Raw genomic sequence first — 54,943 nt, forward strand, 5'->3', positions numbered from 1 at the left:
TTCGGTCCGCGCTTCGATCTTGCGGATCGCCTTGCGGGCGCCTGCATTGTTGGCCATCGGGTAAAAACCTTCGAACGAAAACGCCGCGAACCCACGTCCACGGCGAGGAAATCTCAAGAGCGGGCGGCTATAGCGGAAAGGCTCCGGCCGGTCAACGCGACCCGGCCGGAATTGAGTCGGGGCCTGGGTTTGGGCGGGCTCTAGCGCCCCGTGAAGGCCGGCTTCCGCTTCTCGACGAAGGCCGCCATCCCCTCCTTCTGGTCGTCGAAGGCGAACAGGGAGTGGAACAGGCGGCGCTCGAACACCACCCCTTGCGCCAGGGTCGTCTCGAAGGCGGCGTTGACCAGCTCCTTGTTGGCCATGACGGCCAGGATCGACTGCCCGGCGATCTTGGCGGCGGCGGCGCGCGCCTCGTCCAGCAGGACGTCAGACGCCACGACGCGCGACACCAGACCGGCGCGCTCGGCCTCGGCCGCATCCATCATCCGCCCGGTCAGACACATGTCCATCGCCTTGGCCTTGCCCACGGCGCGGGTCAGGCGCTGCGAGCCGCCGATGCCGGGGGCCACGCCCAGGTTGATCTCGGGCTGGCCGAATTTCGCCGTCTCCGAGGCGATGATGAAGTCGCACAGCATGGCCAGCTCGCAGCCGCCGCCGAGCGCATAGCCCGACACGGCCGCGATGATCGGCTTGCGGAAGCTCGCCACCCGGTCATGGGCGCGGGCGAAGAAGTTGCCGCGATACATGTCGGCATAGGCCTGATCCGCCATCTCCTTGATGTCGGCGCCGGCCGCAAACGCCTTCACCGAGCCGGTCAGGACCACGCAGCGCACGCTGTCGTCGTCGGCTACGCTTTCCAGAAAGTCGCCCAGCTCGCCGGTCAGGGTCGTGTTCAGCGCATTCAGCGCCTCGGGCCGGTTCAGGGTGACGACCGCATAGCCCTCGGCATGGCGTTCGATCAACAGGGTGGAATAGGCGTCGGCCATCTGGGCGCTCCTCACAATCGTTGAGCTGAGGTCTAGCGCCTCAGCCCTCCCACTGGAACACCTCGCCGATCTCGACGCCGAAGACCTGGGCGATGCGGAAGGCGGCCTCCAGGCTGGGCGAGTACTTGCCCTGCTCCATGGCCACGATGGTCTGACGCGTCATGCCGATGCGCGCGGCCAGGTCCGCCTGGGTCATCTCGCCGGCATGGAAGCGCAGTTCGCGGATGCGGTTCTTTATAGGCGGCGGCGCCTTGCCCATCACCGCCCCCGCTTCAGCAGGGCCAGGGACAGGGCCCATCGCGCCAGTTCCGACAGCATGATGCAGCCCAGCACCGTATTGGCGACCAGCACCAGCCCATTGCCGGGGATCATCCACCGCGCCAGCCCCTCGGGCCGCACGCTTCCCCAGAAGCCGACGCCGTAGGCGACTGCCGAGACCGTCACCAGCAGGCCGATCAGCAGCATCAGCGAGACATGGCTGGCCTGCAGCGTCGCCACGCCCTCGCGCTCATCGCGCGCCCGACGCTCGGCCTTGGAGGTCGTCAGCATGGCCAGGGCCGTCAGCCCGCTCTCCAGCACCACCACGGCGATCAGACCCAGGGCGAACAGCCCGCCCATGTCGGCGGCGAAGTCGGCCTGTTTCAGCCCCCCGGCCAGCACCCGCTCGGAAAACTTCCAGCCATAGGCGCCCCAGACCGCCAGCCCGGCGATGATGGCCACCCACAGATGTTTCTCGCGAAAGCTCATGACGCGCTCCTCGTCCTTCGCCGCTCAGCCGACCCGACGCAGCAGGGTGATCTGGGTCGCGTGACGCACCACCTCGGCCAAGGCCAGGGCGAAGATCACCCCATTGGCCGCCAGCAGCATGGCCGCCGCCAGGGGCTCCGCGCCCAGCAGATCGGGATGTTTGCGCGCATAAATATAAGCAAAGGCCGCCAGGCCGCCGAGCACGGCGCTCATGGTCAGAAAGGCCGCCTGACTGGCCTTCAGGGCCACGCCCTGCTCGCGCTCGTCGACCACGGACCGCTCGGCCTTCGAGGTGCTGATCGCCGCCAGGATGGAAAAGCCGACATGGGCCGCAAGGCTGAAGCCGATGCAGACCCCCATGGTCCACAACACCAGATCCTGGGTCAGCAAACCGTCCGCCGCCCTCAGCCCCAGCCGCACGAAATAGAAGCTCCACACCGCCGAAGTGGTCAGCAGCACGCCCCACGACAGTTTTTCCCTGAACGACATTGCCGCCCCCTTCTTGAATCCAAGCGATGAGGCGATGTCGCACAACGCAGACACCGTGTCTATTATTTTTTACATCACGTCGGATTTTTCCGACACATCACGTCTTCTGGCAGACCGGACAGAAGAAGGTCGAGCGTCCGCCCTGGACCACGCGCTGGATCACGCCGGAACAGCCCTCCGTCCGGCACGGCGCGCCCTCACGGCCATAGACGTCGAAGCGGTGCTGGAAATAGCCCTGACCGCCCTCGACATTGGCGAAGTCCTTCAGGGTCGAGCCCCCCGCCGCGATGGCGTCGGCCAGGACGTTCCTCACCTCGGTCGCCAGCCGCTCCAGCCTGGGCCGGCCGACCTTGCCCGCCGCCGTCAGCGGCGAGATGTGCGCCCGATAGAGCGCCTCGCACACATAGATATTGCCCAGCCCCGCCACGATCCTCTGGTCCAGCAGGCTGACCTTGATGTTCTGCGCCTTGCCCGCGAAGGCCTCGGCCAGATGGGCGGCGGAAAAGCCGTTGCCCAGCGGCTCCGGCCCCAGACCCGCGAACCAGGCGTGGCCCTCGACGCCCTCGCTCGGGATCAGCCCCATGAAGCCGAAGCGCCGCGCGTCGGCGTAGCCCAGCCGCGTCAGCACTCCGCCGCGGTCGGCGGTCAGGCTCATATGCTCGTGCTTGCCCGCGACCGGCGCATCCGTCTCGAACCGCCCGGGCGCTGCGCCCTCCAGGGTGAACCGCCCGGTCATGCCCAGATGCGTCACCCAGGTCTCGCCGGTCGACAGCGGAAACAACAGATACTTGGCCCGCCGATCCAGCCGCAGCACCGTCGCCCCGTCCAGCCGTTCGACGAACCGCTCGGGAAAGGGAAAGCGCAGGTCCGGCCGGTTTTGCCGCGCCGCCGTCAGCCGCGCCCCCTCCAGCACCGGCTCCAGACCACGCCGCACGGTTTCGACTTCGGGCAATTCAGGCATGGGAGAAGAGGTAAGGCCTGACGCGGTGAGAGAGAAGAGGCCGCCGACATTCCACCGCGACCCGTTGTCACGGCCGCGCTTTCAGGATTACCTCCGCCGCGACAACGGAAAGAACCCCGCATGACAGACAGACCCGCCGGAACCGGCAAACGCATCGAACTGACCATCCGCGCCCTGATCCTGGGCTGCTTGCTGGCGGCGGTCTTCACGGCGGCCAACACCTATCTGGGCCTGAAGGTCGGCCTGACCTTCGCCTCAGCCATTCCGGCGGCGGTCATCTCCATGGCCCTGCTGCGCGCCTTCAAGGGTTCGACCATCTGGGAGAACATGACAGTTCAGACCGTCGCCTCGGTCGGCGGCGCCATGAGCTCGATCATCTTCGTCCTGCCCGGTCTGGTCATGATCGGCTGGTGGATGAACTTCCCCTTCTGGGAGTCGGTGGCCATCTGCGTGCTCGGCGGGGTGCTGGGCGTGACCTTCTCCATTCCGCTGCGCCGCACGCTCGTGGTCCAGGGCGGCCTGCCCTACCCCGAGGGCGTCGCCGCCGCCGAGGTGCTCAAGGTCGGTTCGCCCGGCGCCGATGAATCCGCCGAAGCCGTGCGCGAGAACCGCTCGGGCCTGTTCGTGGTGATCGGCAGCGCCATCGCCTCGGCCTTCTTCGCCTTCCTGGCCGCCGCCCGCGTCTTCGCCGCCGAGACCACCGCCTTCCTGCGCCTGCCCGCCGCGCTCGGCGGCGGCGCCACCGGCGTCGGCTTCTCCATGCAGTTCGCCCTTCTGGGCGCCGGTCACCTGATCGGTCTGGCCGTCGGCCTGACCCAGCTGTTCGGCCTGATCCTGGCCTGGCTGATCTTCGTCCCCATCCTGACCTCGCCCGAGTTCGTCGCCTGGGCCGCCGCTCACGGCGTGCCGTCCATCGCCGGAACCCTGCCCGCCGGCGCCCCGGCCGAGGAACTGGCCATGACCGTCTGGGCCCGCGAAGTCCGCTTCATCGGCGCCGGCGTCATCGGCGTGGCCGCCCTGTGGACCCTGGCCAAGCTGGCCGCCCCCCTGGTCGCCGGCCTGACCTCGGCCATCGCCGCCCAGACCAAGCGCGCCCACGGCGAGGTTCTGGACCGCACCGAGCAGGACATTCCGATCAAGATCGTCGGCCTGCTGTCGGTCGCCGCCCTGGTCGGCATCGCCGTCCTGCTGGCCGTCTTCGCCCAGGGCACAGCCCTGGCCGGCTCGACCCCCCTGCTGGTCGTCGGCGGTCTGATCTATGTCGTGGTCATCGGCTTCGCCGTGGCCGCCATCTGCGGCTACATGGCCGGCCTGATCGGCTCGTCCAACAGCCCGGTGTCGGGCGTCGGCATCCTGGCCATCATCATCGCCTCCCTGCTGATGCTGGGCGTCATGGCCGTGGCCGGCGTGCCCGCCGATCCGTCGATCATCGCCTTCGCCCTGATCGTCACCGCCGTGGTCTTCGCCGTGGCCGTCATCTCCAACGACAACCTGCAGGACCTCAAGACCGGCCAGCTGGTCGAAGCCACCCCCTGGCGTCAGCAGACGGCCCTGCTGGTCGGCGTCGTCGCCGGCGCCCTGGTCATTCCCTTCGTGCTGGACATGATGAACCAGGCCTTCGGCTTCGAAGGCGGCCCGCCCGCCATCGTCGAGGGCTCGCAGACCCTGGCAGCGCCCCAGGCCACCCTGATCTCGGCCCTGGCCAAGGGCGTCATCAGCGGCGAGCTGCGCTGGGACCTGATCGGGATCGGCGCCCTGGTCGGCGTCGGCGTCATCATCCTCGACGTGGTCCTGCGCCGCGCCACCCGGGACAAGATCAAGCTGCCGCCGCTGGCCGCCGGCATCGGCGTCTATCTGCCGGCCGCCGTCACCACCATGCTGGTCGTCGGCGCCGTCTGCGGCTGGGCCTATGACAGGTGGATCGCCACGACCCGCTTCGCCGAGGTCGGTCGCCGCATGGGGGTCCTGCTGGCCTCGGGCCTGATCGTGGGTGAAAGCCTGTTCGGCGTCTTCACCGCCGCCGTCATCGTCAGCACACGGAACGAAGCGCCCTTCGCGCTGCTGCCCAAGGACGCCGCCTGGCCCGCCATGTGGGCCGGTCTGGTCGCCTTCGCGGTCCTGACCTTCGCCCTCTACTCGTGGATCCGCAGCCGCTCGGCCAAGGTCTGACCTGACTAGAGGGCGGAAGCGAAAGCTTCCGCCGCCCTACTGGGCCGCCGTTCGCGGTGGCGCAGCAGATGAAACGGCCGCTCGGGCAGTTCGAGCGGCAGACGAACCAGCCGCCCCGCCTCGATCAGGGGCTGGGCGGCCAGTTCCGAAATCGCCGTGACCAGCCCGCCCGCCGCCACGGCCGACAGGATGGCCTCGTTGGACGGCAGGGTCAGAACGGCCCGCAGTCCCGCCGCGACGCCGCGCGGCAAGGCCGCCTCGAACTCGCTGCGGGTCCCCGACCCCTCTTCGCGCAACACCCAGTCCAGCGCCTTCAGCTCCGCCGCCGACAGGGCCTCGGCCCGCTCCGCCAGCGGATGCCCCGGCGCCGCCACCACCACCAGCCGATCGGCGTCGATCCGCACCTTCTCGACCCGCGACGCCTCGAAAGCCCCCTCGATCAGGCCCAGTTCCGCCTCCCCCGCCAGAACCGCCTCGACCACCCGGTGCGTATTGCCGATCGACAGGTGCAACTGGATCTCGGGATGCGCCCGCGCAAAGGCCGCCATGCGCGGCGGCAGCCAGTAGGCGGCGATGGTCTGGCTGGCGAACAGCCGCACCGCGCCGCGCTTCAGGCCGGCCAGATCGTCCAGCGCCTGCTCCGCCGCCTCGGCCTGGGCCAGTACGGCGCGGGCCTCGGGCAGAAAGGCCGCCCCCGCCGCGTTCAGCGCCAGCCCCCGGCCCACCCGGTCGAACAGCCGGGTCCCATGCCGCGCCTCCAGCGCCGCCACCGCCGCGCTGACCGCCGACTGGGTCAGGTTCAGCGCCTCCGCCGCCCGCGTCATATGCAGACGCTCGGCCACGGCAACGAAGATGCGGAGCTGTTCCAGAGTCATGGGCAATCAATCGCTTTTCTCGATTGTTAAATCCAGAACTATCCGTTGGAACGATCAGACGACGGAGCAGATGATGCGCCGTCATGACGACCGCCCACCATTCCGACCATGCCCACAGCCTGACCGGCCCGCTGCACGGGCCCTTGTCGGGCCTCGCCCGCCTGCTGCCCGGCGTCCTTCTGAGCGCGGGCGTCGGCGCGGCCGCCTATGGCCTGCAGGTCATCGAGACCGCTCTGTTCGGCCACCCCTGGGTCGAGGGCCTGGTCGTCGCCATCCTGATGGGCGCGGGCGTCCGCCTGTTCTGGACGCCGTCCGACGTCTGGACGCCCGGCGTGCAGTTCAGCGCCAAGACCCTGCTGGAAGTCGCCGTGGCCCTTCTGGGCGCCACGGTGTCCGGCGCCGCCGTCATGGCGCTCGGCCCCGTCATGCTGCTGGCCATCGTCGGCGTCGTCGTCCTGGCCATCCTCGGCGGCTACGCCCTGGGCCGGGCCTTCGGCCTGCCGCCCGCCATGGCGCTTCTGGTGGCCTGCGGCAACGCCATCTGCGGCAACTCGGCCATCGCCGCCGTGGCCCCGGTCATCGAGGCCGAGGGCGAGGACGTGGCCGCCGCCATCGGCTTCACCGCCGTCCTCGGCATCGCCGTGGTCCTGCTGGTCCCCGTGATCGGCGCATTGGCGGGCTTCAACGCCACCCGTGTCGGCGTTCTGGCCGGCCTGACCGTCTACGCCGTGCCCCAGGTCCTGGCCGCCGCCGCCCCCGCCGGGCTGCTGGCCGTCCAGACCGGCGCCGTGGTCAAGCTGGTGCGCGTCCTGATGCTGGGCCCGGTCTGCCTGGTCCTGGGCCTGCTGCGTTCCGGCAAGGTGGACGGCGCCAAACGGCCCAGGCTGCATCACATGGCCCCCTGGTTCATCATCGTCTTCCTGATCCTGATGGGCCTGCGCTCGGCGGGTCTGATCCCCGAGGTCGTCCTGCCGCCGCTGCAGGCCGGGGTCACCGCCATGACCCTGATCGCCATGGCCGCCCTGGGCCTGATGGTCGATCCGCGCGCCGTGGTCCGCGCCGGGCCGCGCGTGGCCGCCGTGGCCGCCCTGTCGGCCCTGCTGATCGGCGCCCTTGCGCTGGTCACGATCGTGCTCATTTTGCCCGGCTGACGCACAATCGCACCGCCCCGCTGGCCTTTCCGACGATAGGGCTGTAAGAGGCGCCGCTTCCTTCCCGCTTTCCGCATCTTGCAGCGGCCCGGACTTCCGTGGCCGAACACAGTCCGCCCGAGCCCGAAATGAACCTTCGTAACGTCGCTATCATCGCCCACGTTGACCACGGCAAGACCACCATGGTTGACCAGCTGCTGGCTCAGTCCGGCGTCTTCCGAGCCAACGAGGCGACCACCGAGCGCGCCATGGACTCCGGCGACCAGGAAAAAGAACGCGGCATCACCATCCTGGCCAAGTGCACCTCGGTCCTGTGGAACGGCAAGGCCGGTGAAACCCGCATCAACATCATCGACACCCCCGGCCACGCCGACTTCGGCGGCGAGGTCGAGCGCATCCTGGGCATGGTGGACGGCTGCGTCATCCTGGTCGACGCCGAAGAGGGCGTCATGCCCCAGACCAAGTTCGTCCTGACCAAGGCGCTGAAGATGGGCCTGCGCCCGATCCTGTGCATCAACAAGGTCGACCGCGCCCACGCCGACCCGGACCGCGTCCACAACGAAACCTTCGACCTGTTCGCCGCCATCGGCGCCACGGACGAGCAACTGGACTTCCCGCACATCTACGCCTCGGGCCGTTCGGGCTGGGCGACGCTGGACCTGAACCAGCCCAACGACAACCTGGCCCCGCTGTTCGACCTGATCGTCGACCACGTCCCGGCGCCCAAGGTTCAGGAAAACCGCGACAAGCCGTTCCAGATGCTGAACGTCCTGATCGAAAGCGACCCCTTCCTGGGCCGCCTGCTGACCGGCCGCATCCAGAGCGGCAAGGCCGTTCCCGGCATGGCCATCCACGCCCTGGACCGCGACGGCAAGGAAATCGAGCGCGGCCGCATCACCAAGGTCCTGGCTTTCCGCGGCCTGAAGCGTCAGCCCCTGGACGAGGGTTCGGAAGCGGGCGACATCGTCGCCATCGCCGGCATGTCCAAGGCCACCGTGGCCGACACCCTGTGCGCCATGGAAGTCACCGACGCCCTGCCGGCCCAGCCGATCGATCCGCCGACCATCTCGATGACCGTCTCGGTCAACGACAGCCCGCTGGCCGGTCGCGAAGGCGACAAGGTCCAGTCGCGCGTCATCCGTGACCGCCTGCTCAAGGAAGCCGAAGCCAACGTCGCCATCCGCGTCACCACGACCGAAGGCGGCGACGCCTATGAAGTGGCCGGCCGCGGCGAGCTGCAGCTGGGCGTCCTGATCGAGAACATGCGCCGCGAAGGCTTCGAGGTCTCGATCTCGCGTCCGCGCGTGGTCTTCCAGACCGGCGAGAACGGCGAGAAGATGGAGCCGATCGAGGACGTCATGGTCGACGTCGACGACGAGTTCTCGGGCATCGTCATCGAGAAGCTGTCGGCCCGTAAGGCCGAAATGACCGACATGGGTCCGTCGGGCGCCGGCAAGACCCGCATTCAGCTGAAGTGCCCGTCGCGTTCGCTGATCGGCTATCAGGGCGAGTTCCTGACCGACACGCGCGGTTCGGGCGTGCTGAACCGCGTCTTCTCGCATTACGAGCCGCACAAGGGCGCCATCGAGGGCCGTCTGAAGGGCGTGCTGATCTCGAACTCGGACGGTGAAACCGCCGCCTTCGCCCTGTGGAACCTGGAAGACCGCGGCGTCATGTTCGTCGGCGCCGGCGAGAAGACCTATCAGGGCATGATCATCGGCGAGAACAGCCGCTGGGACGACCTGGACGTCAACCCGATCAAGGGCAAGCAGCTGACCAACGTTCGCGCCGCCGGCAAGGACGAGTCGGTTCGCCTGACGCCGCCGCGCCAGATGTCGCTGGAACAGGCCATCGCCTACATCGAGGAAGACGAACTGGTCGAGGTCACGCCCAAGTCGATCCGCCTACGCAAGCAGGTGCTGAACCCCTCGTTCCGCAAGAAGCGCGTCCGCCCCGACTGAGGTTGACGACCGGACCAAACGAAGAAGGCGACCCTCGCGGGTCGCCTTTTTTGTTGGAAGATCCTGATTGGGCCTGCCGCCCTTCGGGCGGCTTGAGGACCGCCTTATTCCCTCTCCCGATGGGAGAGGGCTTGAGCCTCCAAGAGCGAAGCGATTGGAACAGGCGAAAGGGTGAGGGTTCCCGACGCCGGTCGGCCTTGAACGGTCGCTGAACCAAAACTGCATCACCCGTTTGGCCCGGGAAACGCGCAGCGGCTTACGCCGACGGAAAGGTTCGCCCCTCACCCTTTCGCTTGGCGGATCGCCTCCGGCTCTCCGAAGCTCAAGCCCTCTCCCACCGGGAGAGGGAAGTCAGACGTCTACTTCTTCAGCCCCAGCAGCCCCATCCAGCCGCCGCTGGTCAGCAGGGCCACGTCCAGCAAGGCCAGGGCCAGGGGCGTCGAGGTCGGGGCGGCGATGAACTTGGGCCGCCAGCCGGGTCCGAACTTGGCCTTGTAGGCGCGCAGCCCCTGGAAGCCGTAAACCGCCCCGCCTTCCTCGAACACCAGCGCCCCGACGCGGGCGAAGACCGGCGCCAGTCTCCGGTCCTCCAGGCCCGACAAGGGCGCCATGCCCAGATCCAGACGCCTGAAGCCCTCGGCTCTCGCCCACTGAGCGGTACGGGTGAACAGATAGTCCATCACCCCATGCGGCCCGTCCGGATCGTGACGCATCAGATCGATCATGGCCTCCTCGCGCCGCGCCCCCGTCAGCAGGTTGGCGAAGGCGACGATGCGCCCCTCCTCGCGGACCACGGCGACTGGCGAACGATCCAGATAGTCGATGTCGAAGCGCCCCAGGGAGAAGGCCTTCTCGGAGCCGTTGTGATGGTTCAGCCAGGCGTCGGACACCACCCGCAGCTCGGCCTCCAACGGCCGGATCGCGCCGGGCGCCAGCACCTCGAAGGTCGCGCCCTCGCGTTCGGCCCGGTTCACGGCGGTCCGCAGGTTCTGCTTGCCCTTGCCCTCGGTCGAGAAATGCCCGGCGTCGATCACCGCCGCCTCGCCCACCTTGCGCACCGCCAGGCCCAGGGTGGCCAGATCCGCCAGCAGGCCCTCGCCGACCGAATAGAAGACCGGCGTCCCGCCATAGCTGTCGGCCATTTCGGCAAAGGCCCACAGAAGCTCCAGCCGCTCCGCCTTCAGCCCCGCCGGCTCCCCCATGGCGATCCAGCGTCGCCCCCGGACGCGATAGGCGATGAAGCTGCGTCCCGACGGACTGAACAACAGGGCCTTGTCGCCCAGCAGGGCCAGCCCGGCCTCCGGCGTCGCCGTGTCAGCCTCGGCCAGGGCGAGGCGCGCACGGTCTATGTCCCCCGGCCCGGCCGGACCATGGCTGCGCGCCCCCGGCGCCGTCAGCAGGGACCGCACCGCCACCACCAGGGTCAGCACCGCCAGAACCGCGCCTGCCCGAAGAAAGCCCGAAGCCTGCTTGTCGGTCAGGAAGGTCCACCACAGCTCATCGGTATAGGCGGTGTCGCGATAGGCGAAGAAGCCGAGCCACAGCATGGCCACGACGGCCGCCGCCAGCATCAGCAGCCAGCCGGGCCGCAGGGGCTCGCCCAGGCGCGAGCGTCGGTTGAAGGCGGCCCGACACGGCAGCAGCAGAGCCGCCGCCAGGGTCAGTTCCGCCGCCTCTTCCCAGTCCAGCCCCTTCATCAGGGAAAAGACCGCCCCCAGCATCAGCCCGAACAGGGCGGCGTAGTAGGCGCCCCGACGCCGCCGCCACAGACCCGCCGACACCAGCAGCAGCAGGAAGCCCGTCACGCTCGCGGCGAAGTGGGACAGGTCGATCAGGATGGGGGCGGCGATCCGGTCCAGCGCCTGCAGCCGCCCGCTGAAAGCCGGCGTCGCCGCCGACAGCAGCATGACGGCGCCCAGGGCGAACGAAGCCACCGCGAAGATCTGCGGCGTCAGCTCATAGGCCAGCCCCCCCAGCCGCTGAAGGAGACGTCCCAGTCCGCCCGGTCGTTTCGTCGTCGTCATTCGTCCTCTCGAGGGTGCTTCCCCTCATAAATCAGGAATCGGCCGTTTGGGGCGCTGAAAAGGTCATTTCTGGGCGCCTGAAACAATCTGAAACGCAGCGAGTTCACCTTTTCGCGAGCGCCAGACTCGCTCAATCGGAGTAACCTCATGATCCGCAAGACCGCCCTGCTGACCGGCATCGCCGGCGCCTTCCTCATCGCCGCCCCTGTGTTCGCCCAGGACGCCACGACGCCGCAGACGCCCGAACCGGCTACCGCTGAGGCGGCTCCGGCTCAACCCCAAAGCCTGACCCTGACGCCGGGCTCCACAGTCAAGAGCGCCGATGGTTCGGAACTCGGCAAGCTGGTCGGCGCCCAGAACGGCGCGGCCGGTCAGGAACTGACCGTGCGCGGCGCTGACGGCTCGGTCCGCCCGGTGCCGGTGGCCGGCATCCGTCAGGACGGCGACGCCATCGTCGTCAACGCCAGCCTCGCCGACTTCCAGGCCGCCGCCCCGATCGGCGGCGAAGCTCCTGCGGAGGCGACCCCGCCGGCTGACGCCACGGACGCCGCCGAACCGGCCGAACCGCCGGCGGACGAACCGAACACCTGATCGGTCACCAGGCATGAAGAAAGGGGCGGTCCGTCGGACCGCCCCTTTTGCATATCGACGCCAGGCGCCGTCAGGCCTTCTTCTTCACCAGGCCCAGCAGGAAGAGCAGGACCACCGCGCCGATGGTGGCGACGATGATGCCGACGATCCAGTTTCCGGAGGCGTCGATCCCCAGAAGGTTGTTGGCCAGGAAGCCGCCGATCAGGGCGCCGATGACGCCGACGATCAGATTGGTCAGCAGGCCGTGGCTGCGTTTCATGATCTTTTCCGCCAGCCACCCGGCGACGATGCCGATGATGATCCAGGCGATGAATCCAAATCCGCTCATTCAGTCCCTCCCATAAAATGGCGTGATGCCTTGACCGTAATGCCTCGCGCCCGCTCCGGTTGCCTGTCCGGTCCAACAAGCTTCACCATTCGCGTCCTAGGCGAAATCGGCATGCCCCTTGCGGCGAAACCGTCCAGCCGTGCCGATCCGGCACAGCGTGAGCGAGACGAGAGGGAGGGGCCGCGATGGCCGCCGACATAGATCTTCATCTGGGCCGCCGCCTGCGTCGCCGTCGTCGCCTGCTGGGCCTGACCCAGCAACAGTTGGCCGGCCAGGTCGGCGTGCGCTTCCAGCAGATTCAGAAGTATGAGTGCGGGGCCAACCGCATCTCGGCGGCGCGCCTGTGGGAACTGGCTGAAGCTCTGGAAACCCCGATCACCTATTTCTACGACGGTCTGGCCGAGGTCGGCGACCATCCGGCGGCGAACCGGGAAGTCTTCGTTCGCGAAGAGGAACTGCCGCCCAGCAAGGCCGCCTGAACCCATCACGCTCGCGCCGCCGGATCAGGCGGTGTATCTGCTCGGCATGACCGAACTGGAAGCCTTCGCCGTCGAACTGTCGCATGAGGCCGCGCGCGCGGCCCTGCCCTTCTTCCGCGGCGAGTTCGCCCAGGAAAACAAGGCCGGACCCGGCGCCTTCGACCCCGTCACCGAGGCGGATCGCGCCGCCGAGGCCGCCATCCGCCGCCTGATCGCCGCGCGCTATCCCGAACACGGCGTCATCGGCGAGGAATACGGCGAAGACCGCCCGGACGCTGACCACGTCTGGGTTCTGGACCCCATCGACGGCACCCGCGCCTTCATCGCCGGCCTGCCCCTGTGGACCACCCTGATCGCCCTTCGTCACGAGGGCGCGCCGGTGATCGGCGCCATCGGCCAGCCCTACCTGGGCGAGATCTTCCTCGGCGGCCCGTCCGGCGCCCGCCTGCTGCGCGACCAGGGCGAGACGCCGCTCAGGACCCGCGTCTGTCCGTCCCTGTCTGACGCCCTGATCGCCACCACCGACCCCGACATCTTCGTCGGCGCCGACCGCGAGGCCTGGACGCGCCTGCGCGCCTCGGCCCGACTGGCCCGCCTGGGCTGCGACGCCTACGCCTACGCCATGGTGGCGGCGGGCCGCATCGACCTCGTGGCCGAGACGGAGTTGAAGGTCTGGGACTGGTCCGCGCTCAAACCGGTCGTCGAGGCCGCCGGCGGCCGCGTCACCGGCTGGACCGGCCAGGCGCCCGACGGCGACGGCCGCATCCTGGCCGTCGGCGACGCCGCCCTGACCGCTCAGGCGCTCGCGGTGCTGAACGCCCTCTGAAGCTAGGCCGCGCCCTTGTCCGGCGCGGCGCCCGCCGCCTGACCTTCGGCAGGCGCGACATAGCCGGCCAGGGCGTCGAACTCGTCAAGGAAGACGCCGCGCAGCGGGTCCGCCTCCATGATGACTTCGTGCAGGGCGCCCGACGCCTCGACATAGCGCCCCCGACCCAGACGACGCGCCGCCCAGCGGTTGGTCTGCTTCCAGACCTTGTCGTCCTCGCCGGCCTGAACCACGCAGACCGGAATCTTGACCGACTTCAGCGCGCGCGGCTTCAACGCCCGCTCGCCGGCGTCCAGGGCGAAGGCCAGCCAGCCCCAGGTCGGGCCGCCGATGGCCAGGTGCGGGCAGGCGTAGAGTTGCTGACGCCACAGGTCGTAACGGGTCTGATCCGAGGTCAGGCCGTCCTTCTCGAAGGTGTGGTCGAAGGGATCGTCAGGATCGTCCAGCACATAGTCGCCCGCCTTGCCGTGACGCAGGTTCCACCGCACCGCCAGCTTGACCGACCACATCGACCGCTTGCCGGTCTTGATGCGCAGCATGGGGCTGGACAGGACGGCGCCGGCGAAACGGCTCTCGCCCGCCTCCAGCGACAGCAGGTTCAGACAGCCCCCCATGGAGTGACCGACCATGATCCAGGGCTTGGGCGCCCTGGCCTCATAGGCGTCCAGCAAGCGGGCGTAGTCGTCCAGGAATTCCTCGACGGCGCGCGCGTGGCCGCGCAGCCGGTCCGGCAGCAACCGCGCCGACAGCCCCTGGCCGCGCCAGTCGTGGGCCAGGACGCAGAAGCCCCGCGCCAGGAAGTTGCCGATGAGTTCGAAATATTTCTCGATCGGCTCGGTGCGGCCGGGACTCAGGACCACCGTGCCGCGCGGCGTCTTGGCCTGCAGCGCCGACGGCGTCCACAGGGCCGCGCGCAGACGAAGCCCGCCCGCGCCGCGATACCAGTCCCCCTCTCCGCCAGGAGGGGAGGCGGCGCCGGGAACCCCCATCAGGGGCGCATGGGCGGCGAAGGCGGTGGCGCGGTTCACTCGGGCTTCCTGAACTTCAAGGTCATGCGATCGCTCTCGCCGATCGCGTCGTACTTGGTGCGGTCGAACTCGGGGTTGGCCGGCTGCCCCATGGGCGCGGTCAGGCGAATGGGCGCCAGGGTGTCGGCGCCGAAGGGGTGATCCTTGGTGTCGGCCGGGTTGGCGTTGATCTCGGACGCCTCGACGAAGACGAAGCCCGCCTCGGCGGCCAGTTGCTTGACGAAGGCTTCCTGGACATAGCCGTTGGCCGCCGCCGGGTCCTGGTCCTCGTCCGGCTGCAGCCGGTGCTGCTCGACGCCCAGGACGCCGCCGGGACGCAGGGCGGCATAGGCGTCGGCGAAGGCCTTCTCGGCCAGACCGGCGGCCATCCAGGCGTGGATATAGCGCATGAACAGCACCAGATCGGCCGTGCCCGCCGGCGCCACCAGCCCCGTGCCGGCGCCAAAGGCGCTGAACTGGACCTGGCCGTACAGCTTCCTGTCGCCCTCCAGCCTGGCCTTGAGGGCGTTGTTGATGGCGATCTGGGCGGGGTCCGCGGCCGGACCTTCGGCGAAGCCCGCCAGATAGAGGGAACCGCCGCCCTTGTTCAGATAGGGGGCCAGAATCTCGATGAACCAGCCGCTGCCGGGCCAGAAGTCCACCACCGTCATCTTGGGCTGCAGGCCGAAGAAGCGCAGGGTCTCGGCTGGATGACGCCAGGCGTCGCGCGCCTTGTCCGAAGCCGAGCGCCAGGGGCCGGCGACAGCCCATTCCAGCGAGCCTTCCGGCGGCCCGGCCGGGGCGGCCGGGGCCTGGGGCGCCGTCTTGTCTTCCTTCTTGCCGCAGGCGGCCAGGCCGGCGAAGGCCGCCATGCAGGCGCCCGCCAGAACCGCGCGTCGCGTCGAACGCTCAGCCATGCGCGCCTCCTTTCGCCGTTTGGACCTTGTTGGGCTTAAGGCGCTTCTGCGCCAGCGTCAAAACCCCAAAGGCCATCAGTTCGCGGCCTCGGGCTTGCGGAAGCGCAGGGTCATGCGATCGCTCTCGCCGACGGCGTCGAAGGCGGCGCGTTCTTCCGCCGTCAATACGCGGCCTTCGCGCTCCGACGTCCGCGTCGGCGCCAGGGTCCATACGCCGAACGGATGGTCGCGATCATCCTTCGGATTGGCGTTCAGCTCGCTGCGCGCCTCCAGTTCAAAACCGGCGCGGCGGGCGGCGTGGATGACATAGCTCTCAGGCACGTAGCCGGTCGGCGCGACCTCGGCGACATTCAGACCGTCGATGCTGCGGTGCTGTTCCACCGCCAGGACGCCGCCGGGTTTCAGCGCCTTGAAGAAGGCCGCCAGATAGGGATCGGCGCGGCCGTCGCGCGACCAGTTGTGGAAGGCCCGCGCCACCACCACCATGTCCGCCGTCCCGTCCTCGACGCCCATGCTCTCGGTCGGCCGGCCGACAGCGACGTAGCGTCCGCCGGTCGCCGCCGCATAGGGCTCCAGGATGTTGCGCCACCAGCCGGCGCGGCCCGGCTCGATCTCCACCACCGTCAGGCCGTGCTGCAGCCCCCAGAAGGTCAGAGTCTCGAACGGATGACGCTGGCTGTCGCGAACGCGGTCGGCCTCGGGCCGGGTCGTCGAGGCGATGGCGGCCTGCAGGGCCGCGTCCTCCTGAACCTGCGGCATCTCCATCGACAGGCCCTGGCGATGCGGCAGAGCCGGAGCGTCCGACGAAACGGTCTGGGCGAGAACGGGAGAGGCGAGGGCGGACGCCAGAAGGGCGGCAAGGACGAGAGGTCGCATGGAGGGCTCCGGTCGTTCCTGAATGAAACAATCCGTAACCCAATACGGCGCTTCGCGGCCTCGGCAAGGCGCGTATGGGGCCAAGCGACGATTTCGCGCGCCTCGAGGATCGTCGCCTGCCCCCCTTGCGGCGCGAAAATGCGCGCCTACCTCTTCATTCGAGAGCGCCGATCCCGGGCTCTCCAGACCTGACGGGGCCGATTTCGGACCGCCGGGACTGACACCCTCCGCCGTCCGGGGCGCCAATCGCCGGGCGGCTCAACCTTGCTGAATGTCAGAAGGATGACCCATGCGTACCTATGATTTCTCGCCGCTGTACCGTTCCGCCGTCGGCTTCGACCGTCTGGCCCGTCAGCTGGAAAGCGCCGCGCGCTCCAGCCAGGAGAACGGCTGGCCGCCCTATAATATCGAGACGACGGGCGAGAACGCCTACCGCATCGAGATCGCCGTCGCCGGCTTCACGCCCGACGAGCTGAACATCGAGGCCAAGGAAAACTCCCTGACCGTCACCGGCAAGAAGGCCGCCAACGACGACGGCGCCCCCCAGAAGACCTATCTGCATCGCGGCCTGGCCGAGCGCGACTTCGAGCGCCGCTTCCAGCTGGCCGACTATGTGGTGGTCAAGGGCGCCGACCTGTCGAACGGCCTGCTGACCATCGACCTGCAACGCGAACTGCCCGAGGCCCTCAAGCCGCGCCGTATCGAGATCGCGACCGGCAAGCCTCTGATCGAAGGCAAGAGCGACAAGGCGAAGAAGGCCGCCTGAGCGGCGACCTCAGACTGAAAACCGAGGAAGGGGCGGCGTTCGCGTCGCCCCTTTTTCGTGCGCCTTCTAGGCCGCCGCCGCCTTCAGATCCGCCGGGTCCAGCCCGCGCGCGCCGCCCGTCTGGGCGCCGGTGAAGTCAGCCTGCTTGACCTGGGCGCCATGCAGCACCGCACGGCTCAGGTCCGCCCCCTTCAGCACCGCGCGGCGCAGATCGGCGCCCGACAGATCGGCGCCGCGCAACACCGCGCCCGACAGATCCGCCGGCAGCAGACGATCGCCGCCCAGCATCAAGGGCCCCAGCTGGGCCTCGCGCAGGTCCGATCCATTCAGCTTGGCCCGGCCCAGCCGCGCGCCGCGCAGGTCGGCCCGGCGCAGGTTGGCCGAGCGCAGGTCCGCGCCCTCCAGTTGCGCCCCCTGAAGCTGCACCCCCTCCATGTCCAGGCCGTAGAAGACCGCCCCCTTGGCCGACAGAGCCGTCAGGTTCAGTCCGCGGATGGATTCCAGCGGGCGCAGGTCGACCCCGTCGAAGACCGAGGGCTGGCCCTCGGCCCCGCCCGTCTCGCACCACTGGGCGTGATCGCGCAGCATCTCGGCGGCCGGCATGCGGCTGACCGACTCGCCCGCAGGCCGGTTGTCGGTCAGCGTCCCTTCCATATTGGCCCCGTCGGTGCGCCACATGGCGGCCTTGACCCCCACCAGGATGGCGTCGGTCAGGTCCGCGCCCGACAGGTCGGCCCCCGACAGATCAGCCCCGGCCAGGTCGGCGCCGGTGAAATTAGCCTGCTTCAGATTGGCCCGGACCAGCTTGCAGTCCTTCATCACCGCGTCGGTGAAGTCGGCGGCGATGGCCACCATGCCGGTCATGCGCGACCGTTGCAGGTTGGCGCCGACCAGACTGGCGCCCTGGGCCTGGGTGTCGCCGCGCTTCTGGGCCTCGATGACGCGGAAGCCCAGCTTGCCGTCGGCCGCCGCTATGGTCCCCTCGCGCAGGTCGGCCTCGAACAGGTCCGCCCCCGACAGGTCGGCGCCGCGCAGGCAGGCGCCGCGCAGATCGGCGCGCCTCAGGCTGGCCTCGGTCAGGTTGATGTCCTGCATGTCCGCGCCGAAGAAGTTGGCGTTGTCCAGCTTGGCCCCGGACAGGTCGCAGCCATGCAGACGGGCGGCGGCGAAGTCAGCGTCGGCCAGGTTGCGTCCGCGAAGGGTCAGTCCCGACAGGTCCATCCAGGCGAAAACCGCGCGCGCGCCGCCGGGCTTGGCCTGCCACAGACGGTCATGCTTGGCGCAGATCAGGTCGACCTCGGCCTGGGTCGGTTTCTTGCGGACAGGATCGGCGACGTCGCTCATGGCGCCAACATGGCTTACGGCCATTAAGGAAGCTTTGCGGAAACGGCTGTTTCCGCCTGCCTATTCGGTCAGCAGGCCCTGTTCGCGCAGGGCCTCGGCCAGCTCGCCCTCATGGGTCCACAGTCGCGTATAGCCCGCCTCGCCCAAACGGTTCAGCTCGGTCGTCAGGTCGGCGCGCGGCGCGGCGACGAAGCGGCCGTCGAAGCCCTTGCCGTCCTCGCTGACGCGGACCATGGGCCGGCCCGTTTCCAGTCGATGCAGGAAGCCTTCGCTCAGGACGGCGGCGTCCTCGGCCATCAGGCCCGTCTCGACCGTCAGGCCCGACTGGCGCAGCCGCTCCGTGCCCCGGCCCGAGGCGAAGGGCGAGGGGTCCAGGGCGGCGATCACCACCCGCTCGACCCCGGCCTCGGCCAGGAAGTGGGCGCAGGACTTGCGGCCCGACGAGCGGGCGCCGCAGGGCTCCAGGGTGACATAGGCGGTCGCCCCCTTCACGGCCTCGCCGGCGGCGGGCACGGCCTGTTCCTCGGCGTGCGGGCGTCCGCCCGGCGCCGTGGCGGCCTCGGCCAGCACGACCCCGCCCTTAACCAGGACGCAGCCGACCGCCGGGTTGGGCCAGGTCTCGCCCATGCTGGCCAGGGCCAGGTCAATGGCGCGGCGCATATGGACGGCGTCGTCCTGCACGGACGAACTCATGCGCCCGCTTTCGTAATCGGCGGCAAGGCTTGCGCCCGGCCTTCGTCCAGATAGCGGGCGGCGACCGGCTTCAGGTTCGCGTCCAGGTCGATCTCCAGCGGATTGCCGGTCGGGATCTCCACGCCGACGATCTGATCGTCCGGCACCGCGAACAGCAGCTTGACGATGGCGCGCAAGCTATTGCCGTGGGCGGCGATCAGCACGTCCTCGCCCGCCTTCAAGCGCGGGGCGATCTCGGCGTCCCAATAGGGCTGGACCCGGTCCAGGGTGGTCTTCAGGCTCTCGGTGTCCGGGATTTCCTTGCCGGCGTAGCGAGGGTCGGCGTGGAAATCGAACTCGCCTCCCGCCGCCAGCGGCGGCGGCGGCACGTCATAGCTGCGGCGCCAGATCTTGACCTGGTCCTCGCCGTGCTTGGCCGCCGTCTCGGCCTTGTCCAGACCGGTCAGGCCGCCGTAGTGGCGCTCGTTCAGCCGCCAGTCCTCGATGACCGGCACCTCCTTCAGACCGGCCGAATCCAGGGCCAGGGCGCCGGTGCGCCGGGCCCGTGTCAGGACCGAGGTGAACATGACGGCGGGCTTGAACCCGGCTTCGGCGATCAGTTCGCCGCCGCGCCGCGCCTGGGCCTCGCCCTCGGCGGTCAGATCGACGTCGACCCAGCCGGTGAAGCGGTTTTCCAGGTTCCACTGGCTCTGGCCGTGGCGCAGCAGGATCAGGCGGGGCATGGGCGTCTCCGTAAGGTCCCCTTCGCGTAGGCCGTGGACGCGGGGGCGGTCAAGTTTCACGATGAGGGAAAGCGGCATGCAGCCCGAACCGTCGCGGCGCGTTGTTGGCCTTCTCCGGGGACGACCGCTATACCGCGACGCTAGGGTGCGGATGGCTCATCCTCGCCCATAGCCTATGCTCAGGAAGACCCATGTCGAAACCGCGCCAGGACATCCGCCCCAATACGGCGGAGTATGAAACCCTCCCCCTGGTCAAGCCGACGGGCTTCCGCGAATACGACGCCCGCTGGATTCTCGAGAAGGAGATCAACCTCCTGGGCATCCAGGCCCTCGGCCTCGGCCTGGCCACCTATGTCCATGAAATCGGCCAGCGCCCCCGCATCGCCGTGGGTCACGACTTCCGCTCCTACTCCCTGTCGGTGAAGCAGGCCCTGATCCTCGGCCTGCTGGAAGGCGGCATGGAGGTGGTCGACATCGGCCTGGCCCTCTCGCCCATGGCCTATTACGCCCAGTTCGCCCTGGACTGCCCCTGCGTGGCCATGGTCACGGCCAGCCACAACGAGAACGGCTGGACCGGCGTCAAGATGGGCGCCCAGGCGCCCCTGACCTTCGGCCCTGACGAGATGACCCGGCTGAAGACCATCGTCCTGAACGGCGAGGGCGTCGCCCGCCCCGGCGGCCGCGTCGAGCGCGTCGAGGGCTTCCGCGAGCAATACATCCAGGACGTGGCCTCCAAGGTGAAGCTGACCCGCCCGCTCAAGGTCGTCGCCGCCTGCGGCAACGGCACCGCCGGCGCCTTCGCCCCCGAGGCCCTGCGCTTGATGGGCTGTGAAGTGATCGAGATGGACACCCACCTCGACTGGACCTTCCCCAAGTACAATCCGAACCCGGAAGATCACGCCATGCTGGTGCAGATGGCGGAAAAGGTGAAGGAGACGGGCGCCGACCTGGCCCTGGGCTTCGACGGCGACGGCGATCGCTGCGGCGTGGTGGACAATACCGGCGAGGAAATCTTCGCCGACAAGATCGGCCTGATGCTGGCCCGCGACCTGTCGGCCCTGCACCCGAACGCTGTCTTCGTCGTCGATGTGAAGTCCACCGGCCTGTACAAGACCGACGAGGTGCTCAAGGCCAACGGCGCCGAGACCGTCTACTGGAAGACCGGCCACTCCTACATCAAGCGCAAGACCGCAGAACTGGGCGCCCTGGCCGGGTTCGAGAAGTCGGGCCACTTCTTCCTGTCGGGCGATCTGGGCCACGGCTATGACGACGGCCTGGTCGCCGCCGGCGCCGTCCTGGCCATGCTGGACCGCAACCCCGGCAAGTCGCTCAGCGAACTGAAGACCGCCCTGCCGGACGCCTGGACCAGCCTGACCATGTCGCCGCACTGCGACGACGAACTGAAGTACGACGTCCTGGCGAAGATCGTGAAGGAATACGAGGATCTGGCCGCCGCCGGCGGCTCGATCCTGGGGCGCAGGATCGTCGAGGCCATCACGGTCAACGGCGTGCGCGTCCACCTTGAGGACGGCTCCTGGGTCCTGGTCCGCGCCTCGTCCAACAAGCCGGAACTGGTGGTGGTGGTCGAAAGCATGCGCTCGGCCGACGACATGCGCGACCTGTTCCGCAAAGAGGTCAAACCCCGTCTGGCCGCCCATCCCGAGATCGGCGCCTTCAATCAGGAAATCTGATCCGGATTGACGCGAGCCGCAGGCGCGCGCGAGGTGCAAGGATGAACGACGCTTCCCTGCCCGTGGTCATCGTCGGCGGCGGCTTTTCCGGCGCCATGCTGGCGGCCCGGCTGGCCGAACGCGGACAGGCCTCGGTCCTGATCGAACGCGGCGACGCCTTCGGCCTCGGCGTGGCCTATTCCACGACCAATGACGCCCATCGGCTGAACGTCCGCGCCGGACGGATGGGCGCCGTGGCCGACCGGCCCGGCGACTTCATCGACTGGCTGAGGGCGCATCATCCCGATCAGGCCGATCCCGACGGCTTCGCCCCGCGTCGCCTCTACGGCCTCTATGTCCGAGATCGACTGACCACGACCGAGGCGGCGCATCCCGGTCTGATCCGACGCCTGCCCGGCGCCGCCATCGCCGTCGAAGGGCGATCCGCCATCCTGTCCACGGGAGAGCGGGTCGAGGGGCGCGCCGTAGTCCTGGCCACCGGCAACCCGGCGCCGCGCACCACCCCGACCGGCGAAGACGGACGCATCATCGCCAACCCCTGGACGCCAGACGCCCTGACGCCCATCCGGCCCGACGACGACGTCCTGATCCTCGGCGCGGGCCTGACCATGGTCGACGTCCTGCTGACGCTTTCCAGCCAGGGCTGGCGCGGTCGGGCGACGGCGGTCTCGCGTCGCGGCCTCCTGCCCCGCGCCCACGGCCCGCATCACGACGCGCCGATCGACCTGCCGCCTGAGGCCCTGAGCGGGCCGCTTTCCGTCCGACTGGCGACAGCGCGGCGACTGGCTGCAACCCACGGCTGGCGACGGGTCATGGAGGGCTATCGCCCTATCACCCTGAAGCTGTGGCGCACAGCGAGCGAGGCCGAGCGGTCCCGCTTCCTGCGCCACCTGCGCCCCTGGTGGGACGTCCATCGCCACCGCATCGCCCCCGAGATCGCCGCCGAACTGGAGCGACTGCTCGCCCAGCGCCGCCTGACCGTCCGCACCGGCCGCATCCGCAGCGTCGAGGCCTCCGCCGAGGCCGCGACCCTGCACCTGACCACGCGTGACGCCCCCCAGACCCTGTCCGCCCCCTGGCTGATCGACTGCACCGGCCCCGGTCACGACGCCACGACCACGCCTCTGACCGCCGGCCTGATCGCCGAAGGGCGCGCCCGTCTGGCGGCCACGCGCCTGGGGCTCGACCTCGACGACGCCGGACGCGTGCTTCACGCCGATGGAAGGCCGGCCCCGGATCTCTATGTCCTCGGCCCGCCCGCCCGCGCCGCCTTCTGGGAAACCATCGCCGTGCCCGACATCCGCCAGCGCATCGAGGCCCTGAGCCTCGCCCTGACGGCCTGATCTGGCCGACCGCCAGCGGTCGAAACTTCCACTGGCCTGCGACTTCCTCTCAACGATCTGGCGGCTGGCGGGCCATTCCCGGGTCGGCTATCACCGGCTCAGGAGAGGAAACAAAAAAATGAACCGTCATCGCACCCGCGTCCTTGGGGACCGTACGCTTGCGCCTGAAACCCTGATGATGGGCTACGGCTATGATCCGGCCCTGTCGGAGGGGGCGATCAAGGCGCCCCTGTTCCAGTCATCCACCTTCGTCTTCAAGTCGGCCGAGGACGGCAAGCGCTTCTTCGAGGTGGCCTATGGCCTGCGCCAGCGCGACCCGGACGAGGCGCTCGGCCTGATCTATTCGCGCATCAACAACCCCAATCTCGAGATCCTCGAGGACCGCCTCGCCGTCTGGGACAAGGCCGACAAGGCCCTGGTCTTCTCGACCGGCATGGCCGCCATCTCGACCGCCATGCTGGCCATGGTGCGACCCGGCGACGTCATCCTCTATACGGCCCCGGCCTATGGCGGCACCGAATACCTGTTCGACCGCATCCTGCCCCGCTACGGCGTCAAGGCGATCAGCGTCCCCGCCGCCGAGGGCGCCGACGCCCTGGACGCCGCCATGATCGCCGCCGCCGCCGAGGCCAAGACGACCGGCGGGCGCCTGGCCGCCGTCTATCTGGAGACCCCCGCCAACCCGACCAACCAGCTGGTCGACATCGCCCGCGCCGTGGCCGGAGCGAAAGCCGTGGATCAGCTTGAGCGCCCGATCGTGGCGGTGGACAACACCTTCCTCGGCCCCCTGTGGCAGAGCCCGCTGGAGCTGGGGGCGGACCTGGTCCTCTACTCCCTGACCAAGTATGTCGGCGGTCACTCCGACCTGATCGCGGGCGGCTGCATGGGCGGGGCCGAGCTGATGGCGCGGGTGGGCGAGATGCGCACCATCTGCGGCACCAACACCGATCCGCACACGGCCTGGCTGCTGCTGCGCAGTCTGGAGACCCTGCACATCCGCATGGAGCGGGCCCAGGACAACGCCCTGGCCCTGGCCGAGCGCCTGCGCGCCGATCCGCGCGTCAGCGCCGTTCTGACCGCCGGCGGGCCGGACGCCTCGCCGGAACAACAGGCCATCTTCGCGGCCCAGTGCAAGGGTTCGGGCTCGACCTTCTCGCTGGAGCTTCCGGGCGGCGAGGCCGAGGCCTTCCGCATGCTGAACGCCCTGCGGCTGTTCAAGCTGGCGGTCAGCCTGGGCGGCGCCGAGAGCCTGGCCTCGCACCCGTCCAGCATGACCCACTCGGACTATACGCCGGAAGCCAAGCGGCGCAGCGGCATCGGCGACAACCTGGTGCGCCTGTCGGTCGGCATCGAGAACGTCGAGGATCTGTGGGCCGACCTGGATCAGGCCCTGTCCGCCATCTAGGGCCGAAAGCGGCGGGCGATCAGCCCGCCGCCTTCACCGCCGCCGAGACGTCGGCGACCACGCGTTTGACCAGGGCCTCGTCGTCGCCCTCGGCCATGACGCGGATCAGCTTTTCGGTGCCGGACGGACGCACCAGCAGACGGCCCGAGCCGTTCAGGGCGGCCTCCGCCTCGGCCATGGCGGCCTTCACCCTGGCGTCTTCCAGCGGCTTTCCGGCGGTGTAGCGCACGTTCTGCAGCAGTTGCGGCACCGGTTCGAACTGGCGCGCCAGTTCGCTCATCGGCACGTCCTGCTCGACCAGAACGGCCAGCACCTGCAGGGCCGCCATCAGGCCGTCTCCGGTCGTGGCGTGGTCCTTCAGGATGATGTGGCCCGACTGTTCGCCGCCGATGTTGAAGCCGCCCGCGCGCATCCGCTCCATGACGTAGCGGTCGCCGACCTTGGTGCGCTCCAGCGTCAGCCCCTCGGACTTCAGCTTCCGCTCCAGCCCCAGGTTGGACATGACGGTGGCGACCACCCCCTTGCCGTTCAGACGACCGCGTTTGGCCCAGTCCAGACCGATCAGGGCCATGATCTGGTCGCCGTCGACCACATGGCCCTTCTCGTCGCAGATGATGACCCGGTCGGCGTCGCCGTCCAGGGCGATGCCGATGTCGCAGCGGTAGCGTTTGACCGCCTCGGACACGGCCTCGGGATGGGTCGAACCGCAGTCCGCGTTGATGTTCAGGCCGTTCGGCTCGACGCCGACGGGGAAGACCTCGGCCCCCAGCTCATAGAGGGTGGTCGGCGCCACGCGGTAGCCCGCGCCGTTGGCGCAGTCGATGGCGATCCGCAGCCCCTTGAGGCTGAGCCGCTTGGGGAAGGCCGACTTGGCGATCTCGATATAGCGCGGCGGGGCGTCGTCGATGCGCTTGACCCGGCCCAGCTTGTTGGCGGGGGCCAGATCCTGATCCAGGCCCTCGTCCATCATGGCCTCGATCTTCAGCTCGATCTCGTCCGACAGCTTGTAGCCGTCCGGCCCGAACAGCTTGATGCCGTTGTCCGCATAGTCGTTGTGCGAGGCCGAGATCATGATGCCCAGATCGGCGCGCATCGAGCGCGTCATCATGGCCACGCCCGGCGTCGGCAGGGGGCCGAAGGTGCGCACGTCCATGCCCACGCTGGCCAGACCGGCCACGAGCGCCGGCTCGATCATGTAGCCGGACAGACGCGTGTCCTTGCCGATCACCACCAGATGGCGGCGATCGTCATCGGTGCGGAACAGCTTGCCCGCCGCCAGACCCACGCGCAGGGCGACCTCGGCCGTCATCGGGTGGGTGTTGGCCCGGCCGCGAATGCCGTCGGTGCCGAAGTATTTTCTCTCGCCCAAGGGCGTCGTCCTTCGCTGGCGGCCCGTCGGGTTTGCAAAGAAACCTTCCGAAACCCATTTTTTGATGTCGCCGGTCGAAGCTTCCCCTAGACGAAACTCAAAGGGCGGGACGGGCGGAACCCTCTCGCTTACCTCTTACGGCGGCCTCGCGCAAAGCGCGACCGCCCGGCCCCTTCACCGGAGCAGATCCTATGTGCGGCATCATCGGCATCACGGGCGCAGGCGCCGTCGTTCCCCGCCTGATCGACAGCCTGAAGCGGCTGGAATACCGCGGCTATGATTCCGCGGGCATCGCCGCCGTCGTTGACGGCCGCATCGAACGCCGCCGCGCCAAGGGCAAGATCCGCGAACTGGAGGCCGTCCTGGCCGCCGATCCCCTGGCCGGGACCATCGGCATCGGCCACACCCGCTGGGCCACCCACGGCGCCCCGACCACGACCAACGCCCACCCGCACAAGGCCGGCCGCGTCTGCCTGGTCCACAACGGCATCATCGAGAACTTCGCCGAGCTCAAGGCCGAGCTGGAGGCCGAGGGCCGCGTCTTCGAGAGCCAGACCGACACCGAGGTCGTGGCCCACCTGCTGGATCACAAGCTGGCGGCGGGCCTGGCCCCGCTGGACGCCTTCAAGGCGACGCTTGACCGCCTGACCGGCGCCTACGCCCTCGCCGTCCTGATCGAGGGCGAGGACGACCTGATTCTGGGCGCCCGTCGCGGCAGCCCCCTGGTCGTCGGCTGGGGCGAGGGCGAGATGTATCTGGGCTCGGACGCCCTGGCCGTCGGCCCCTTCACCCAGAAGATCAGCTATCTGGAAGAAGGCGACTATGTCGCCATGACCCGCAGCGGCGCGCGCATGTTCGACGCCTCGGGCCATCCGGCCGACCGCGCCGTCGTCCAGGTCTCGGCCTCCTCGGCCATGGTCGAGAAGGGCGCCTATCGCCACTTCATGGAGAAGGAAGTCCACGAGCAGCCCGACAGCGTCCAGCACACCCTGTCGGAATACCTCGACCTGGTGACCGGCGCGGCCAAGACGCAAGCCGTCGATTTCGCCGCCATCGACCGCATCCAGATCATCGCCTGCGGCACCGCCTTCTACGCCGGTCAGATCGGCAAGTACGCCTTCGAGAAGTATGCGGGCCTGCCCTGCGACGTCGAGATCGCCTCGGAGTTCCGCTACCGCTCGCCGGCCCTGACGCCCGGCACGGTGGCGGTGGCCGTCAGCCAGTCGGGCGAGACCGCCGACACCCTGGCCAGCCTGACCTGGTGCAAGACGCAGGGGCTCAAGACCGCCGCCGTCGTCAACGTCCACACCTCCTCCATGGCGCGCGAGGCCGACATCCTGTGGCCGACCCACGCCGGGCCGGAAATCGGCGTCGCCTCGACCAAGGCCTTCACCGCCCAGGTCTCGGCCCTGCTGGCCCTGGCCGTCGCCGCCGGCGTCGCGCGCGGCCGCATCGACGCCACGCAGGAAGCCGAACTGGTCAAGGCCCTGTTCGAGGCCCCGCGCCTGATCGCCGAGGCCCTGCAGATGGACGGCCAGATCCGCGCGGTCTCCCTGGACCTGGCCAAGGCGACCGACGTCCTCTTCCTGGGCCGGGGCGCCATGTTCCCCTTGGCCATGGAGGGCGCGCTGAAGCTGAAGGAGATCAGCTACATCCACGCCGAGGGCTACGCCGCCGGCGAGCTGAAGCACGGCCCCATCGCCCTGGTGGACGAAAAGACCCCGATCATCGCCCTGGCTCCGCTGGACGAGGTCTACGAAAAGACCGCCTCCAACCTGCAGGAAGTCGCCGCGCGCGGCGGCCCCGTGGTCATGATCGCCCCGGCGGCCGCGCCCGCCCCGCACGGCGCCGGCATCCGCCGCGTCGACGCCCCCGACTGCCACCCGCTGATCGCGCCCCTGGTCTATGCCGTGCCGGTGCAGCTGCTGGCCTATTACACCGCGGTCCAGAAGGGCACGGACGTCGACCAGCCCCGCAACCTGGCCAAGTCGGTGACGGTGGAGTGACCTTCTTTCCCCCCCATTTCATGGGGAGGGGGACCACGAAGTGGTGGAGGGGGCGACGCCGCCGTTAATCGTCGAGCCGCCCCCTCCGTCACGCCGCCTTCGGCGCCGCGCCACCTCCCCATCGCTTCGCGACAGGGAGGAAAATTGAAACCTGCCAGCCCGACCCTCGTTTGGAACGGCTGCGGTTTGCGCCTATGACAGGCGCCCAACGGCTGTTTCAGGACGACTGATGACGACTTCCCCCGCGCGCCTTCGCAAGGCGGTTCTTCCCGTGGCCGGCCTGGGCACCCGTGTCCTGCCTGGCACCAAGACCACGCCCAAGGAGCTGCTGAACGTCGTCGACCGGCCGATCCTGTCCTACATCGTCGAAGAAGCGCGCGAGGCGGGGATCGAGCATATCGTCTTCGTCACCGGCCGCGCCAAACAGGCCATCGAGGACTATTTCGACCACCAGATCGAGCTGGAGGCCCAGCTGGCGGCCAAGGGCAAGACCGAGATCCTGGCGGCCATGAACGCCGAACTGGCCACCGCCGGCGAGATGAGCTTCACCCGCCAGATGCAGCCCAAGGGCCTGGGTCACGCCGTCTGGTGCGCCCGCGACATCATCGGCCACGAGCCCTTCGCCGTCATCCTGCCCGACGTCATCGTCGATTCGCAGCCGGGCGCCCTGAAGCAGCTGGCGGACCTTTACGCCGAGGTCGGCGGGAACGTCATCGGCGTAGAGGCCGTGCCCGAGTCCGAGACCCACAAGTACGGCATCATCGATCCGTCCTCCCATGACGGCCGCCGCTTCGCCATGAAGGGCATGGTCGAGAAGCCGAAGCAGGGCACGGCCCCGTCCAACATGTCGATCTCGGGCCGCTACATCCTGCAGCCGGAAATCTTCGACCTGCTGGCGACCCAGGAAAGCGGCGCCGGCGGCGAGATCCAGCTGACCGACGCCATGGATCGTCTGATGAAGTCCCAGACCTTCACCGCCTATGAGTATGAAGGCGTGACCCACGACTGCGGCGACAAGATCGGCCTGCTGCGCGCCAACATGGCTCTGGCCCTGAAGCGGCCCGACCTGAAGGACGCCGCCCGCTCGGCGCTCGAAAGCCTGCTGTGATCCGACCCGCGACGCCTGCCGACGCCCCGGCCCTGACAAGGGTCTGGCGGCGCGCGGTCGAGGCGACGCACCATTTCCTGACACCCGACGCGGTGGACGCCATCGAGACCGATGTCGCCGCCTGGCTGAACAGCGGCGCCCCGAACCTCTGGGCCTGGGACCAGGACGGAAGGCTGGTCGCCTTCCTCGGCCTGTCCGGCGACGAGCTGGCGGCCCTCTTCGTGGACCCTCGCCTGCACCGCTCCGGCGTCGGGCGGCGGCTGGTCGATCACGCCCTGTCGCTGGGCGCCCGTCGCCTCAGCGTCAACGAGGACAACCCCGGCGCCCGCGCCTTCTACGAACGCCAGGGCTTCCGGGCCGTGGGCCGGGCCGAGACCGACGACGCGGGTCGGCCCTATCCGCTGATCCTCATGGCCCTGGGCTGAACCGCCGGCGACCGGCCCGTCGCATCGATAGTCTGGCTGATCCGGAATAGGGCTTTTCTTTCAAGGGGCCCGGATCGGCTCGAGGCTGTTTGGCGCCCCTCTCCTCAGCCTGCCCTATACTGGCTGCATCGCCGACGGCCGGATCGCGATTTCAGACGATTCAGACGAATTGGACTCTGTTTTTTCCGCCCGCCGTCGGTCCGCGCCCAAGCGCCGCGCTTTCACCCCCGCGCGGGTTCGGCTAGGCATTACAGGACGTTGATACGAGGGTTCGACTGATGCGCGTGATGATCCTGGGCGGCGACGGCTTCTGCGGCTGGCCCACGGCCCTGCACCTGTCGGCGCGCGGCTGGGAGGTGTTGATCGTCGACAACCTCAGCCGCCGCAACATCGACAATGAGCTGGAGGTCCAGTCCCTGACCCCCATCCGCACCATGGGCGAACGGCTCAAGGCGTGGAACGAGGTCAGCGGCCGCACCATCGACTTCGTCAATCTGACGGTCGGCAAGGAGTTCGACCGCCTGGTCGCCCTGATCAGGGACTGGGCGCCCGACAGCGTCGTCCACTTCGCCGAACAGCGGGCCGCCCCCTATTCGATGAAGTCGGCCCGACACAAACTCTACACCGTCGACAACAATCTGAACGCCACCAACCACCTGCTGGCCGCCATCGTGGAAAGCGGGCGGGACGTGCACCTGGCCCATCTGGGGACCATGGGGGTCTATGGCTACACCACGGCGGGTCTGCGCATTCCCGAGGGCTATCTGAAGGTCACGGTCGACACCGACCACGGCCCGACCGAACAGGAGATCCTGTTCCCGCCCAATCCGGGCAGCATCTATCATATGACCAAGACCCAGGACGCCCTGCTGTTCCAGTTCTACGCCAAGAACGACGGCCTGCGGATCACCGACCTGCACCAGGGCATCGTCTGGGGCGCCCAGACCGAGGAGACGAAGCAGGACGAGCGCCTGATCAACCGCTTCGACTATGACGGCGACTACGGCACGGTGCTGAACCGCTTCCTGATGCAGGGCGCGCTCGGCTATCCGCTGACGGTCCACGGCTCGGGCGGCCAGACCCGCGCCTTCATCCACATCCAGGACACGGTGCGCTGCGTCGAGCTGGCGCTGAAGAACCCGCCGAAATCGGGCGACCGGGTCAAGATCCTCAATCAGATGACCGAGAGCCGCCGCGTCCGCGACCTGGCCCAGATGGTCGCCGACATGACCGGGGCCGAGGTCCACAACGTGCCCAACCCGCGTCAAGAGGCGGACGAGAACGAACTGGTCGTCGCCAACGACCAGTTCCGAGACCTGGGCCTGAAGCCCATCACCCTGGCCGAGGGCCTGATGGCCGACGTCACCCACATCGCCCGCCGCTACGCCGACCGCGCCGACCGCGCCAAGATTCCCTGCGTCTCCAGCTGGAACGGCAAGCGCGCCCAGGCGCTGCACTCTCGGGAGGCGGATACAGCCCCCGCCGTCGCCAAGACCGCCTGATCGCATCGCCTGACCGGACCGCCATGACCCAGCCTGCCCCCGCCGTCCCTTCGCTTCTGGTCTTCGGCGGCGGCTATCTGGGGCTTGAGGCGGCGCGCGAGGCGATCCGCAGGGGTGGTCGCGCCCTGGCCACCTCGCGCGATCCGGGGCGGCGCGCCGAGCTGACGTCGGCGGGCGTCGTCGCGGTCGATCCCGGCGACGCCGCGGCCCTCCAGGCCGCCGTCGCCGAGGCTTCGGCCATCCTCATCACCGCCGCGCCCGACGGCGCCGGCTGCCCCGGACTGAAGGCCCTGGTTCCGGCCATCGCCGCCTCGGGCGCCTATCCCGACTGGATCGGCTATGTCTCCTCGACCGCCGTCTATGGCGACCGGGCCGGCGGCTGGGCCTTCGAGGACGACGAACTGAACGCCGCCAGTCTCGAGGGGGCGCGCCGCGTCCGGGCCGAGCAGGACTGGCTGGACGCCGGCCGCGGCATGGGGCTGACGGTGCAGATCTTCCGCCTGCCCGCCATCTACGGGCCGGGCCGCTCGCCGCTGGACCGCCTGCGCGACGGGACCGCCCGGCTGGTGAAGAAACCCGGTCAGGTCTTCAACCGCATCCATGTCGAGGACGCCGTGGCCGGCTTCTTCGCCTCCATGGCCCGCCCGCATCCGGGTCGCGCCTACACCCTGGCCGACGACGAGCCGGCGGCGGCGGATGTGGTGATCAGGGGGGCGGCGGCGCGCCTCGGCCTGCCCCTGCCGCCCGAGGTGTCGCTGGACGACCCGTCGGTGTCGGACGCCATGCGGCGCTTCTACAACGACTCAAAGCGACTCTCGAACGCCCGCGCCAAGGCCGAACTGGGCTGGCGGCCCCGCTATCCGAGCTGGCGCGAGGGGCTGGAGGCCCTGATCGTCTAGGCCTGAACCTTGGACAGGATCAGGGTGCCGTTGGTGCCGCCGAAGCCGAAGCTGTTGGACATGACGTGCTTCAGTTCGCCGTCGTGGCGCTGGCGCAGGATCGGCATGCCCTCGAACTCGGGGTCGAGGTTCTCAATGTGGGCGCTTTCGGCGGCGAAGCCGTGCTTCATCATCAGCAGGCAGTAGATGGCTTCCTGAGCCCCCGCCGCGCCGAGCGAGTGGCCCGTCAGCGACTTGGTCGAGGAGATCATCGGCAGGTCGTCGCCGAAGACATTGCGCACCGCGCCCATTTCCTTGGCGTCGCCGACCGGGGTCGAGGTGCCGTGCGGATTCAGGTAGTCGATGCGCGGATCGCCCGCCATCTTCAGGGCCAGCTTCATGCAGCGCTCGGCGCCCTCGCCCGAGGGGGCCACCATGTCGTAACCGTCCGAGTTGGCGGCGTAGCCGGTGACCTCGGCGTAGATGGTCGCGCCGCGCGCCACGGCGCGTTCGTATTCTTCCAGCACCACGATGCCGGCGCCGCCGGCGATGACGAAGCCGTCGCGGTCCTTGTCATAGGCGCGCGAGGCGACCGAGGGCGTCTCGTTGAAGTTGGAGGACATGGCGCCCATGGCGTCGAACATGTTCGACATGGACCAGTCGATGTCCTCGCAACCGCCGGCGAAGACCACGTCCTGCTTGCCCCAGGCGATCTGCTCGGCGGCCGCGCCGATGCAGTGGGCCGAGGTCGCGCAGGCCGAGCTGATCGAATAGTTGATGCCCTTGAGCTCGAACCAGGTGGCCAGCACCGCCGAGGGGCCGGACGCCATGGCCTTGGGCACGGCGAAGGGACCGACCCGCTTGGGCGAGCCTTTTTCGACGGTGGTCTGGGCCGCCTGCAGGATGACCTGGGTCGAGGGGCCGCCCTCGCCGACGATCAGGCCGATGCGCTCGTCCTTGATTTCGTCGGCGCTCAGGCCGCTGTCCTTCAGGGCCTCTTCAAAGGCGATGTGGGCCCAGGCCGTGCCGTTGGCCAGGAAGCGGGCGGCGCGACGGTCCACCAGGGGCGCCCAGTCTTCGGCGGTGACACCGAGCGCCGGCGGGGCCCAGACCTGGGAGCGGAAGCCGTATTTGGCGTGATCGGCGGCGTGCTGGACGCCCGACCTAGCTTCGCGCAGGGAGGCCGCGACCTCGTCCTGGCCAGTGCCGATGGAGGAGACGATGCCCAATCCGGTGACGACGACACGCCGCATGGTGTTTCCTAACATTCAGTCTTCAGGCGCCGCGTTGGCCGCGGTCTGCGTTAAATGGGGTCAGGCGTCCGTGGACGCCACCGTGGCCGCACCGCCGAACAGGCCGACGCGCATGTCAGCGCAGGTGTAGATAACCTCGCCGTCGGCCTCGAGCACGCCGTCGGCGATGCCCATGACCAGCTTGCGGTTGATGACGCGCTTCAGGTGGACCTTGTAGACCACCTTCTTGACGTCCGGCGTCACCTGGCCGGTGAACTTGACCTCGCCGACGCCCAGGGCCCGGCCCTTGCCGGGGCCGCCGATCCAGCCGAGGTAGAAGCCGACCAGCTGCCACATGGCGTCCAGGCCCAGGCAGCCCGGCATGACCGGATCGCCGATGAAGTGGCACTGGAAGAACCAGAGGTCCGGGTTGATGTCGAGTTCCGCCTCGACATAGCCCTTGCCGTAGTCGCCGCCGTCGGCGGTGATGGTCTTGATGCGATCGAACATCAGCATGGGCGGGGCCGGCAGCTGGGCGTTGCCCGGACCGAACAGCTCGCCACGGCCCGAGGCCAGCAGGCCTTCATGATCGAACGACGAGGGATATTGGGACTGGCTCAAGGCTGACGCTCCGGAAGTGTTGCGGGCGGGTTACACGACCCGGCGCGCCCGCTCAACTGTTGTGAAGTCTAGCTTCTGCCCGCGCCAGCCGGACGGGCGGCATTGCACAGGGCGCGTTCCTGGGTTCCGAACACCGCCCGTTCGGGCACCCATCCGCGAATCTTGCGCGCACGGACCCGGCACCAGCCCTCCTCGCACTCGTCCAGCGAGACGATGGAGCGCGGCGACAGCCGGGCGCGCACCGAGGAGGTCGCGGATCGGCCCGAATGGATCATGATCTCTTCGGCCGAGCGATTGAACACGCTGCGTCGGCCCGACGCCACGGTGCGGTGAATCCAGGCGACCGAACCGTCCGGATCGCAGATCTTGCGCCACTCCCTGGTCTCGGCGATCACCTGTACGGGCAGGCCCGCGGCGCGGTATTCCCACATGATGCGATAGTCGAGGCCCGGCCCCTGACGGGCGCGCACCTGAGAGGATTTCAGCGTGACCCAGCGCGGCACTTCCAGTCCGGTCGGGGTCGGCCGCCCGTCAGGCATGCGGGCGCTGGCGCCCGCGAAGACGCCGGATCCGAGAACGGCGACGATGACGGCGATACGCCGGAAACTTTTGAACCTGACCACAGCTTTGCTAGACACCGGATCGACACGTCCCGCACAGGCGCTTCCGCCCGTCGAAACCCAGGCTCCCTATGTCCGCTCGCAAGCTTAAGGTCGTATTAACCAGACGCCTGCCCGACACGGTGGAGACGCGCCTGCGCGAACTGTTCGACGCCGAGCTGAACCTGACCGACCGGCCCATGTCGCGCGACGACCTGGCCGCCGCCCTGCAGCGCGCCGAGGTCCTGGTCCCGACCATCACCGACCATCTGGACGCCGACCTGATCGCAGGGGCGGGCGAGCAGCTGAAGATGATCGCCAACTTCGGCGCGGGCGTGGATCACATCGACATCGACGCCGCCGTGGGCCGCGGGATCATCGTCACCAACACGCCGGGCGTCCTGACCGAGGACACCGCCGACCTGACCATGAGCCTGATCATGGCTGTCAGCCGCCGTATCGTCGAAGGCGCCAATGTCGTGGCGGCGGGCCAGTATCAGGGCTGGAGCCCGACCTGGATGTGCGGCCGCAAGCTGTGGGGCAAGCGCCTGGGCATCGTCGGCATGGGCCGCATCGGTCAGGCCCTGGCCCGCCGGGCCCGGGCCTTCGGCATGCAGGTCCACTATCACAACCGCAAACCCGTCTCCGACATGATCGCCGAAGAGCTGGGCGCGACCTGGTGGGATGATCTGGATCAGATGCTGGCGCGGATGGACGTCATCTCGCTGAACTGCCCGGCGACGAAGGACACCCGCCACATCCTGTCGGCCGAACGCATCGCCCGCCTGCAGCCGCACGCCATCCTGGTCAACACCGCGCGCGGCGAACTGATCGACGAGGCGGCCCTGGTGGAGGCCCTGGACCGCCGCGCCCTGTTCGGCGTCGGTCTGGACGTGTTCGAGCACGAGCCGGCTGTGCATCCGGGTCTGATGGGGCGCGCGAACGTGGTCCTGCTGCCCCACCTCGGCTCGGCCACCATAGAGGCGCGTCAGGACATGGGCGACCGCGTCATCGCCAACATCATGACCTACCAGAACGGCCACCGCCCGCCCGACCGGGTCATCCCGGCCATGCTCTAGGCGAGAGCTGATCCGCAGACCGGGCAGGCGGGGTCGGCGGCGATCTTCACGACCCGGCTGCTTCCGGCCAGGCCGTCATAGAGCATCAGGCGGCCGGTCAGGGGCTGGCCCGACCCGGTGATCAGTTTGATGGCCTCCAGCGCCGCCATGGCGCCGATAACCCCGGCGAGGGCGCCGACCACGCCGACGCGGGCGCAGGTCTCGGCGTCCGGCGGACTTTCCGGCACCAGGCACTGATAACAGGGGCGCCCCGTGAAGACCCCGACCTGACCGTTCCAGCGGCCCAGGGCGCCGGACACCAGGGGCTTGCCTGTGGCCACGCAGGCGGCGTTGACCGCGAAACGGGTCCCGAAGTCGTCGGTGCCGTCCAGAACCACGTCGAAACGCTCGATGATGCTGCGGGCGTTGTCAGGCGTCAGCCGCTCGACAAGGGGCTCGACCGCGACATGTGGGTTGAGGGCGACCAGATGCGCCATCCCGGCTTCGACCTTGGGGCGTTCGGCGTCGGCCGTGGTGAAGATGATCTGCCGCTGCAGATTCGACAGGGCCACAGCGTCATGGTCGATCAGGCCCAGGGTCCCGACCCCGGCGGCGGCCAGATAGAGGGCGGCAGGCGCGCCGACCCCGCCCAGGCCGACGATCAGGACGCGGGCGCGCTTCAGGGCCTGCTGACCCGGACCGCCGATTTCGGACAGGACCAGCTGACGGGTGTAGCGGTCGACCTCCTCGTCGGAAAATCGGACCGGGGAAGGGGGAGGGGACTGGGGCACGCCCCTGTCTACCGCAGTCGAACGCCGACGTCGCGGACGATCAGGCCGGCAGGGGCAAGGCGCCCGCCGCGACGGCCAGAACCGCCTGCGCTCGGTCCGCGCCCAACTGATCCAGCGTCGCGCCGTTCAGGATCAGACGCGCTTCGGGCGTCATCTCGACCAGGGTCATGGGCCATTGGCGGAACAGGCGTTCCGGCACATCCTGATCCGAAATCAGACGGATGTTCCGGTGCCGACTGTCAGCGCGCAACCGATCCATCAACCGATCCACATCCGCGCGACGCCCCTCGATGGCCTGCATGAACCGCCCGCCGTGACGCATCAGAACCCCGGTCAATCCGTCGCGGCGGTTGTTTCGGTCCGAGGCGCCGAGGATTTCGGCCAGGACCAGAAGGCTGGTCGCCGCGCCGCCGACGGCGTCGCTGACATAGATGGCGCGGTGCAGAGGCAAGACGGTACTCGAACTGAACGCGAAGGCGACGCGACTGGGCGGGTTCCGTGTCACGGACGGGGACGACAGGCAAGCGGCGCCGCACGCATCCTGCGACGCGAGCACGTCTTGCGAGAGCTTCCGTTCCTCGCCATCTGAGCGACCATGACCCAGACCTCAAGCTTCCCCGACTGGCACGGCACCACCATCCTGGCGGTGCGCAAGAACGGCCGCACCGTCATCGCCGGCGACGGCCAGGTCTCGATGGGGCCGACCATCGTCAAGGGCGCGGCGCGCAAGGTGCGCACCCTGGCGGGCGGCAAGGTTCTGGCGGGCTTTGCCGGGGCCACGGCCGACGCCCTGACCCTGATCGAGCGGCTGGAGGCCAAGCTGGAGCAGTATCCCGACCAACTGGCCCGCGCCTGCGTCGAGCTGGCCAAGGACTGGCGCACCGACCGCTACCTGCGCCGGCTGGAGGCCATGCTGCTGGTGGCCGACAAGGACACCATTCTGACCGTCACCGGCGTCGGCGACGTGCTGGAGCCGGAGTACGGCGTCGCCGCCGTCGGCTCGGGCGGCAACTACGCCCTGGCCGCCGCCCGCGCCCTGATCGACGAGAATTCTGAGCTGGACGCCGAACAGATCGCTCGCAAGGCCATGAAGATCGCCGCCGACATCTGCGTCTACACCAACGGCAACCTGACCATTGAGAGTTTGTAGAGGCCTGCTTGAGCGCACCTTGCTCGGCATTGGGCGTTTGGTCGTCTGAGCGTCGGCTTTCGGCGAATTAAGGCGACAGACGGGAGTTTCGGGCGATCAATGCGCGGCGGAGGATCGCCGCCATGCCGCTTCACGCCCTGATGTTCGCCGCCGCCCTGATGTCCGCTGAAGCAGCGTCCTGTCCCGCCGCCTCTCCCGCCCCTGTGATCGCCGCCGAGCGGGCCTTCGCCGCCGACGCGCCCGGTCTGGGCATCGGCGGCAGCTTCAACAAATGGGCCCTCCCCGACGCCGTGGTCATCGCCCAGGGCCGAGCCCAGACGGTGCGCGAGGTCTATCCGCCCGAGGCGGCGCGCCCGGCCGACGAACCGAAACTGGAATGGTGGCCCAACTGGGCCGGGATCGCCCGCTCCGGCGACCTGGGCTTCACCACCGGCGGGGTGTCGGTGAACGGCGCGCGCGCAGGACACTATTTCACCATCTGGGCCTGCCAGCCCGACGGCCGTTGGCGCTGGGTCTATGACGGCGGGTCGGGGGCGACGGCGGCCGAGGTCCCCGGTCCGGACAGCGAACCCGACCTGATGGCGACCGGCGACGGCGTCACCACCTCTCCCGCGGCGGCCATGGTCGAGGTGCGGGCCGCCGAGGCGAGGATGGCCGAGGCGGCGCGCACGGATCAGAAGGCGGCCCACCTGGCGGTCCTGGCCGAGGACGGCCGCCTCTATGTCGCGCCGCGTCCGCCCGCGATTAGCCGAACGACCATGGCGGCGGCGCTCGACGCCTGGCCCGCGACCTTCGACTTCGGTCCCACCGAGGGCGGCGGAGCCTCCCGCGCGGGCGATCTGGCCTGGACCTGGGGCCCGGCGCGCTGGAGCCGGGACGGCGCCGAGCGGCGCGGCCACTATGTGCGGCTATGGCGCAAGGAGACGGATGGATGGGCCCTGATGTTCGCCCAGTTGATCGCGGCGCCGCCGGTTTCCGCCGCCCCTGTCGTCGCACCCCCTCCCGCCGGCGGCTGAGACCCCCTATCTGGCGATCATGACCGACCTATCCCCCCGCGAAATCGTCTCCGAACTGGATCGCTTCATCGTCGGCCAGGACGACGCCAAGCGCGCCGTGGCCGTGGCCCTGAGGAACCGCTGGCGCCGCAAGCGCGTGCCCGAGGACCTGCGCGACGAGGTCACGCCCAAGAACATCCTGATGATCGGCCCGACAGGCGTGGGCAAGACCGAGATCGCCCGGCGCCTGGCCAAGCTGGCCGGCTCGCCCTTCCTCAAGGTCGAGGCGACCAAGTTCACCGAGGTCGGCTATGTCGGCCGCGACGTCGATCAGATCATGCGCGACCTGGTCGAGAGCGCCCTGGTCATGGTGCGCGACAAGCGCCGCGCCGGGGTCAAGGCCCGCGCCGAGGGCCAGGCCGAGGAACGCATCCTGGACGCCCTGGTGGGGCCGGGTTCGCAGCCCGCCACCCGTGACGCCTTCCGCAAGAAGCTGCGCGCCGGGGAACTGGACGACAAGGAGATCGAGATCGCCCTGGCCGATACGGCCTCGCCCCTGCAGGGGCTGGACATGCCGGGCGGCGGCAACGTCGGCCTGCTGAACCTGTCCGAGATGCTGGGCAAGATGGGCGGCGGCCGCACCAAGACGGTCAAGCTGACGGTTCGCGACGCCCTGGCGCCCCTGGTCACCGAGGAAAGCGACAAGCTGCTGGATCAGGAAAGCCTGACCAAGGAAGCCCTGCTGCTGGCCGAGAACGAGGGCATCGTCTTCCTCGACGAGATCGACAAGGTGGCGGCGCGTCAGGGCGCGTCCGGGGCCGATGTTTCACGTGAAGGCGTGCAGCGCGACCTGCTGCCCCTGATCGAGGGCACGACCGTCTCGACCAAGTACGGGCCGGTGAAGACCGACCACGTCCTGTTCATCGCCTCGGGCGCCTTCCATGTGGCCAAGCCCTCGGACCTGCTGCCCGAACTGCAGGGCCGCCTGCCGATCCGGGTCGAGCTGAAGGCCCTGACCCGCGACGACTTCAAGCGCATCCTGACCGAGCCCGAGGCCAATCTGATCCGTCAGAACCAGGCCCTGCTGGCGACCGAAGGGGTCGATCTGGTCTTCACCGATGACGCGGTCGAGGCCATGGCCGACGCCGCCGTGGCCGCCAACTCCACCGTCGAGAACATCGGCGCGCGCCGGCTGCAGACCGTGCTGGAGCGGGTGCTGGAAGAGACCAGCTTCAAGGCCTCGGACCTGTCGGGCCAGACCCTGACCTTCGACGGCGACAAGGTGCGCGAAAAGGTCGGCGACCTGGCGAAGAACGTGGACCTGAGCCGGTTCATCCTGTGATCGGCTGAAGCCTTTCCTCCCCACGATGTGGGGAGGGGGACCACGAAGTGGTGGAGGGGTAAGGGCAGCAGAACCAAGCCGCCCCTCCGTCTCGTCGGCTGCGCCGTTGATCCACCTCCCCATTGCATGGGGAGGAAATCAGCCTCGCATCGCCTCAACCGCAGCGACCAACCGCTCCAGCTCCGCTGGGCTGGACAGCCGGTGATCGCCGCCCTCGATCAGGTCCAGGCGCAGGTCGCCGCCCGTCAGGCGCTCGGCCAGTTCGACCTGATGGCGCCACGGCACCACGTCGTCGGCGCGGCCCTGCAGCACGTGAACCGGGGCGCGGATGTCGATGACGCCGTCCAGCAGCAGCCAGTCGCGCGCCTCCTCGAACATGCGTCGGGTCAGGACGTAAGACCCCAACCCCTCCTCGGTGATGACGGCCTCGCCCTCACGCAGAATGGCCTGGCGTTCGTGGTCGGCCAGACCGGGCCACATCAGTTTCTCGGTGAAGTCCTGCGCCGGATTGACCAGGACCAGGCCCTTGATCCGATCCGGCCGCGCCAGGGTCGCCAGCAGGGCGACCCAGCCGCCCATGGACGAGCCGACCGGGATCACCGGCCCCTGAAGGCTGTCGATCAGGGCGATCGCGTCCTCGCGCCAGCGGCCGATAGTGGCCTGCCTCCAGTCGCCGGACGACTGGCCGTGGGCGAAGTGGTCGTAGCGCACATAGCTCCAGCCGCGCTCCCGCGCCGCCGCTTCCAGGGCCAGGGCCTTGGTCCCCTCCATGTCCGAGCGGAAGCCGCCGATCCAGACGACCGTCGGGCCGTCGCCCTTGACCGTCTTGCAGGCCAGGGTCTCGCCGTCGGGACGGCTCAGGGTCTGGATGTCGGACATGGCTTCCTCTCTCGCGCAACGCTCCCTGGACTGGTAACGAAAAAACCTCAGGGAAGTGAAGGCTGATCCGCGTGTCCGACAACCAGCAAGCATCCGCGTCCGGCGCCCGGGTGCTGTTCGTCAGCCCCAACCGTATCGGCGACAGCGTCATCGCCTCGGGCGTGGTGCGCGAGATCAACCGCCAGTGGCCCGGCGCCCGCATCACCGTCGCGGCCGGCGGCCCTCCCGCGCCCTTCTTCCGCGCCGCGCCCGGCGTCGAGCGGGTCATCGTCGTCAACAAGGGCAGATGGGCCTCGCACTGGTTCCGCCTGTGGACCGAGGTGGTGAGGCAACCGTGGGACGTGGTCATCGACACGCGCGGTTCGGCCCTGGGCTGGCTTGTCCGCGCCGGAACGCGGCGCATCTATAATCGCAGCTGGGAGACCGGCGTCCCCAAGGTCGAGGTGGTGTCCCGCCTGATGCAGGCTCGGCATTCGCTGGAGCCGGAGCACTACATCGACGACCGCGCCCGCGCCGAAGCCGCCGCCGTCATCGACCCGCAACTGGCCCTGGGCGCCGGACCCGGCCCCATCATCGCCCTGGCCCCCATCGCCCACCAGAAGGGCAAGAGCTGGCCCGCAGACCGCTGGGGCGCCCTGGTCGAGAAACTGAAGGCCGAGCCCCGTTTCGACGACTGGCGCTTCATGCTGGTCGGCGGCCCCGGCGACCAGCCGCCCGCGGCCCCGGCCCTGTCCGCCGCCGGCGACCGGGGCATCGATTTTGTCGGCAAGGGCGACATCCTGGCCTCGGCCGCCGCCATCAGCCGATCGGCCCTGTTCGTCGGCAATGATTCCGGCCTGATGCATGTGGCCGCCGCTGCGGGAACCCCGACCCTGGGCCTGTTCGGGCCGACGGAATGGTGGCTGTACGGACCGCGCGGCCCGAAAACCCGCACCGTCGCCTCCAACAACACGCGCGGCCAGTTCGCCCCCATCGAGGACCTGACGGTCGAGGCGGTCTTCGCGGCGACGCTGGACCTTTACGACGCCTATGTCGCTCAGCCGTCGGACGCCTCGGCATGAGCGGATCAGCGCCGCAGGTCCTGTTCGTCACCTCCGACCGGATCGGCGACTGCGTCATGTCCTCCGGCGCCATCCGCGAAATCGGACGCCAGGTTCCAGGGGCCGAAATCACCGTGGCCTGCGGCCCGACGGCGGCGGCCCTGTTCCGCGCCGCGCCCGGCGTGGTCCAGGTCATCCCCTGGCGCAAGCAGAAGGCGGCCGGTCACTGGCGCGCCCTGTGGCGGGCCACGGTCGGCACGCGCTGGGCCATGGTGGTCGATGTGCGCGGCTCGGGCCTGGCCTATCTGCTGCGCGCGGGCCAGCGCCGTATCTACAACCGCTCATGGGAGACCGGCCTGGCCAAGGTCGAGACCTTCTCGCGCATGATGAAGGCCGGAGCGGTCATGGACCCCGAGATATTCCTCGACGATCAGGCCCGTTCCCAGGCGGCGGCGATCATCGGCGAGAATCCGGCGCCCGTTCTGGCCCTGGCGCCGATTTCGACGGCGGCGGACCGCAGCTGGCCCGCCGACCGCTGGGCCGCCCTGGTCGAACGACTGAAGGCCGAGCCCCGTTTCGACGGCTGGCGCTTCATGCTGGTCGGCGGCCCGGGCGATCACCCGGCGGCGGCCCCCGCCCTGACGGCGGCGGGCGATCGCGGAATCGACTGCGTGGGTCGCGGCGACATCCTGGCCTCGGCTGCGGCCATCGCTCGCGCGCGCCTGTTTGTCGGCAATGATTCCGGCCTGATGCACGTGGCCGCTGCGACCGGAACGCCGACGCTCGGCCTCTTCGGCCCCAGCGAGTGGTGGCACAAGGCGCCCTGGGGTCCCAAGGGCCAGGTTCTGGCCTCCAGCCCGACACGTGGCGAGTTCAGGCCGATTACGGATTTGACCGTCGACCAGACGGTCGAGGCGGTCCTGGCGCTGCACGACGCCTTCATCGACGGCGCAAACCCCGACCAGCCTTGAATTACAGGGCTTCTATCGTCATATTCCCGCCGCCGGGAACGCGCCGCTCTGTCGCGCGCTGATCCTTGCGAGATTTATCGCCTGTCTTCTGATCACATAAGGAAACGACGCCCATTCGCCGTCCCATGCAAGCGCCGCCCGTCAAGGACGGGCCGCCCATCAACCAGGAAATCCGCGCTACCCGCGTTCTGCTGATCGATCAGAACGGTGAAAAGCAAGGCGTCATGCCGCTGTCCGCCGCCCTGGAAGCCGCCGAAGAGGCCGGCCTGGATCTGGTCCAGATCGTCGGCAACGCCGAGACGCCGGTCTGCAAGATCCTGGATTACGGCAAGCATCGTTTCCAGGAGCAGAAGAAGAAGGCCGAGGCGCGCAAGCGTCAGAAGATCGTCGAGCTCAAGGAAATCAAGCTCCGCCCGAACATCGACACCCATGACTATGAGGTCAAGGCCAAGTCGATGCACCGCTTCTTCGAGGAGGGCGACAAGGTCAAGGTGACCCTGCGCTTCCGCGGCCGTGAAATGGCGCACCCGGAGCTGGGCATGAAGCTGCTCAACAAGGTGCAGGCCGACTTCGACGAAGTCGCCAAGGTCGAATACGCGCCGCGTATGGAAGGCCGTCAAATGATCATGATTCTGGCGCCGCGCTAGGGCGACGCCAGGCTGTTCAGGCGTCACGTTTCGGCGTGACGCTGACGCCCGCATCGAAAATCCGGGCGTGTTTCCAAGGAGGGGGCTCCATGAAATCGCTACTACTCGCCACCATGTCCGCGGCGGTCCTGCTGTCGGGCACGGCTCAGGCCGCCGCGCCCGAAGCGCCGCCGATCGAGGCCTATGCTTCGCTGCCGGCGCTCGATCAGGTCTCCATTTCGCCCGACGGTCTGAAGCTGGCCTTCATCGGCGTCACCCCGCAGGGACAACGCCGCATGGGCGTGCGTTCGCTGGCGGGCGAAGCGCTCGGCGCGGTGGACCTCGGCGATCAGAAGGTCCGCGACATCTTCTGGGCCGACAACGACCACGTCGTCGTAACGACCTCGCAGTACACCGACATCGCCTTTGTCTCCGACCGCGCCGAATTCTACACGGCCCAGTCCTATGACGTGCGGTCGCGCCGCTTCACCACCCTCATGAACTCCTCCAACAACCGGGGCAGCAACAGCGTCGGATCGCGCCAGACGCGCGGCACCGGGATGTTCAACTTCATCGCCGGCCCTCCCTTCCAGCGCGAAGTGAACGGCAAGATCTCGACCTTCGTCCGCAGCTTCTCGCGTGACGACGGCATGGCCACCTTCGAGGTCGATCTCGATACGGGCGAAGGCACCCTGCGCCCTGACTTCGAAGGCGTTGTCGGCCCCAACGGCAAGTCGATCGCACGCGCCCAATGGAACCGCGACACCGGCCGCTGGTGGCTTCAGGCCAAGGCGAACGTGGGCTGGACCGAGATCTGGAGCGGCTCGGGCTTCATGATCGACTCGCCCAGCCTGCTCGGCCGGGGCACCCGCGAAGACACGGTGCTGATTTCCGTGCCCGAAGCCACCGAGGTCGCTCTCTACGAAGTGCCCCTGGCCGGCGGAGAGGCCCGACGCATCCGCGTCGACGGCCTGATCGAACCGTCGCCGATCTATCACCCCCTGACCGGCGCCATGCTCGGCTTCGCCGCCGCCGGTGAAGAACGGGCGGAGTTCGTCTTCACCGACGACGCCATGGCTGCGCGCTGGGCGGCGCTCGAAGCCGCCTTCCCCGACCAGAATCTGCGCATCGTCTCGGCGACGCCGGCCTATCAGAAGGCCATCGTCCAGACCGACGGCGCCGCCAACCCCGGCTCCTACACCCTGGTCGATCTGGGCGAAGGTCGGGCCACGCGTATCGGCAGCCGCTATCCGGGCGTCCCCGCCGCCGCCATGGGCACGGTGAAATACGTCACCTATCCGGCCGCCGACGGCCTTTCGATCCCCGCCTACCTGACCCTGCCGCCCGGCCGCGAGGCCAAGGGCCTGCCTCTGGTGGTGCTGCCGCACGGCGGCCCCCAGGCGCGTGACGAACCGGGCTTCGACTACTGGGCGCAACTGCTGGCGTCGCGCGGCTACGCCGTGCTGCAGCCGCAGTTCCGCGGTTCGACGGGCTTCGGCGTCGCCCACCTGGAAGCCGGCTACGGCGAATGGGGCCGCAAGATGCAGTCGGACCTGACCGACGGCGTGCGCTGGCTGTCGACCGACGGCGTGATCGACCCCGCCCGCGTCTGCATCTTCGGCTGGAGCTACGGCGGCTACGCCGCCATGGCCGGCGCCACCCTGGACGCCGACACCTATCGTTGCGCCATCGCCGGCGCGGGCGTGTCCGATCTGCCGCGCATGCTGGCCTGGGAACGCGATCAGACCGGCGGTCGCGACACGCCGGTGATGCGTTACTGGAAGCGCTTCATGGGCGCCGACCGGATCAACGACAACTCCATCGCCACGGTCTCTCCGGCCCGCCTCGTCGATCGCGTCCAGGCCCCGGTCCTTCTGATCCACGGCACGGACGACAGCGTCGTTCCCTTTGAACAGTCCGATCTGTTCCGCCGCGCCATGGAACGGGCCGGCAAGCCGGTCGAACTGGTCGAACTGCATGGCGAGGATCACTGGCTCTCGCGTCGTTCGGGTCGTGAAGCCGTCTTCACCGCGGCGGTGCGTTTCCTCGAGAAGCACAATCCGGCTGACTGATTCATCGGCTTGATTTCGAAGGGGCGGCGCCTTACAAGCCGCCCCTTCGCGTACCGGACCGCCGGGCGAACAGGCATGCCTGGGCGGTTCGTCAACGGACGATCGAACCTGGGGCTCTACGCAGCCCGAGGAACGCCCGTCCCTCAATATTAGAGAGAGAAAAATGCCGAAGCTGAAGACGAAGTCGGGCGCCAAGAAGCGCTTCAAATTCACGGCCACGGGCAAGGTCAAGGCTGGCGTCGCCGGCAAGCGCCACCGCCTGATCAGCCACAACTCGAAGTACATCCGCCAGAACCGCGGCACTTCGGTCATGGCCGACGCCGACGCCAAGAAGATCAAGTCCTACATGCCGTACGCCTGATCGGCGCGCCGCATACCTGATCATCCTGTCACACTGAATTTGAACACTAGCCTCTGAAGCAGTGAGCCGCCGCGCGGCGAACGCTAGAGGCTTCCCGAAGGGAAAAACAAAATGGCTCGCGTCACTCGGGGCGTTACGTCCCACGCCAAGCACAAGAAGGTTCTGAAGCAGGCCAAGGGCTTCTACGGCCGCCGCAAGAACACCATCCGCACCGCCAAGGCCGCCGTCGATCGCGCCGGCCAGTACGCCTACCGCGACCGTCGCAACAAGAAGCGTTCGTTCCGCGCCCTGTGGATCCAGCGCATCAACGCCGCCGCCCGTCTGGAAGGCTTCACCTACTCGCAGTTCATCCACGGCCTGGACAAGGCCGGCATCGTGCTGGACCGCAAGGTCCTGTCGACGATCGCCGCCGACGAAGCCAGCTTCAAGGCCATCGCCGACAAGGTCCGCGCCGCTCTGGCCGCCTAAGTCTCGCGACCGCGCTCAAGCAGCGAGGCCTCGCCGGCCGAGCGCTGGCGCAAAAAGAAACAAACGCCCGTCCCGGTCGCCGGGGCGGGCGTTTTTCATGGCGGAGCCTGACCTTTTCGGCCGGTCGAGCGTTGGGGTTCGACAGCCGGTTCGACTGGCGAACCGGCGACTGAGGAGGCTTGGCCGATGTCCATCGCTCGCGTCACTGAAATCACCGCGTCGTCCACTGTCAGCTTCGACGACGCCATCGCCCAGGGCATCGCGCGCGCCGACAAGACCCTGCGTCACGTCGAAGGCGCCTGGATACAGGAGCAGAAGGTCGTGGTCCGCGACGGCAAGGTCGCGGAGTATCGGGTCAACATGAAGATCAGCTTCGTCCTGGCGGATTGAGGGTCCGACTGAGCCTGATCGACGCTGAAGGCTTTGCGTGACGGCCATGTCGGGCTAGACGCTGCGGACCATGACCGATCTCGCCCAGCTAGAACTCGACCTGATCAACGCCATCGGAGCGGCCTCCAGCGTCGCTGCGATCGAGGAAGTGCGCGTCGCCGCCCTCGGCAAGACAGGGACCGTCTCGGCCCTTCTCAAGGGGATGGGCGCGCTCAGCCCCGACGAACGCCGCGAACAGGGGCCGATCATCAACGGCCTGCGCGACCGCGTGACCGCCGCCATCGCCGCGAAGAAGGCCGAGCTTGAAGCCGCCGAGCTGGACGCCCGCCTGCTGGCCGAGCGCATTGACCTGACCCTGCCCAGCCGTCCGCGCCGCAAGGGCGGGGTGCACCCCACCATGCAGGTCATGGACGAAATGATCGCCCTCTTCGCCGAGATGGGCTTCGCCGTGGCCGAAGGCCCGGACATCGAGGACGACTTCCACAACTTCACCGCCCTGAACTTCCCGCCCAAGCACCCGGCGCGGGAGATGCACGACACCTTCTTCCTGAAGCCCGACCCGGAAACGGGCGAGCGCAAGGTGCTGCGCACCCACACCAGCCCGGTGCAGGTCCGCACCATGATGTCGCAGAAGCCGCCGATCCGCATCATCGCGCCGGGGCGCACCTTCCGTAAGGATTCGGACGCCACCCACACGCCGATGTTCCACCAGATCGAGGGCCTGGTGATCGATCGCGACATCCACATGGGCCACCTGAAGACGACGCTTGAGACCTTCATCGCCCGCTTCTTCGAGCTGGACGACGTCAACGCCCGCTTCCGCCCGCACCACTTCCCCTTCACCGAACCCTCGGCCGAGATGGACATCCGCTGCGACCGTTCCGGCGGCAAGCTGACCCTGAACGAGGGCGAGGACTGGCTGGAGATCCTCGGCTGCGGCATGGTTCACCCCAATGTGCTGCGCAACTGCGGCATCGACCCGGACGAGTATCAGGGCTTCGCCTTCGGCATGGGCGTCGATCGCCTGGCCATGCTGAAGTACGGCGTCTCCGACCTGCGCCCCATGTTCGAGGCCGATACGCGCTGGCTGGCGCACTACGGTTTCTCGGCCTTCCAAGCTCCTAATTCTGCAAGCGGACTTTCCTGATGACCTCCCCTTCTTCCGCACCCGCTGTGTTCGACCCCACCCAGGCCGTCATCGAGAACGTCGAGATCAGCCTGTACGACCTCTATCGCGGCCATATCGAAGCCGGCGGTTCGCCGCTGATGGCCGGCCGAACCTTCCGCAACTGCATCCTGGTGGGTCCGGCCGTGGTCCTGGTCATGCCCGGCACCCGCTTCTCGGAAACCAGCTTCGGCGCCGCTGACAACGACATCCGCACCGTGCTTCTGCGTCCTGCCTCGCCCAACAAGGCGATCGGAGCCATTCCGATGGCCGACTGCGTGTTCGAGCGGTGCCAGTTCCGGGGCGTCGGCTTCACTGGCCACGAGAACTTCATCAACCTGCTGATCGAGCAGCTTGGGCGCGGCGACGCGACGGGCCAGGCATGAAGTTCACCCTTTCCTGGCTGAAGGAACACCTCGACACCACGGCCGAGGTCGATCAGGTCGCGGCCGCCATGACCATGGCCGGGCTGGAGGTCGAGGAGGTTCATGATCCGATCGCGGCCCTGGCTCCCTTCACGGTCGCCAGGATCGTCTCGGCCGAGCGCCACCCCAACGCCGACCGGCTGCAGGTCTGTCAGGTGGATACAGTGGACGGCCGCAAGGAGATCGTCTGCGGCGCGCCGAATGCACGGGCGGGTCTGACCACCATCTACGCCCCGATCGGCGCCTATGTGCCGGGGCTGGGCGTGACCCTCGTCGAGAAGCCGGTGCGCGGCGTGGTGTCTCACGGCATGCTGTGCTCGGGCGCCGAACTGGAACTGGCGGACGACAGCGCCGGCATCCTGGAGCTGAGCGACGACCTGCAGGTCGGTCAGCCGGCCGCCGGGGTCTTCGGCGCCGAGCCGGTGATCGACTTCGAGGTGACGCCCAACCGTCCCGACTGGCTGGGGGTGGCGGGCATCGCCCGTGACCTGGCCGCCACGGGCCTGGGTCAGCTGACGACGCCGGAAATCAAGCCGGTCGCAGGCGGCTTCGCCTCGCCGGTCACGGTGCGGATCGACACGCCCGACCTGTGCCCGATCTTCGCCGGGCGCGTCATTCGGGGCGTGCAGAACGGTCCGTCGCCGGCCTGGCTGCAGCACCGCCTGACGGCTGTCGGCCTGCGTTCGATCAACAGGCTGGTCGATATCACCAACCTGATCTCCTACGACCGCGCTCGCCCCCTGCACGTCTATGACCTGGCCAAGCTGTCGGGACAGACGATCATCGTGCGCGCCGGTCTGGCGGCGGCGGCGGATACCGACGAACACGAGCACCTGATCGCCCTGGACGGCAAGACCTACGCCGCCTCGTCCGCCGACTGCGTGATCGCCGACGCCGAGGGCGAACGCCCCATCGGCCTGGGCGGCGTCATGGGCGGCGAGTCGACCGGCTGTTCGGACGAGACGGTCGACGTCTTTGTCGAGAGCGCCTGGTTCGAGCCCCTGGTCATCGCCCAGACGGGGCGTTCGCTGGGCATCAGCTCGGACGCGCAGTATCGCTTCGCGCGCGGCGTGGACACGGCCTCGGTCGTGCCGGGCCTGGAACTGGCAACCCAGATGATCCTCGACCTGTGCGGCGGCGAGCCGTCCGAGATCACGGTGACAGGACAAGCCCCCGCGGCGCCGGAAGGCTTCGTCTTCGATCCCGCCTATGTGAAGCGTCTGTCGGGCCTCAGCCTGAGCGACGACCGCATCTTCGAGATCCTGACCGCCCTGGGCTTCACCGTCATGCGCGGCTCGCCCTGGACCGTGGTGCCGCCGTCGTGGCGCCGCGACGTCGAAGGCCCGGCCGACCTGGTCGAGGAAGTCGCCCGCATCGAGGGCTTCGACGCCCTGCCGAACACGCCCCTGCCCGAAGCGCCCCGCGCGCCCGGCGGCGTGCTCAGCCCGCGTCAGGCCCGCGTCCGCGTCGCTCGTCGCGCCCTGGCCGCCCTGGGCTACGCCGAGGCCGTGACCTGGTCCTTCACCAAACAGTCCACCGCCGTCCTGTTCGGCGGCGGCGATGAGCGTCTGGTGCTGGAGAACCCCATCGCGGCGGACCTCGACTGCATGCGCCCGTCGGTCCTGCCCAACCTGATCCAGGCGGCGGCGCGCAACGCCGCGCGCGGCCATGCCGATACGGCCCTGTTCGAAGTCGGCCCGGTCTATCTGAACGATCAGCCGAACGGCCAGCGCACCGTCATCGCCGGTCTGATCGCCCCCCATCCCGACCGCCACTGGGGCGGGGCGGGAGAGGACGCCCTGTTCGGCCTCAAGGGCGACCTGTTCGCCCTGCTGGAGGAGATCGGCGCCCCGGTCGCCTCGCTGCAACTGGCGCAAGGCTCCAATCAGGCCTGGTGGCACCCCGGCCGTTCGGCTCGCCTGCAACTGGGCCCCAAGAACGTCATCGTCGAGTTCGGCGAACTGCACCCGCGCGCCCTCAAGGCCCTGGACGCCGACGCGCCCATGCTGGCCTTCGAGATCATTCTCGATTCCGTGCCGGAACCGCGAGGCAAGGCAGGCAAGGCCCGGGGCGCGGCGGACCTGCCGAACCTGATGCCGCTGTCGCGCGACTTCGCCTTCCTGCTGGATGAGGCCAAGGCGGTGGGCGACCTGACCCGCGCGGTCGTCGGCGCCGACAAGGCCCTGATCGCCGACGTGCGCGTCTTCGACGTCTATCGCGGCCAGGGCGTGCCCGAGGGCCAGAAATCCGTGGCGATCGAGGTCGAGATCCAGCCGCGCGGCGCCACCCTGGCCGAGGCCGAGATCGAAGCCCTGACCGCCAAGGTCGTCGCCGCCGCCGCCAAGGCCGGCGCAGTCCTGCGGAGCTGATCATGGCCGAGAAGAAGCCCTGGGCCGAGACCACCTTCGAGCGCAACCTGTTCCGCGCCCGCTGGCTGATGGCCCCCTTCTACCTGGGCCTGGTGGCGGCCCTGGTCATGCTGCTCGTCGTCTTCGTGCGCGAACTGATCTACTACGTGCCCCAGGCTTTCATCATCGGCGAAGGCCATATGGGGTCCGACGGCGCCATCCTGGCCATCCTCAGCCTGGTGGACCTGTCGCTGGCGGGCAACCTGCTGCTGATCGTCCTCTACTCCGGCTACGAGAACTTCGTCTCCAAGCTGGATCTGGACGAGAACCACGTGGACCGGCCGCCGTGGATGGGCTCGGTCGACTTCTCGGGCCTGAAGATGAAGCTGATCGCCTCCATCGTGGCGATCTCGGCCATCTATCTGCTCAAGAGCTTCATGAACATCGGCAAGCCCGGCCATCCCCTGGACGAGGCCGGGCTGATGTGGGCGGTGATCATCCACCTGACCTTCGTGGCCTCGGGCGTCCTGCTCGCGGTCATGGACTGGGTCGCGGCCAAGACGGACAAGCACTAGGGCGAAGCCGGAGCCTTCGCTCCGGCTTCTTTCTTCTGGGCCTATCGCGCTTCGCGCTGCTTGAGGCCAGCGATGCTGGGGCTGCTGACGAAGCCTTGATCGCGTGGGGCGTCCTCGAATACGGCCAAGCAAGGTTCGGTTAACCTTAAAGCCCCAAGGCTGCCGCAAAAGACACGGACGTTAGGCCAAGCCCGCGACGATGGGCGCACCGTCCCCTGTCAGGAGCCTGACCATGCATCGCCGCCAACTGATCCGCACCAGCCTTGGCCTCGCCGCCGCCGGCGCCCTGCCCGCAGGCCTCGGCGCCTGCGCCTCGACGCGCCAGCCGACCGATCCCAACTATCCCATCGCATCGGATCAGAACGCCCAGGCCTATACCTTCGAGGAACTGGTCGCCGCCGGCTCGCGCGAAATGGGCATAGCCGCCGAAGCCATGGGCGCGGCGATCGAGCGCATCTTCGCCGAGCAGGGCGACCGCCCGACCGCCTATATCGCCGGTGAAGAAGCCGCCGGGGCCGCCGCCGTCGGCGTGCGTTACGGCCGCGGCGCCCTGCACATGAAGGACCTGTCGGCTTCTCAGGAAGTCTTCTGGCAGGGCATTTCGATCGGCTGGGATGTCGGCGGCAACGCCAGCCGCGTCTTCACCCTGGTCTACGGCCTCTACCACCCCGACATGCTCTACCGCCGCTATCCCGGCGTCGAGGGCTCGGCCTATCTGGTCGCCGGCCTGGGCGTGAACTATCAGCGCGCCGACGGCATCGTCCTGGCCCCCATCCGCACCGGCGTCGGCCTGCGCCTGGGCGCCAACGTCGGCACCATGAGCTACAGCCGCCAGCGCAACATTCTTCCTTTCTAAGAAGGAAGATGCGCTAACGCTCGCGACGCGGTCGCTCGCTGCTTGAGCGCAGCACCGCGTTGATGGGCACGGCAGCGCCCTGAACAAAAACCGTGCGTTTCGGACACGAAAAGAACGCCATTCGGCCCTTCGCTCGCCTGGAAGACCCTTCAGAAAGGCAACATCGGCCCGTTGGAGTTCGGAAAAGTCCCGGATCCTGAACAGCCCCCCCAGCCCCCCAGGATTTTTCCGCTAAAGGGCTTCGACGGGCCGATGCTTCCTCCAAGCGAGACGCCCGCGCCTGCCGCCCCTCCCCCTCCAAGGCAGCGCGGGCGTTTTGCTGTCCGCCGTCTGCCAGAGGCAGGGATCAACCCGGCAGGTTGATCGTGGTCCGCTCTCCATCCCGCATGACCGCCAGTTCGACCGCACCGCTGGTTGCGCCCAGAACCGTCGCCAGGCCCGCCATGTCGGCCACCGTCGCGCCGCCCGCCGACACGACGATGTCGCCCGCCTGAACCCCAGCCGCCGCCGCGACCGATCCGCCCTCGACCACGGTGATCTGGGCGCCAGCGCCTTCGCCGCTGTTGCGGAAGGTCAGACCGCGCGCCATGGCGGCGCTGCGACCGACACGAACCGCATCGGCCTCGGCCGGCTGAACCGTCAGGCTGGCGGTCGCCTCGCGACCGTCGCGCAGATAGATGACAGGCAGGGTCGCGCCGGGCCGGGCGATGCCGACCGTGGCCTGGATGGACCCGGCGTTGGCCACCGGTCGGTTTTGAAGGCGTGTGATGACGTCCCCGGGCTGCAGGCCCGCCCGCTCCGCCGAAGAGCCCGGCGCGGCGTCATAGACCACGGCTCCGCGCACGATGTTCAGACCCATCTCGCGCGCCCGTTCGGCGGTCAGAGACCCGACCGCGACGCCGATCTGGCCGCGCTTGACCTCGCCGGTGGCGCGCAGTTGATCGACCACGAACATCATGATCCGCGTCGGCACGGCGAAGGCGATGCCGTCATTGCCGCCGCCCATGCCGCCCGACAGGATGGCGGTGTTGATGCCGATCAGGCGGCCCCGGCTGTCCAGCAGCGGTCCGCCCGAGTTGCCCGAGTTCACCGCCGCGTCGGTCTGGATATAGTCCTCGATGGCGTCGCCCATGCCCGAACGGTTCAGGCCCGAAATCACGCCCATGGTCAGGGTCTGATCCAGGCCCAGGGGATAGCCGACGGCAAAGGCCAGGTCGCCGGTGCGCAGGGTGTCGGAATCGACCGTCTGGACCTGAGACAGGCCCGCGCCCTCGATCTTCAGCACGGCGATGTCGGTGGCCTTGTCAGCCCCGATCAGGGTGGCGTCGAACAGGCGGCCGTCGATCAGGTCTACCGAGAACTTCTGACCGTTCTCGATGACGTGGTGATTGGTGACAATGATGCCGTTGGCGGCGTCGATGATAACGCCCGACCCGCCCTGGGCGGGTTTGGGATCGCCGTCCGAACTGGGTCCGCGCGACTGGCCCAGGGTCGTGACCTGGACCACGGCCGGCAGGGAGGCGTCGAGACCCGAGGCGAAGGTGAAGACCCCGCGTCGCGCATCATAGGGCAGGCCCTGCACGCCCGGCGTCTGCGCCGAGGCGGCTGCGGCGGTCGCAGCGACAGGCACGGCGAAGGCCAGGGTCAGAACAAGAGCGGCGCCGGTCGAGGCCAGCAGGGTGTGTCGCGTCATAGAGGGTCCCTTCGCAGACAAGCAGCCTAGCGCGAGAAACCCTCCGTGACGACAGCCTCGACCGTCACAATAGACGTGAGCCCTAGAAGGCGCTCTCGCCGGTGATGGCCCGGCCCAGGATCAGGGCGTGGACGTCGTGGGCGCCTTCGTAGGTGTTGACGGTTTCCAGGTTCATGGCGTGGCGCATGACGTGCAGTTCGCCGGTGATGCCGGCGCCGCCGTGCATGTCGCGGGCCTCGCGCGCCACGGCCAGGGCCTTGCCGCAGTTGTTGCGCTTCATCAGGCTGATGGCCTCGGGCACCCAGGCCCCCGTATCCAGCAGGCGGCCCAGGGCGTAGGCGCCCTCGAAGCCGAGGAAGATCTCGGTCTGCATGTCGGCCAGTTTCTTCTGCACCAGCTGGCGCGACGACAGGGGACGGCCGAACAGCATCCGCTCGGCCACATAGTCGCGGCTGGCGTGGAGGCAGAACTCGGCGGCGCCCATGGCTCCCCAGGCGATGCCGAAACGCGCCTTGTTCAGGCAGCTGAACGGCCCGCGCAGACCCTGGACGCCCGGCAGGATGTTGGCTTCCGGCACGAAGACGTCGTTCAGGCCGATGTCGCCGGTGATCGAGGCGCGAAGCGACAGCTTGTCGCCGATCTTGTCCGTGGTGAAGCCGTCAAAGTCACGCTCGACGATGAAGCCCCTGATCTTGTCGTCCAGCTTGGCCCAGACGATGGCCAGGTCGCTGATCGGGCTATTGGTGATCCAGTACTTGGCGCCGTTCAGGCGATAGCCGCCCTCGACCTTGACCGCCTTGGTTTTCATCGAAGCCGGGTCGGAGCCGCCATCGGCCTCGGTCAGGCCGAAGCAGCCGACCAGTTCGCCCGCCGCCATCTTGGGCAGGAACTTCATCTTCTGCTCTTCCGAGCCAAAGGCGTAGATCGGATACATGGCCAGCGACGACTGCACCGACATGGCCGAGCGATAGCCGCTGTCGACCGCCTCGACCTCGCGCGCGATCAGGCCATAGGCGACGTGGCTGGCTTCGGAGCCGCCGTATTGTTCGGGCAGCATGGCGCCGAGGAAGCCCATCTCGCCCATCTCGCTCATGATGGCGCGATCAAAGGTCTCGTCGCGGAAGGCCTCGACCACGCGCGGCAGCAGGGCCTCGCGGGCATAGGCCCTTGCCGCGTCCTGGATCATGCGCTCGTCGTCCGTCAGGCGGCCGCGCAGGTCGAAGGGATCGTCCCACCGGAAGGTCTGTTGCGAAGCGTGCGAGCCGTCGGCCATGGGTGTTTCCTGCGCGAGTAAGCGGGGTTCTCTGATCGTCACACGCGATCCAAAGGACGTGACGATGCGACCCCTGTTCCGGCGGCGGGTTTAGGCCAAAATGCATCGGACGGGTAGAGGGGCGCGGGGAACCGCGTTAGGCTGAGGTCATGTCGAGCACGTTTTCACGTCTGTTCCGCGATCACCCGCGCGAGGTCAGCGAGACCTATCTGGAACACATGGCCGCATCCTCGCGGTTCGGCTTCAAGCTGATCCGCCTGGCCGCCTGCGCCTTCACCCATGCGGTCGTGCCGGGCGTGCACAAGAGCACGGTCTCCGACGCCATCCGCGGCATGGCCCGCGACATGGGCGGTCGCGCCGAGGAAGCCCGCGAA

At 68.7% G+C, this 54,943-nt stretch carries 55 protein-coding genes and 1 pseudogene (2 of these 56 only partly in view); 32 read left to right on the forward strand and 24 right to left on the reverse strand.

Annotated elements, in window-relative coordinates:
- The 6 genes from rpsT to mutM all read right to left on the reverse strand — a co-directional run.
- Positions 1-57, reverse strand: partial view of a 30S ribosomal protein S20 gene (gene rpsT, locus ACZ5XO_RS14740; protein WP_292085084.1) — the 5' end (the start) only. The gene continues 213 nt to the left of window position 1, outside the view; the window shows 57 of its 270 coding nt (coding positions 1-57); the start codon lies at positions 55-57; the stop codon falls past the left edge of the window.
- Positions 58-200: 143 nt separating this feature from the next.
- Positions 201-986 (reverse strand): enoyl-CoA hydratase, encoded by a 786-nt coding sequence (locus tag ACZ5XO_RS14745; RefSeq protein ID WP_464163146.1) that lies wholly within the window; start codon positions 984-986, stop codon positions 201-203.
- Between the two features lie 40 nt (positions 987-1,026).
- Entirely contained in the window at positions 1,027-1,245 is a 219-nt protein-coding gene (locus tag ACZ5XO_RS14750) for a helix-turn-helix transcriptional regulator (RefSeq protein WP_105562742.1), read from the reverse strand.
- A complete protein-coding gene (locus ACZ5XO_RS14755) occupies positions 1,245-1,733 on the reverse strand; it encodes a hypothetical protein (protein WP_464163147.1) in 489 nt (162 codons plus the stop codon). The genes ACZ5XO_RS14750 and ACZ5XO_RS14755 overlap by 1 nt, the downstream gene beginning before the upstream one ends.
- A 24-nt stretch (positions 1,734-1,757) precedes the next feature.
- Positions 1,758-2,222: a hypothetical protein gene (locus tag ACZ5XO_RS14760; RefSeq protein WP_464163148.1), complete on the reverse strand. Its 465-nt coding sequence runs from the start codon at positions 2,220-2,222 to the stop codon at positions 1,758-1,760.
- Positions 2,223-2,319: 97 nt separating this feature from the next.
- A complete protein-coding gene (gene mutM, locus ACZ5XO_RS14765; protein WP_464163149.1) occupies positions 2,320-3,183 on the reverse strand; it encodes a bifunctional DNA-formamidopyrimidine glycosylase/DNA-(apurinic or apyrimidinic site) lyase in 864 nt (287 codons plus the stop codon).
- A 120-nt stretch (positions 3,184-3,303) separates the two neighbouring features.
- Here mutM and ACZ5XO_RS14770 point away from each other — a divergent pair, with 120 nt between their 5' ends.
- Positions 3,304-5,352: an OPT family oligopeptide transporter gene (locus ACZ5XO_RS14770; RefSeq protein ID WP_464163150.1), complete on the forward strand. Its 2,049-nt coding sequence runs from the start codon at positions 3,304-3,306 to the stop codon at positions 5,350-5,352.
- 5 nt (positions 5,353-5,357) lie between these two features.
- Here ACZ5XO_RS14770 and ACZ5XO_RS14775 read toward each other — a convergent pair whose 3' ends face one another.
- Positions 5,358-6,227 (reverse strand): LysR substrate-binding domain-containing protein, encoded by an 870-nt coding sequence (locus ACZ5XO_RS14775; protein WP_464164934.1) that lies wholly within the window; start codon positions 6,225-6,227, stop codon positions 5,358-5,360.
- An 83-nt stretch (positions 6,228-6,310) separates the two neighbouring features.
- Between ACZ5XO_RS14775 and ACZ5XO_RS14780 the strand changes: the two genes are divergently transcribed.
- Both ACZ5XO_RS14780 and typA read left to right on the forward strand, forming a co-directional pair.
- Positions 6,311-7,378, forward strand: a complete 1,068-nt coding sequence (locus ACZ5XO_RS14780; protein ID WP_464163151.1) for a YeiH family protein — start codon at positions 6,311-6,313, stop codon at positions 7,376-7,378.
- Between the two features lie 128 nt (positions 7,379-7,506).
- Positions 7,507-9,339 (forward strand): translational GTPase TypA, encoded by a 1,833-nt coding sequence (gene typA / locus ACZ5XO_RS14785; protein WP_464163152.1) that lies wholly within the window; start codon positions 7,507-7,509, stop codon positions 9,337-9,339.
- A 359-nt stretch (positions 9,340-9,698) separates the two neighbouring features.
- On the opposite strand, the gene ACZ5XO_RS14790 is transcribed toward typA, so the two are convergent.
- Complete coding sequence (locus ACZ5XO_RS14790; protein ID WP_464163153.1) at positions 9,699-11,363, reverse strand: phosphatidylglycerol lysyltransferase domain-containing protein; 1,665 nt, start codon at positions 11,361-11,363, stop codon at positions 9,699-9,701.
- 147 nt (positions 11,364-11,510) lie between these two features.
- On the opposite strand from ACZ5XO_RS14790, the gene ACZ5XO_RS14795 reads away from it, so the two are divergent.
- Positions 11,511-11,954: a superoxide dismutase gene (locus tag ACZ5XO_RS14795; protein ID WP_464163154.1), complete on the forward strand. Its 444-nt coding sequence runs from the start codon at positions 11,511-11,513 to the stop codon at positions 11,952-11,954.
- Positions 11,955-12,024: 70 nt separating this feature from the next.
- On the opposite strand, the gene ACZ5XO_RS14800 is transcribed toward ACZ5XO_RS14795, so the two are convergent.
- On the reverse strand, positions 12,025-12,282 hold the full coding sequence (locus ACZ5XO_RS14800) for a GlsB/YeaQ/YmgE family stress response membrane protein (protein WP_464163155.1): 258 nt from the start codon (positions 12,280-12,282) through the stop codon (positions 12,025-12,027).
- Positions 12,283-12,467: 185 nt separating this feature from the next.
- Here ACZ5XO_RS14800 and ACZ5XO_RS14805 point away from each other — a divergent pair.
- A pseudogene (locus ACZ5XO_RS14805) lies at positions 12,468-12,740 on the forward strand (helix-turn-helix domain-containing protein); the annotation flags it as partial.
- A gap of 67 nt (positions 12,741-12,807) precedes the next feature.
- The gene (gene hisN, locus ACZ5XO_RS14810; RefSeq protein ID WP_464164935.1) at positions 12,808-13,587 is read left to right on the forward strand and encodes a histidinol-phosphatase; all 780 of its coding nucleotides are present in this window, start codon (positions 12,808-12,810) and stop codon (positions 13,585-13,587) included.
- Positions 13,588-13,589: 2 nt separating this feature from the next.
- Here the strand turns inward: hisN and ACZ5XO_RS14815 are convergent, their stop codons facing one another.
- The 3 genes from ACZ5XO_RS14815 to ACZ5XO_RS14825 all read right to left on the reverse strand — a co-directional run bounded on the left by ACZ5XO_RS14815 (position 13,590) and on the right by ACZ5XO_RS14825 (position 16,387).
- On the reverse strand, positions 13,590-14,615 hold the full coding sequence (locus ACZ5XO_RS14815; RefSeq protein ID WP_464163156.1) for an alpha/beta fold hydrolase: 1,026 nt from the start codon (positions 14,613-14,615) through the stop codon (positions 13,590-13,592).
- On the reverse strand, positions 14,612-15,511 hold the full coding sequence (locus ACZ5XO_RS14820) for a class I SAM-dependent methyltransferase (RefSeq protein ID WP_464163157.1): 900 nt from the start codon (positions 15,509-15,511) through the stop codon (positions 14,612-14,614). Before ACZ5XO_RS14820 ends, ACZ5XO_RS14815 begins: the two co-directional genes overlap by 4 nt.
- A 75-nt stretch (positions 15,512-15,586) precedes the next feature.
- Positions 15,587-16,387, reverse strand: a complete 801-nt coding sequence (locus ACZ5XO_RS14825) for a class I SAM-dependent methyltransferase (RefSeq protein WP_464163158.1) — start codon at positions 16,385-16,387, stop codon at positions 15,587-15,589.
- 289 nt (positions 16,388-16,676) lie between these two features.
- Between ACZ5XO_RS14825 and ACZ5XO_RS14830 the strand changes: the two genes are divergently transcribed.
- The gene (locus ACZ5XO_RS14830; RefSeq protein ID WP_464163159.1) at positions 16,677-17,153 is read left to right on the forward strand and encodes an Hsp20 family protein; all 477 of its coding nucleotides are present in this window, start codon (positions 16,677-16,679) and stop codon (positions 17,151-17,153) included.
- Between the two features lie 66 nt (positions 17,154-17,219).
- On the opposite strand, the gene ACZ5XO_RS14835 is transcribed toward ACZ5XO_RS14830, so the two are convergent.
- Genes ACZ5XO_RS14835 through gpmA form a run of 3 tightly spaced genes read right to left on the reverse strand, consistent with a single transcriptional unit; the run spans position 17,220 to position 19,912 of the window.
- Positions 17,220-18,497, reverse strand: coding sequence for a pentapeptide repeat-containing protein (locus tag ACZ5XO_RS14835; RefSeq protein ID WP_464163160.1), 1,278 nt, complete (start codon positions 18,495-18,497; stop codon positions 17,220-17,222).
- A 60-nt stretch (positions 18,498-18,557) separates the two neighbouring features.
- Positions 18,558-19,190: a bifunctional diaminohydroxyphosphoribosylaminopyrimidine deaminase/5-amino-6-(5-phosphoribosylamino)uracil reductase RibD gene (locus ACZ5XO_RS14840; RefSeq protein ID WP_464163161.1), complete on the reverse strand. Its 633-nt coding sequence runs from the start codon at positions 19,188-19,190 to the stop codon at positions 18,558-18,560.
- On the reverse strand, positions 19,187-19,912 hold the full coding sequence (gene gpmA, locus ACZ5XO_RS14845) for a 2,3-diphosphoglycerate-dependent phosphoglycerate mutase (protein WP_464163162.1): 726 nt from the start codon (positions 19,910-19,912) through the stop codon (positions 19,187-19,189). The genes ACZ5XO_RS14840 and gpmA overlap by 4 nt, the downstream gene beginning before the upstream one ends.
- Positions 19,913-20,103: 191 nt before the next feature.
- On the opposite strand from gpmA, the gene ACZ5XO_RS14850 reads away from it, so the two are divergent.
- From ACZ5XO_RS14850 to ACZ5XO_RS14860, 3 genes are all read left to right on the forward strand, one after another.
- Entirely contained in the window at positions 20,104-21,603 is a 1,500-nt protein-coding gene (locus ACZ5XO_RS14850) for a phosphomannomutase/phosphoglucomutase (protein WP_464163163.1), read from the forward strand.
- A gap of 41 nt (positions 21,604-21,644) precedes the next feature.
- On the forward strand, positions 21,645-22,946 hold the full coding sequence (locus tag ACZ5XO_RS14855; RefSeq protein WP_464163164.1) for an FAD/NAD(P)-binding protein: 1,302 nt from the start codon (positions 21,645-21,647) through the stop codon (positions 22,944-22,946).
- A 118-nt stretch (positions 22,947-23,064) separates the two neighbouring features.
- Positions 23,065-24,351, forward strand: coding sequence for a cystathionine gamma-synthase family protein (locus tag ACZ5XO_RS14860; protein ID WP_464163165.1), 1,287 nt, complete (start codon positions 23,065-23,067; stop codon positions 24,349-24,351).
- Between the two features lie 19 nt (positions 24,352-24,370).
- Here the strand turns inward: ACZ5XO_RS14860 and glmM are convergent, their stop codons facing one another.
- Positions 24,371-25,720, reverse strand: a complete 1,350-nt coding sequence (gene glmM, locus ACZ5XO_RS14865) for a phosphoglucosamine mutase (protein ID WP_464163166.1) — start codon at positions 25,718-25,720, stop codon at positions 24,371-24,373.
- A gap of 191 nt (positions 25,721-25,911) precedes the next feature.
- Between glmM and glmS the strand changes: the two genes are divergently transcribed.
- From glmS to ACZ5XO_RS14890, 5 genes are all read left to right on the forward strand, one after another.
- Positions 25,912-27,726, forward strand: a complete 1,815-nt coding sequence (gene glmS / locus ACZ5XO_RS14870) for a glutamine--fructose-6-phosphate transaminase (isomerizing) (RefSeq protein WP_464163167.1) — start codon at positions 25,912-25,914, stop codon at positions 27,724-27,726.
- 229 nt (positions 27,727-27,955) lie between these two features.
- On the forward strand, positions 27,956-28,834 hold the full coding sequence (gene galU / locus ACZ5XO_RS14875) for a UTP--glucose-1-phosphate uridylyltransferase GalU (RefSeq protein WP_464163168.1): 879 nt from the start codon (positions 27,956-27,958) through the stop codon (positions 28,832-28,834).
- The gene (locus ACZ5XO_RS14880; RefSeq protein WP_464163169.1) at positions 28,831-29,259 is read left to right on the forward strand and encodes a GNAT family N-acetyltransferase; all 429 of its coding nucleotides are present in this window, start codon (positions 28,831-28,833) and stop codon (positions 29,257-29,259) included. Before galU ends, ACZ5XO_RS14880 begins: the two co-directional genes overlap by 4 nt.
- A gap of 278 nt (positions 29,260-29,537) precedes the next feature.
- Complete coding sequence (locus tag ACZ5XO_RS14885) at positions 29,538-30,761, forward strand: NAD-dependent epimerase/dehydratase family protein (RefSeq protein WP_464163170.1); 1,224 nt, start codon at positions 29,538-29,540, stop codon at positions 30,759-30,761.
- A gap of 23 nt (positions 30,762-30,784) precedes the next feature.
- Positions 30,785-31,660: a Rossmann-fold NAD(P)-binding domain-containing protein gene (locus ACZ5XO_RS14890; protein ID WP_464163171.1), complete on the forward strand. Its 876-nt coding sequence runs from the start codon at positions 30,785-30,787 to the stop codon at positions 31,658-31,660.
- On the opposite strand, the gene fabB is transcribed toward ACZ5XO_RS14890, so the two are convergent.
- From fabB to ACZ5XO_RS14905, 3 genes are all read right to left on the reverse strand, one after another.
- A complete protein-coding gene (gene fabB / locus ACZ5XO_RS14895; RefSeq protein ID WP_464163172.1) occupies positions 31,657-32,892 on the reverse strand; it encodes a beta-ketoacyl-ACP synthase I in 1,236 nt (411 codons plus the stop codon). The two genes, ACZ5XO_RS14890 and fabB, sit on opposite strands and share 4 nt — an antisense overlap.
- Before the next feature lie 60 nt (positions 32,893-32,952).
- On the reverse strand, positions 32,953-33,492 hold the full coding sequence (gene fabA, locus ACZ5XO_RS14900; protein WP_207824497.1) for a 3-hydroxyacyl-[acyl-carrier-protein] dehydratase FabA: 540 nt from the start codon (positions 33,490-33,492) through the stop codon (positions 32,953-32,955).
- Between the two features lie 68 nt (positions 33,493-33,560).
- The gene (locus ACZ5XO_RS14905) at positions 33,561-34,130 is read right to left on the reverse strand and encodes an SH3 domain-containing protein (protein ID WP_464163173.1); all 570 of its coding nucleotides are present in this window, start codon (positions 34,128-34,130) and stop codon (positions 33,561-33,563) included.
- A gap of 53 nt (positions 34,131-34,183) precedes the next feature.
- On the opposite strand from ACZ5XO_RS14905, the gene ACZ5XO_RS14910 reads away from it, so the two are divergent.
- Positions 34,184-35,170, forward strand: a complete 987-nt coding sequence (locus tag ACZ5XO_RS14910) for a 2-hydroxyacid dehydrogenase (protein ID WP_464163174.1) — start codon at positions 34,184-34,186, stop codon at positions 35,168-35,170.
- Here ACZ5XO_RS14910 and ACZ5XO_RS14915 read toward each other — a convergent pair.
- Positions 35,167-35,940: a HesA/MoeB/ThiF family protein gene (locus tag ACZ5XO_RS14915; protein ID WP_464163175.1), complete on the reverse strand. Its 774-nt coding sequence runs from the start codon at positions 35,938-35,940 to the stop codon at positions 35,167-35,169. The two genes, ACZ5XO_RS14910 and ACZ5XO_RS14915, sit on opposite strands and share 4 nt — an antisense overlap.
- Positions 35,941-35,980: 40 nt before the next feature.
- Positions 35,981-36,391 carry a BLUF domain-containing protein gene (locus ACZ5XO_RS14920; protein WP_464163176.1) on the reverse strand — a complete coding sequence of 137 codons (411 nt, stop codon included), beginning with the start codon at positions 36,389-36,391 and terminating at the stop codon, positions 35,981-35,983.
- Between the two features lie 144 nt (positions 36,392-36,535).
- Between ACZ5XO_RS14920 and hslV the strand changes: the two genes are divergently transcribed.
- The 3 genes from hslV (at position 36,536) to hslU (ending at position 39,427) form a co-directional block, all read left to right on the forward strand.
- Complete coding sequence (gene hslV, locus ACZ5XO_RS14925) at positions 36,536-37,090, forward strand: ATP-dependent protease subunit HslV (RefSeq protein ID WP_105562781.1); 555 nt, start codon at positions 36,536-36,538, stop codon at positions 37,088-37,090.
- Positions 37,091-37,212: 122 nt separating this feature from the next.
- Positions 37,213-38,106: a DUF4440 domain-containing protein gene (locus ACZ5XO_RS14930; protein WP_464163177.1), complete on the forward strand. Its 894-nt coding sequence runs from the start codon at positions 37,213-37,215 to the stop codon at positions 38,104-38,106.
- Between the two features lie 19 nt (positions 38,107-38,125).
- Entirely contained in the window at positions 38,126-39,427 is a 1,302-nt protein-coding gene (hslU, locus tag ACZ5XO_RS14935; protein WP_464163178.1) for an ATP-dependent protease ATPase subunit HslU, read from the forward strand.
- Positions 39,428-39,565: 138 nt separating this feature from the next.
- Here the strand turns inward: hslU and ACZ5XO_RS14940 are convergent, their stop codons facing one another.
- Complete coding sequence (locus ACZ5XO_RS14940; RefSeq protein WP_464163179.1) at positions 39,566-40,306, reverse strand: alpha/beta fold hydrolase; 741 nt, start codon at positions 40,304-40,306, stop codon at positions 39,566-39,568.
- A 71-nt stretch (positions 40,307-40,377) separates the two neighbouring features.
- Between ACZ5XO_RS14940 and ACZ5XO_RS14945 the strand changes: the two genes are divergently transcribed.
- The 12 genes from ACZ5XO_RS14945 to ACZ5XO_RS15000 all read left to right on the forward strand — a co-directional run bounded on the left by ACZ5XO_RS14945 (position 40,378) and on the right by ACZ5XO_RS15000 (position 51,603).
- Positions 40,378-41,367 carry a glycosyltransferase family 9 protein gene (locus tag ACZ5XO_RS14945; RefSeq protein ID WP_464163180.1) on the forward strand — a complete coding sequence of 330 codons (990 nt, stop codon included), beginning with the start codon at positions 40,378-40,380 and terminating at the stop codon, positions 41,365-41,367.
- Entirely contained in the window at positions 41,364-42,317 is a 954-nt protein-coding gene (locus ACZ5XO_RS14950) for a glycosyltransferase family 9 protein (RefSeq protein ID WP_464163181.1), read from the forward strand. Before ACZ5XO_RS14945 ends, ACZ5XO_RS14950 begins: the two co-directional genes overlap by 4 nt.
- A 125-nt stretch (positions 42,318-42,442) precedes the next feature.
- On the forward strand, positions 42,443-42,964 hold the full coding sequence (gene infC / locus ACZ5XO_RS14955; RefSeq protein ID WP_292085029.1) for a translation initiation factor IF-3: 522 nt from the start codon (positions 42,443-42,445) through the stop codon (positions 42,962-42,964).
- An 89-nt stretch (positions 42,965-43,053) separates the two neighbouring features.
- Positions 43,054-45,015 (forward strand): alpha/beta hydrolase family protein, encoded by a 1,962-nt coding sequence (locus ACZ5XO_RS14960; protein WP_464163182.1) that lies wholly within the window; start codon positions 43,054-43,056, stop codon positions 45,013-45,015.
- 163 nt (positions 45,016-45,178) lie between these two features.
- Positions 45,179-45,376 (forward strand): 50S ribosomal protein L35, encoded by a 198-nt coding sequence (gene rpmI / locus ACZ5XO_RS14965; protein ID WP_003166435.1) that lies wholly within the window; start codon positions 45,179-45,181, stop codon positions 45,374-45,376.
- A gap of 111 nt (positions 45,377-45,487) precedes the next feature.
- Positions 45,488-45,844, forward strand: coding sequence for a 50S ribosomal protein L20 (gene rplT / locus ACZ5XO_RS14970; protein ID WP_464163183.1), 357 nt, complete (start codon positions 45,488-45,490; stop codon positions 45,842-45,844).
- A gap of 186 nt (positions 45,845-46,030) precedes the next feature.
- Positions 46,031-46,234 carry a dodecin family protein gene (locus ACZ5XO_RS14975; protein WP_207824474.1) on the forward strand — a complete coding sequence of 68 codons (204 nt, stop codon included), beginning with the start codon at positions 46,031-46,033 and terminating at the stop codon, positions 46,232-46,234.
- A gap of 70 nt (positions 46,235-46,304) precedes the next feature.
- Positions 46,305-47,381, forward strand: a complete 1,077-nt coding sequence (pheS, locus tag ACZ5XO_RS14980; protein ID WP_464163184.1) for a phenylalanine--tRNA ligase subunit alpha — start codon at positions 46,305-46,307, stop codon at positions 47,379-47,381.
- The gene (locus tag ACZ5XO_RS14985; protein WP_464163185.1) at positions 47,381-47,785 is read left to right on the forward strand and encodes a hypothetical protein; all 405 of its coding nucleotides are present in this window, start codon (positions 47,381-47,383) and stop codon (positions 47,783-47,785) included. Before pheS ends, ACZ5XO_RS14985 begins: the two co-directional genes overlap by 1 nt.
- A complete protein-coding gene (gene pheT, locus ACZ5XO_RS14990) occupies positions 47,782-50,193 on the forward strand; it encodes a phenylalanine--tRNA ligase subunit beta (RefSeq protein WP_464163186.1) in 2,412 nt (803 codons plus the stop codon). The genes ACZ5XO_RS14985 and pheT overlap by 4 nt, the downstream gene beginning before the upstream one ends.
- Before the next feature lie 2 nt (positions 50,194-50,195).
- Complete coding sequence (locus tag ACZ5XO_RS14995; protein ID WP_207824464.1) at positions 50,196-50,747, forward strand: TIGR00645 family protein; 552 nt, start codon at positions 50,196-50,198, stop codon at positions 50,745-50,747.
- Positions 50,748-50,979: 232 nt separating this feature from the next.
- Positions 50,980-51,603, forward strand: a complete 624-nt coding sequence (locus ACZ5XO_RS15000; protein ID WP_464163187.1) for an EipA family protein — start codon at positions 50,980-50,982, stop codon at positions 51,601-51,603.
- A gap of 346 nt (positions 51,604-51,949) precedes the next feature.
- Here ACZ5XO_RS15000 and ACZ5XO_RS15005 read toward each other — a convergent pair whose 3' ends face one another.
- Positions 51,950-53,296, reverse strand: coding sequence for a S1C family serine protease (locus ACZ5XO_RS15005; RefSeq protein WP_464163188.1), 1,347 nt, complete (start codon positions 53,294-53,296; stop codon positions 51,950-51,952).
- Between the two features lie 82 nt (positions 53,297-53,378).
- Positions 53,379-54,569: an acyl-CoA dehydrogenase gene (locus ACZ5XO_RS15010; protein WP_464163189.1), complete on the reverse strand. Its 1,191-nt coding sequence runs from the start codon at positions 54,567-54,569 to the stop codon at positions 53,379-53,381.
- A gap of 149 nt (positions 54,570-54,718) precedes the next feature.
- Here ACZ5XO_RS15010 and ACZ5XO_RS15015 point away from each other — a divergent pair, with 149 nt between their 5' ends.
- Positions 54,719-54,943 carry the 5' portion of a DUF6356 family protein gene (locus ACZ5XO_RS15015; RefSeq protein WP_313101490.1) on the forward strand. Its footprint extends 42 nt past the window's final position, so 225 of the gene's 267 nt are visible here — the first part of the coding sequence; the start codon lies at positions 54,719-54,721; its stop codon lies off the right edge, out of view.

This window comes from Brevundimonas sp. T2-11, from assembly GCF_055397675.1.

Coding starts and splice junctions, on each gene's coding strand:
- ACZ5XO_RS14745 (WP_464163146.1), bottom strand. CDS start 986: ATGGCCGACGCCTATTCCACCCTGTTGATCGAACGCCATGCCGAGGGC.
- ACZ5XO_RS14750 (WP_105562742.1), bottom strand. CDS start 1,245: ATGGGCAAGGCGCCGCCGCCTATAAAGAACCGCATCCGCGAACTGCGC.
- ACZ5XO_RS14755 (WP_464163147.1), bottom strand. CDS start 1,733: ATGAGCTTTCGCGAGAAACATCTGTGGGTGGCCATCATCGCCGGGCTG.
- ACZ5XO_RS14760 (WP_464163148.1), bottom strand. CDS start 2,222: ATGTCGTTCAGGGAAAAACTGTCGTGGGGCGTGCTGCTGACCACTTCG.
- mutM (WP_464163149.1), bottom strand. CDS start 3,183: ATGCCTGAATTGCCCGAAGTCGAAACCGTGCGGCGTGGTCTGGAGCCG.
- ACZ5XO_RS14770 (WP_464163150.1), top strand. CDS start 3,304: ATGACAGACAGACCCGCCGGAACCGGCAAACGCATCGAACTGACCATC.
- ACZ5XO_RS14775 (WP_464164934.1), bottom strand. CDS start 6,227: ATGACTCTGGAACAGCTCCGCATCTTCGTTGCCGTGGCCGAGCGTCTG.
- ACZ5XO_RS14780 (WP_464163151.1), top strand. CDS start 6,311: ATGACGACCGCCCACCATTCCGACCATGCCCACAGCCTGACCGGCCCG.
- typA (WP_464163152.1), top strand. CDS start 7,507: ATGAACCTTCGTAACGTCGCTATCATCGCCCACGTTGACCACGGCAAG.
- ACZ5XO_RS14790 (WP_464163153.1), bottom strand. CDS start 11,363: ATGACGACGACGAAACGACCGGGCGGACTGGGACGTCTCCTTCAGCGG.
- ACZ5XO_RS14795 (WP_464163154.1), top strand. CDS start 11,511: ATGATCCGCAAGACCGCCCTGCTGACCGGCATCGCCGGCGCCTTCCTC.
- ACZ5XO_RS14800 (WP_464163155.1), bottom strand. CDS start 12,282: ATGAGCGGATTTGGATTCATCGCCTGGATCATCATCGGCATCGTCGCC.
- hisN (WP_464164935.1), top strand. CDS start 12,808: ATGACCGAACTGGAAGCCTTCGCCGTCGAACTGTCGCATGAGGCCGCG.
- ACZ5XO_RS14820 (WP_464163157.1), bottom strand. CDS start 15,511: ATGGCTGAGCGTTCGACGCGACGCGCGGTTCTGGCGGGCGCCTGCATG.
- ACZ5XO_RS14825 (WP_464163158.1), bottom strand. CDS start 16,387: ATGCGACCTCTCGTCCTTGCCGCCCTTCTGGCGTCCGCCCTCGCCTCT.
- ACZ5XO_RS14830 (WP_464163159.1), top strand. CDS start 16,677: ATGCGTACCTATGATTTCTCGCCGCTGTACCGTTCCGCCGTCGGCTTC.
- ACZ5XO_RS14835 (WP_464163160.1), bottom strand. CDS start 18,497: ATGAGCGACGTCGCCGATCCTGTCCGCAAGAAACCGACCCAGGCCGAG.
- ACZ5XO_RS14840 (WP_464163161.1), bottom strand. CDS start 19,190: ATGAGTTCGTCCGTGCAGGACGACGCCGTCCATATGCGCCGCGCCATT.
- gpmA (WP_464163162.1), bottom strand. CDS start 19,912: ATGCCCCGCCTGATCCTGCTGCGCCACGGCCAGAGCCAGTGGAACCTG.
- ACZ5XO_RS14850 (WP_464163163.1), top strand. CDS start 20,104: ATGTCGAAACCGCGCCAGGACATCCGCCCCAATACGGCGGAGTATGAA.
- ACZ5XO_RS14855 (WP_464163164.1), top strand. CDS start 21,645: ATGAACGACGCTTCCCTGCCCGTGGTCATCGTCGGCGGCGGCTTTTCC.
- ACZ5XO_RS14860 (WP_464163165.1), top strand. CDS start 23,065: ATGAACCGTCATCGCACCCGCGTCCTTGGGGACCGTACGCTTGCGCCT.
- glmS (WP_464163167.1), top strand. CDS start 25,912: ATGTGCGGCATCATCGGCATCACGGGCGCAGGCGCCGTCGTTCCCCGC.
- galU (WP_464163168.1), top strand. CDS start 27,956: ATGACGACTTCCCCCGCGCGCCTTCGCAAGGCGGTTCTTCCCGTGGCC.
- ACZ5XO_RS14885 (WP_464163170.1), top strand. CDS start 29,538: ATGCGCGTGATGATCCTGGGCGGCGACGGCTTCTGCGGCTGGCCCACG.
- ACZ5XO_RS14890 (WP_464163171.1), top strand. CDS start 30,785: ATGACCCAGCCTGCCCCCGCCGTCCCTTCGCTTCTGGTCTTCGGCGGC.
- fabB (WP_464163172.1), bottom strand. CDS start 32,892: ATGCGGCGTGTCGTCGTCACCGGATTGGGCATCGTCTCCTCCATCGGC.
- ACZ5XO_RS14910 (WP_464163174.1), top strand. CDS start 34,184: ATGTCCGCTCGCAAGCTTAAGGTCGTATTAACCAGACGCCTGCCCGAC.
- hslV (WP_105562781.1), top strand. CDS start 36,536: ATGACCCAGACCTCAAGCTTCCCCGACTGGCACGGCACCACCATCCTG.
- ACZ5XO_RS14930 (WP_464163177.1), top strand. CDS start 37,213: ATGCCGCTTCACGCCCTGATGTTCGCCGCCGCCCTGATGTCCGCTGAA.
- hslU (WP_464163178.1), top strand. CDS start 38,126: ATGACCGACCTATCCCCCCGCGAAATCGTCTCCGAACTGGATCGCTTC.
- ACZ5XO_RS14940 (WP_464163179.1), bottom strand. CDS start 40,306: ATGTCCGACATCCAGACCCTGAGCCGTCCCGACGGCGAGACCCTGGCC.
- ACZ5XO_RS14950 (WP_464163181.1), top strand. CDS start 41,364: ATGAGCGGATCAGCGCCGCAGGTCCTGTTCGTCACCTCCGACCGGATC.
- infC (WP_292085029.1), top strand. CDS start 42,443: ATGCAAGCGCCGCCCGTCAAGGACGGGCCGCCCATCAACCAGGAAATC.
- ACZ5XO_RS14960 (WP_464163182.1), top strand. CDS start 43,054: ATGAAATCGCTACTACTCGCCACCATGTCCGCGGCGGTCCTGCTGTCG.
- rpmI (WP_003166435.1), top strand. CDS start 45,179: ATGCCGAAGCTGAAGACGAAGTCGGGCGCCAAGAAGCGCTTCAAATTC.
- rplT (WP_464163183.1), top strand. CDS start 45,488: ATGGCTCGCGTCACTCGGGGCGTTACGTCCCACGCCAAGCACAAGAAG.
- ACZ5XO_RS14975 (WP_207824474.1), top strand. CDS start 46,031: ATGTCCATCGCTCGCGTCACTGAAATCACCGCGTCGTCCACTGTCAGC.
- pheS (WP_464163184.1), top strand. CDS start 46,305: ATGACCGATCTCGCCCAGCTAGAACTCGACCTGATCAACGCCATCGGA.
- ACZ5XO_RS14985 (WP_464163185.1), top strand. CDS start 47,381: ATGACCTCCCCTTCTTCCGCACCCGCTGTGTTCGACCCCACCCAGGCC.
- pheT (WP_464163186.1), top strand. CDS start 47,782: ATGAAGTTCACCCTTTCCTGGCTGAAGGAACACCTCGACACCACGGCC.
- ACZ5XO_RS14995 (WP_207824464.1), top strand. CDS start 50,196: ATGGCCGAGAAGAAGCCCTGGGCCGAGACCACCTTCGAGCGCAACCTG.
- ACZ5XO_RS15000 (WP_464163187.1), top strand. CDS start 50,980: ATGCATCGCCGCCAACTGATCCGCACCAGCCTTGGCCTCGCCGCCGCC.
- ACZ5XO_RS15005 (WP_464163188.1), bottom strand. CDS start 53,296: ATGACGCGACACACCCTGCTGGCCTCGACCGGCGCCGCTCTTGTTCTG.
- ACZ5XO_RS15010 (WP_464163189.1), bottom strand. CDS start 54,569: ATGGCCGACGGCTCGCACGCTTCGCAACAGACCTTCCGGTGGGACGAT.